Annotated in this window: 53 protein-coding genes and 2 pseudogenes; 23 read left to right on the top strand and 32 right to left on the bottom strand. The window is 62.4% G+C overall.

Translation table 11 applies throughout. The features are described 5' to 3' along the window. Nucleotides 1-1,315, top strand: a pseudogene (locus CQ14_RS44755) (hypothetical protein); the annotation flags it as partial. A gap of 155 nt (nucleotides 1,316-1,470) precedes the next feature. Here the strand turns inward: CQ14_RS44755 and CQ14_RS23190 are convergent. Both CQ14_RS23190 and pip read right to left on the bottom strand, forming a co-directional pair. Next, nucleotides 1,471-1,938, bottom strand: coding sequence for a GlcG/HbpS family heme-binding protein (locus tag CQ14_RS23190; RefSeq protein WP_057860148.1), 468 nt, complete (start codon nucleotides 1,936-1,938; stop codon nucleotides 1,471-1,473). Between the two features lie 89 nt (nucleotides 1,939-2,027). Then, on the bottom strand, nucleotides 2,028-3,002 hold the full coding sequence (gene pip / locus CQ14_RS23185; protein ID WP_199805592.1) for a prolyl aminopeptidase: 975 nt from the start codon (nucleotides 3,000-3,002) through the stop codon (nucleotides 2,028-2,030). Nucleotides 3,003-3,301: 299 nt separating this feature from the next. On the opposite strand from pip, the gene CQ14_RS23180 reads away from it, so the two are divergent. The 6 genes and pseudogenes from CQ14_RS23180 to CQ14_RS23155 all read left to right on the top strand — a co-directional run bounded on the left by CQ14_RS23180 (nucleotide 3,302) and on the right by CQ14_RS23155 (nucleotide 7,703). Further along, complete coding sequence (locus tag CQ14_RS23180; RefSeq protein WP_057860146.1) at nucleotides 3,302-4,081, top strand: HpcH/HpaI aldolase family protein; 780 nt, start codon at nucleotides 3,302-3,304, stop codon at nucleotides 4,079-4,081. Between the two features lie 188 nt (nucleotides 4,082-4,269). After that, nucleotides 4,270-5,049, top strand: a complete 780-nt coding sequence (locus CQ14_RS23175; protein WP_057860145.1) for a hypothetical protein — start codon at nucleotides 4,270-4,272, stop codon at nucleotides 5,047-5,049. A gap of 219 nt (nucleotides 5,050-5,268) precedes the next feature. Further along, a pseudogene (rpsD, locus tag CQ14_RS23170) lies at nucleotides 5,269-5,791 on the top strand (30S ribosomal protein S4); the annotation flags it as partial. Between the two features lie 187 nt (nucleotides 5,792-5,978). Next, nucleotides 5,979-6,269, top strand: a complete 291-nt coding sequence (locus tag CQ14_RS23165; protein ID WP_057860143.1) for a type II toxin-antitoxin system RelE/ParE family toxin — start codon at nucleotides 5,979-5,981, stop codon at nucleotides 6,267-6,269. 11 nt (nucleotides 6,270-6,280) lie between these two features. Then, nucleotides 6,281-6,580: an addiction module antidote protein gene (locus CQ14_RS23160; RefSeq protein ID WP_057860142.1), complete on the top strand. Its 300-nt coding sequence runs from the start codon at nucleotides 6,281-6,283 to the stop codon at nucleotides 6,578-6,580. A gap of 55 nt (nucleotides 6,581-6,635) precedes the next feature. Next, nucleotides 6,636-7,703, top strand: a complete 1,068-nt coding sequence (locus CQ14_RS23155) for a threonine aldolase family protein (RefSeq protein WP_057860141.1) — start codon at nucleotides 6,636-6,638, stop codon at nucleotides 7,701-7,703. Between the two features lie 35 nt (nucleotides 7,704-7,738). On the opposite strand, the gene CQ14_RS23150 is transcribed toward CQ14_RS23155, so the two are convergent. Next, nucleotides 7,739-9,271 (bottom strand): glycoside hydrolase family 17 protein, encoded by a 1,533-nt coding sequence (locus CQ14_RS23150; protein WP_347337157.1) that lies wholly within the window; start codon nucleotides 9,269-9,271, stop codon nucleotides 7,739-7,741. A gap of 259 nt (nucleotides 9,272-9,530) precedes the next feature. On the opposite strand from CQ14_RS23150, the gene CQ14_RS23145 reads away from it, so the two are divergent. Beyond that, nucleotides 9,531-11,012 (top strand): GH1 family beta-glucosidase, encoded by a 1,482-nt coding sequence (locus CQ14_RS23145; protein ID WP_057860176.1) that lies wholly within the window; start codon nucleotides 9,531-9,533, stop codon nucleotides 11,010-11,012. Here CQ14_RS23145 and CQ14_RS23140 read toward each other — a convergent pair whose 3' ends face one another. The 4 genes from CQ14_RS23140 to grxD are packed head-to-tail and all read right to left on the bottom strand — an operon-like array spanning nucleotide 11,013 to nucleotide 14,515. Then, on the bottom strand, nucleotides 11,013-12,317 hold the full coding sequence (locus CQ14_RS23140) for a serine hydrolase domain-containing protein (protein ID WP_057860139.1): 1,305 nt from the start codon (nucleotides 12,315-12,317) through the stop codon (nucleotides 11,013-11,015). Further along, the gene (locus CQ14_RS23135) at nucleotides 12,298-13,581 is read right to left on the bottom strand and encodes a serine hydrolase domain-containing protein (RefSeq protein WP_430650206.1); all 1,284 of its coding nucleotides are present in this window, start codon (nucleotides 13,579-13,581) and stop codon (nucleotides 12,298-12,300) included. The genes CQ14_RS23140 and CQ14_RS23135 overlap by 20 nt, the downstream gene beginning before the upstream one ends. Before the next feature lie 47 nt (nucleotides 13,582-13,628). Beyond that, complete coding sequence (locus CQ14_RS23130; RefSeq protein ID WP_057860137.1) at nucleotides 13,629-14,180, bottom strand: O-acetyl-ADP-ribose deacetylase; 552 nt, start codon at nucleotides 14,178-14,180, stop codon at nucleotides 13,629-13,631. Then, the gene (gene grxD, locus CQ14_RS23125) at nucleotides 14,177-14,515 is read right to left on the bottom strand and encodes a Grx4 family monothiol glutaredoxin (protein WP_057860136.1); all 339 of its coding nucleotides are present in this window, start codon (nucleotides 14,513-14,515) and stop codon (nucleotides 14,177-14,179) included. Before grxD ends, CQ14_RS23130 begins: the two co-directional genes overlap by 4 nt. A 300-nt stretch (nucleotides 14,516-14,815) precedes the next feature. On the opposite strand from grxD, the gene egtB reads away from it, so the two are divergent. Continuing rightward, complete coding sequence (gene egtB, locus CQ14_RS23120; protein ID WP_057860135.1) at nucleotides 14,816-16,066, top strand: ergothioneine biosynthesis protein EgtB; 1,251 nt, start codon at nucleotides 14,816-14,818, stop codon at nucleotides 16,064-16,066. 48 nt (nucleotides 16,067-16,114) lie between these two features. Next, on the top strand, nucleotides 16,115-17,086 hold the full coding sequence (gene egtD, locus CQ14_RS23115; protein ID WP_057860134.1) for an L-histidine N(alpha)-methyltransferase: 972 nt from the start codon (nucleotides 16,115-16,117) through the stop codon (nucleotides 17,084-17,086). Between the two features lie 112 nt (nucleotides 17,087-17,198). Here the strand turns inward: egtD and CQ14_RS23110 are convergent, their stop codons facing one another. The 3 genes from CQ14_RS23110 to CQ14_RS23095 all read right to left on the bottom strand — a co-directional run bounded on the left by CQ14_RS23110 (nucleotide 17,199) and on the right by CQ14_RS23095 (nucleotide 19,470). Then, on the bottom strand, nucleotides 17,199-17,498 hold the full coding sequence (locus CQ14_RS23110; protein WP_057860133.1) for a hypothetical protein: 300 nt from the start codon (nucleotides 17,496-17,498) through the stop codon (nucleotides 17,199-17,201). 529 nt (nucleotides 17,499-18,027) lie between these two features. Then, nucleotides 18,028-19,206 (bottom strand): low temperature requirement protein A, encoded by a 1,179-nt coding sequence (locus CQ14_RS23100; RefSeq protein ID WP_057860131.1) that lies wholly within the window; start codon nucleotides 19,204-19,206, stop codon nucleotides 18,028-18,030. A gap of 27 nt (nucleotides 19,207-19,233) precedes the next feature. Beyond that, the gene (locus CQ14_RS23095) at nucleotides 19,234-19,470 is read right to left on the bottom strand and encodes a BolA family protein (RefSeq protein WP_057838868.1); all 237 of its coding nucleotides are present in this window, start codon (nucleotides 19,468-19,470) and stop codon (nucleotides 19,234-19,236) included. Between the two features lie 184 nt (nucleotides 19,471-19,654). Between CQ14_RS23095 and CQ14_RS23090 the strand changes: the two genes are divergently transcribed. Further along, complete coding sequence (locus CQ14_RS23090) at nucleotides 19,655-20,014, top strand: DUF427 domain-containing protein (RefSeq protein WP_057860130.1); 360 nt, start codon at nucleotides 19,655-19,657, stop codon at nucleotides 20,012-20,014. A 66-nt stretch (nucleotides 20,015-20,080) separates the two neighbouring features. Here the strand turns inward: CQ14_RS23090 and CQ14_RS42475 are convergent, their stop codons facing one another. Continuing rightward, entirely contained in the window at nucleotides 20,081-20,254 is a 174-nt protein-coding gene (locus CQ14_RS42475) for a DUF1328 domain-containing protein (RefSeq protein ID WP_082649994.1), read from the bottom strand. A 191-nt stretch (nucleotides 20,255-20,445) separates the two neighbouring features. Here CQ14_RS42475 and CQ14_RS23085 point away from each other — a divergent pair, with 191 nt between their 5' ends. Next, nucleotides 20,446-21,630: an acyltransferase family protein gene (locus CQ14_RS23085; protein ID WP_057860129.1), complete on the top strand. Its 1,185-nt coding sequence runs from the start codon at nucleotides 20,446-20,448 to the stop codon at nucleotides 21,628-21,630. 108 nt (nucleotides 21,631-21,738) lie between these two features. On the opposite strand, the gene purL is transcribed toward CQ14_RS23085, so the two are convergent. Next, nucleotides 21,739-23,946 carry a phosphoribosylformylglycinamidine synthase subunit PurL gene (purL, locus tag CQ14_RS23080; RefSeq protein ID WP_057860128.1) on the bottom strand — a complete coding sequence of 736 codons (2,208 nt, stop codon included), beginning with the start codon at nucleotides 23,944-23,946 and terminating at the stop codon, nucleotides 21,739-21,741. Nucleotides 23,947-24,107: 161 nt separating this feature from the next. On the opposite strand from purL, the gene CQ14_RS23075 reads away from it, so the two are divergent. Both CQ14_RS23075 and CQ14_RS23070 read left to right on the top strand, forming a co-directional pair. Next, nucleotides 24,108-24,590 carry a PaaI family thioesterase gene (locus CQ14_RS23075; RefSeq protein ID WP_057860127.1) on the top strand — a complete coding sequence of 161 codons (483 nt, stop codon included), beginning with the start codon at nucleotides 24,108-24,110 and terminating at the stop codon, nucleotides 24,588-24,590. After that, nucleotides 24,580-25,512 (top strand): DMT family transporter, encoded by a 933-nt coding sequence (locus CQ14_RS23070; RefSeq protein ID WP_245320461.1) that lies wholly within the window; start codon nucleotides 24,580-24,582, stop codon nucleotides 25,510-25,512. The genes CQ14_RS23075 and CQ14_RS23070 overlap by 11 nt, the downstream gene beginning before the upstream one ends. Nucleotides 25,513-25,534: 22 nt before the next feature. Here CQ14_RS23070 and CQ14_RS23065 read toward each other — a convergent pair whose 3' ends face one another. The 9 genes from CQ14_RS23065 to purC form a co-directional block, all read right to left on the bottom strand. Further along, nucleotides 25,535-27,139 (bottom strand): ABC transporter substrate-binding protein, encoded by a 1,605-nt coding sequence (locus tag CQ14_RS23065; protein ID WP_057860125.1) that lies wholly within the window; start codon nucleotides 27,137-27,139, stop codon nucleotides 25,535-25,537. A 110-nt stretch (nucleotides 27,140-27,249) separates the two neighbouring features. After that, a complete protein-coding gene (locus tag CQ14_RS23060) occupies nucleotides 27,250-27,987 on the bottom strand; it encodes a hypothetical protein (RefSeq protein ID WP_057860124.1) in 738 nt (245 codons plus the stop codon). Between the two features lie 137 nt (nucleotides 27,988-28,124). Then, nucleotides 28,125-28,586 carry a hypothetical protein gene (locus CQ14_RS23055; RefSeq protein ID WP_057860123.1) on the bottom strand — a complete coding sequence of 154 codons (462 nt, stop codon included), beginning with the start codon at nucleotides 28,584-28,586 and terminating at the stop codon, nucleotides 28,125-28,127. Nucleotides 28,587-28,988: 402 nt separating this feature from the next. Beyond that, on the bottom strand, nucleotides 28,989-29,963 hold the full coding sequence (locus CQ14_RS23045; RefSeq protein WP_057860121.1) for a tripartite tricarboxylate transporter substrate binding protein BugD: 975 nt from the start codon (nucleotides 29,961-29,963) through the stop codon (nucleotides 28,989-28,991). Next, a complete protein-coding gene (gene purQ, locus CQ14_RS23040; RefSeq protein WP_057860120.1) occupies nucleotides 29,960-30,661 on the bottom strand; it encodes a phosphoribosylformylglycinamidine synthase subunit PurQ in 702 nt (233 codons plus the stop codon). Before purQ ends, CQ14_RS23045 begins: the two co-directional genes overlap by 4 nt. Before the next feature lie 158 nt (nucleotides 30,662-30,819). Beyond that, nucleotides 30,820-31,458: a hypothetical protein gene (locus tag CQ14_RS23035; protein ID WP_156435313.1), complete on the bottom strand. Its 639-nt coding sequence runs from the start codon at nucleotides 31,456-31,458 to the stop codon at nucleotides 30,820-30,822. Nucleotides 31,459-31,501: 43 nt separating this feature from the next. Beyond that, nucleotides 31,502-32,071, bottom strand: a complete 570-nt coding sequence (locus CQ14_RS23030; protein ID WP_057860118.1) for a hypothetical protein — start codon at nucleotides 32,069-32,071, stop codon at nucleotides 31,502-31,504. After that, nucleotides 32,068-32,310 carry a phosphoribosylformylglycinamidine synthase subunit PurS gene (gene purS / locus CQ14_RS23025; RefSeq protein ID WP_057848565.1) on the bottom strand — a complete coding sequence of 81 codons (243 nt, stop codon included), beginning with the start codon at nucleotides 32,308-32,310 and terminating at the stop codon, nucleotides 32,068-32,070. The genes CQ14_RS23030 and purS overlap by 4 nt, the downstream gene beginning before the upstream one ends. 21 nt (nucleotides 32,311-32,331) lie before the next feature. Continuing rightward, nucleotides 32,332-33,099, bottom strand: coding sequence for a phosphoribosylaminoimidazolesuccinocarboxamide synthase (purC, locus tag CQ14_RS23020; RefSeq protein ID WP_008974302.1), 768 nt, complete (start codon nucleotides 33,097-33,099; stop codon nucleotides 32,332-32,334). Nucleotides 33,100-33,416: 317 nt separating this feature from the next. Here purC and CQ14_RS23015 point away from each other — a divergent pair, with 317 nt between their 5' ends. Further along, nucleotides 33,417-33,740 (top strand): DUF1476 domain-containing protein, encoded by a 324-nt coding sequence (locus CQ14_RS23015; RefSeq protein ID WP_057860117.1) that lies wholly within the window; start codon nucleotides 33,417-33,419, stop codon nucleotides 33,738-33,740. A 150-nt stretch (nucleotides 33,741-33,890) separates the two neighbouring features. On the opposite strand, the gene CQ14_RS23010 is transcribed toward CQ14_RS23015, so the two are convergent. Then, entirely contained in the window at nucleotides 33,891-34,790 is a 900-nt protein-coding gene (locus tag CQ14_RS23010) for a LysR family transcriptional regulator (protein WP_057860116.1), read from the bottom strand. A gap of 113 nt (nucleotides 34,791-34,903) precedes the next feature. Between CQ14_RS23010 and CQ14_RS23005 the strand changes: the two genes are divergently transcribed. Beyond that, on the top strand, nucleotides 34,904-35,716 hold the full coding sequence (locus CQ14_RS23005) for an isocitrate lyase/PEP mutase family protein (protein WP_057860115.1): 813 nt from the start codon (nucleotides 34,904-34,906) through the stop codon (nucleotides 35,714-35,716). Nucleotides 35,717-35,852: 136 nt separating this feature from the next. Here CQ14_RS23005 and cynS read toward each other — a convergent pair whose 3' ends face one another. The 4 genes from cynS to CQ14_RS22985 all read right to left on the bottom strand — a co-directional run bounded on the left by cynS (nucleotide 35,853) and on the right by CQ14_RS22985 (nucleotide 39,723). Beyond that, entirely contained in the window at nucleotides 35,853-36,341 is a 489-nt protein-coding gene (cynS, locus tag CQ14_RS23000) for a cyanase (protein ID WP_057860114.1), read from the bottom strand. Between the two features lie 34 nt (nucleotides 36,342-36,375). Then, nucleotides 36,376-37,302, bottom strand: coding sequence for an ABC transporter ATP-binding protein (locus tag CQ14_RS22995; protein ID WP_057860113.1), 927 nt, complete (start codon nucleotides 37,300-37,302; stop codon nucleotides 36,376-36,378). A gap of 5 nt (nucleotides 37,303-37,307) precedes the next feature. Then, on the bottom strand, nucleotides 37,308-38,147 hold the full coding sequence (gene ntrB / locus CQ14_RS22990) for a nitrate ABC transporter permease (protein WP_057860112.1): 840 nt from the start codon (nucleotides 38,145-38,147) through the stop codon (nucleotides 37,308-37,310). Between the two features lie 193 nt (nucleotides 38,148-38,340). Beyond that, nucleotides 38,341-39,723: a CmpA/NrtA family ABC transporter substrate-binding protein gene (locus CQ14_RS22985; protein ID WP_057860111.1), complete on the bottom strand. Its 1,383-nt coding sequence runs from the start codon at nucleotides 39,721-39,723 to the stop codon at nucleotides 38,341-38,343. A gap of 163 nt (nucleotides 39,724-39,886) precedes the next feature. On the opposite strand from CQ14_RS22985, the gene CQ14_RS22980 reads away from it, so the two are divergent. Beyond that, nucleotides 39,887-41,809: a sigma 54-interacting transcriptional regulator gene (locus tag CQ14_RS22980; protein ID WP_057860110.1), complete on the top strand. Its 1,923-nt coding sequence runs from the start codon at nucleotides 39,887-39,889 to the stop codon at nucleotides 41,807-41,809. A 12-nt stretch (nucleotides 41,810-41,821) separates the two neighbouring features. Here CQ14_RS22980 and CQ14_RS22975 read toward each other — a convergent pair whose 3' ends face one another. Genes CQ14_RS22975 through CQ14_RS22965 form a run of 3 tightly spaced genes read right to left on the bottom strand, consistent with a single transcriptional unit; the run spans nucleotide 41,822 to nucleotide 48,175 of the window. Continuing rightward, on the bottom strand, nucleotides 41,822-44,713 hold the full coding sequence (locus CQ14_RS22975) for an NHLP bacteriocin export ABC transporter permease/ATPase subunit (protein WP_057860109.1): 2,892 nt from the start codon (nucleotides 44,711-44,713) through the stop codon (nucleotides 41,822-41,824). After that, nucleotides 44,710-46,917, bottom strand: coding sequence for an NHLP family bacteriocin export ABC transporter peptidase/permease/ATPase subunit (locus CQ14_RS22970; protein ID WP_347337156.1), 2,208 nt, complete (start codon nucleotides 46,915-46,917; stop codon nucleotides 44,710-44,712). The genes CQ14_RS22975 and CQ14_RS22970 overlap by 4 nt, the downstream gene beginning before the upstream one ends. After that, entirely contained in the window at nucleotides 46,910-48,175 is a 1,266-nt protein-coding gene (locus CQ14_RS22965; RefSeq protein ID WP_057860108.1) for an NHLP bacteriocin system secretion protein, read from the bottom strand. The genes CQ14_RS22970 and CQ14_RS22965 overlap by 8 nt, the downstream gene beginning before the upstream one ends. Before the next feature lie 266 nt (nucleotides 48,176-48,441). Between CQ14_RS22965 and CQ14_RS22960 the strand changes: the two genes are divergently transcribed. Then, the gene (locus tag CQ14_RS22960) at nucleotides 48,442-48,948 is read left to right on the top strand and encodes a hypothetical protein (protein WP_245320460.1); all 507 of its coding nucleotides are present in this window, start codon (nucleotides 48,442-48,444) and stop codon (nucleotides 48,946-48,948) included. 163 nt (nucleotides 48,949-49,111) lie between these two features. On the opposite strand, the gene CQ14_RS22955 is transcribed toward CQ14_RS22960, so the two are convergent. After that, nucleotides 49,112-49,297 carry a hypothetical protein gene (locus tag CQ14_RS22955; RefSeq protein ID WP_156435311.1) on the bottom strand — a complete coding sequence of 62 codons (186 nt, stop codon included), beginning with the start codon at nucleotides 49,295-49,297 and terminating at the stop codon, nucleotides 49,112-49,114. Between the two features lie 282 nt (nucleotides 49,298-49,579). Here CQ14_RS22955 and CQ14_RS22950 point away from each other — a divergent pair, with 282 nt between their 5' ends. The 4 genes from CQ14_RS22950 to CQ14_RS22935 all read left to right on the top strand — a co-directional run bounded on the left by CQ14_RS22950 (nucleotide 49,580) and on the right by CQ14_RS22935 (nucleotide 51,144). After that, nucleotides 49,580-49,741, top strand: a complete 162-nt coding sequence (locus CQ14_RS22950; protein ID WP_156435309.1) for a hypothetical protein — start codon at nucleotides 49,580-49,582, stop codon at nucleotides 49,739-49,741. A gap of 40 nt (nucleotides 49,742-49,781) precedes the next feature. After that, nucleotides 49,782-49,961 (top strand): hypothetical protein, encoded by a 180-nt coding sequence (locus CQ14_RS22945; protein ID WP_057860104.1) that lies wholly within the window; start codon nucleotides 49,782-49,784, stop codon nucleotides 49,959-49,961. Between the two features lie 253 nt (nucleotides 49,962-50,214). Further along, complete coding sequence (locus CQ14_RS22940; RefSeq protein ID WP_057860103.1) at nucleotides 50,215-50,403, top strand: hypothetical protein; 189 nt, start codon at nucleotides 50,215-50,217, stop codon at nucleotides 50,401-50,403. A 48-nt stretch (nucleotides 50,404-50,451) separates the two neighbouring features. After that, a complete protein-coding gene (locus CQ14_RS22935; protein WP_057860102.1) occupies nucleotides 50,452-51,144 on the top strand; it encodes a hypothetical protein in 693 nt (230 codons plus the stop codon). Between the two features lie 42 nt (nucleotides 51,145-51,186). Here the strand turns inward: CQ14_RS22935 and CQ14_RS22930 are convergent, their stop codons facing one another. Further along, nucleotides 51,187-51,801 (bottom strand): ferric reductase-like transmembrane domain-containing protein, encoded by a 615-nt coding sequence (locus CQ14_RS22930; protein ID WP_057860101.1) that lies wholly within the window; start codon nucleotides 51,799-51,801, stop codon nucleotides 51,187-51,189. 35 nt (nucleotides 51,802-51,836) lie between these two features. Then, nucleotides 51,837-52,325, bottom strand: coding sequence for a peptidase associated/transthyretin-like domain-containing protein (locus tag CQ14_RS22925; RefSeq protein ID WP_057860100.1), 489 nt, complete (start codon nucleotides 52,323-52,325; stop codon nucleotides 51,837-51,839). A gap of 201 nt (nucleotides 52,326-52,526) precedes the next feature. Here CQ14_RS22925 and CQ14_RS22920 point away from each other — a divergent pair, with 201 nt between their 5' ends. Then, nucleotides 52,527-52,967, top strand: coding sequence for a VOC family protein (locus CQ14_RS22920; RefSeq protein WP_057860099.1), 441 nt, complete (start codon nucleotides 52,527-52,529; stop codon nucleotides 52,965-52,967). Nucleotides 52,968-53,004: the final 37 nt, after the last annotated feature.

Raw genomic sequence — 53,004 nt, 5'->3', positions numbered from 1 at the left:
GGGGAATAGTGGCGGCCATGGCAACTCGTCGCACCCTTCACACTCCGCCTCGGCAAAGGCATTCGCGGCCGACGAACCAACCGAACCGGACGTCACACCGGGCAACAGCGTCGGCCATGGCAATGCGCACGCTTCACATCCGACATCCGCAAGCGCTGTGGAAGCGGCCGAGCCGGTCGAACCCGGCGTCGCGCCGGGGAATGGTGGCGGTCACGGCAACGCGTCGCCCCCTTCACACGCGGCTTCTGCGAACGCATTGGCGGCCGGCGAATTAACCGATCCGGCCGTCACATCCGGCAACGGCGTCGGCCACGACAACCCGCACACGTCACACCCGGCATCCGCAAGCGCTGTGGAAGCCGCCGATCCGGTCGAACCTGACGTCGCACCGGGGAATAGTGGCGGCCATGGCAACTCGTCGCACCCTTCGCCATCGGCCTCTGCGAACGCATTGGCGGCCGACGAAGCAACCGAACCAGACGTCACATCGGGCAACGGCGTCGGCCACAACAACGCGCACGCTTCACACTCCGCATCTGCAAGTGCTGTGGAAGCGGCCAAGCCCGTCGAACCTGACGTCACACCGGGCAATGGTGACGGCCACGACAACTCGTCGCCGCCTTCACACGCGGCCTCTGCAAACGCATTGGCGGCCGACGAACCAACCGAACTGGACGTCACATCGGCCAATGGCGCCGGCCACAGCAACGCGCACGCTTCACACTCGGCATCCGCAAGCAGTACGGAAGCGGCCGAGCCGGTCGAACCTGGCGTCGCACCGGGGAATAGCGGCGGCCAAGGCAACTCGTCGCCCCCTTCGCACGCGGCCTCTGCAAACGCATTGGCGGCCGACGAACCAACCGAAGCGGGCGTCACATCGGCCAACGGCGTCGGCCACAGCAACCCGCACGCTTCACACTCGGCGTCCGCAAGTACCATCGAAGCGGCCGAGCCGGTCGAACCTGACGCCGCACCGGGTAATGGTGGCGGCCGTGGCAACTCACCGCCCCCTTCGCAATCGGCCGCTGCGAACGCATCAGCGACCACTCCCCCGCCGGACGAGCCCGCGTCCGGGATCGGCGGGTCTGGCCACGAACCGGCATTCCACTTCAAAGATCAAGCTCTCCCTTCCACCTCCACCGCGGCGGTTGAGCTAGAAGAGCTTAACGATACCTCCGTTCTCCCCGTTCACGGCGTCGAACTGGCGGCAATCCTTGAGATGGGCTCAACCGCTATGGAGGAACACGCGACCAGTCACGGCAATAACGGTCAGCACCATTCCATGGCACATTTGCCCCACGATCTGCTCACGTGAAAAGTTGTTGGCGGCGGAGTCCCCCACGATCGAATGAGGCCGAGGCGCTGCAGCGGCCGCTGCCCGACGATGCGCTCAAATCGTGATGTGCGGACGACGGCGCGGCACGGCTACAGCAGAACCCGTGCCGCCGCCTGTATGCAGGATGCAATTTCTTATGTAACTCCGAGGCCGGCCTTGGAGCATTGCTCGTCCTGGTCGCCGGTGACGCCGCTCACGCCCACGCCGCCAGTGACCTTGCCGTCGACCATGATCGGCAATCCGCCGGGCGAAGCGAAGACACCGGGGAGCGTGGCCGTGGCTGGCCCGCCCTTGTTGATTGCCTCCATGAAGACGCGTGTCGGGCGCCGAAAGGTCGCCGCCGCCCTCGCCTTGCCGATGGCGATGTCCATGCTGGCCGTCTGCGTGTTGTCCATTCGCTCGAAGTACACGAGGAATCCGTGATTATCGACCACGGCAACAGCCACGTTCCATCCGTTTTTCTGGCATTCGGCAATGACGCCGGCTGCGATCTTCTTTGCGCCCGCGGCATTGACTGCTGCGCCGTAGTCAGGGCGCTTGTCTTGAGCGGATGCGCCCGTGGCTAGGGCGGCAAGGGCAGCCGCGACTAGAATTGTCTTCATCAACGTCTCCTCCCCTGGTTTTATAGTGAAGGGGATTATACCGGGACGAAATGCCGATGTACGGTCGATGATGTCGCAAAGCCCCCTGGTTAAGGCCAGCCAAGCGCTCGCTCGGCGCGGTCCTCGGAGGCCGTTGTCCCGAAACGATCGGTCGCCCGCACCAGTTGATCGAGAATGCCCGGTTCTGACCAGGCATGACCTGCGCCCTCAACCAAATGGAACGTCGCATCAGGCCATGCCTTGTGCAGCGCGTAAGCATATTTGACCGGACAGGGCATGTCGTAGCGGCCGTGCACGATTGCTCCCGGAATGCCGCGAAGGCGATGCGCATTCCGAAGAAGCTGCCCCTCCTCCAGCCAGCAATCATGAACGAAATAGTGGTTTTCCAGCCGCGCAAATGCGAGCGCGAAGTGGTCGTCACTATGGGATGCCGAGAATGCCTGGTCAGGCAGGAGCGTGATCGTTTCACCTTCCCAGAGCGACCATGCCTTGGCGGCCTCGATCTGCGCAGCCTGGTCTTCACCAGTAAGCAGCTTCCGATAGGCGGCAATCATGTCGCCTCGTTCGCTCGGAGATACAGGCGCCTGGAATTTCTCCCACTTTTCCGGAAACATCTCCGAGACGCCGAACTGATAGTACCACTGCAGTTCGGCCCTGGTGACCGTGTAGACCCCCCGCAGAATGAGCCCACTGACCCGTTCGGGATGCGTTTCGGCATAGGCCAACGCGAGAGTCGAACCCCAGGACCCCCCAAACAGAAGCCACCTTTCAACCCCGATGAGTTCACGCAGGCGCTCGATATCCGCGACCAGATGCCAGGTCGTATTCGCTTCGAGCCCGGCATGGGGCGTCGATCGCCCACATCCTCGCTGATCGAACAGCACGACGTCGTACAGGTGGGGGTCAAACAGTCTTCTGTGATCGGGCGACAAACCTCCACCAGGGCCGCCATGCAGGAAGACCGCCGGCTTCGCCCCTGGCGTCCCCGCCCGTTCATAGTAGACCCGATGGCCATCTCCAACATCGAGAAAGCCGGTGCTGTAGGGCTCGATGGGTGGGTACATGGACCGTAACTGATTCACAGCAAATGCCTTTCTCGAACTATTCTGCCTGTGCTTCTCATGGGAGCCGCTGGCTGCTCATATGCTCCCGCGTCACGGATGGCAGCGAAGCCCGCTTCATGGACGGGTCGTCGCAAGCGACCATGAGTTGCGCAACGCGTTTTTGACCTGATGATCGAGCGCCACCTTTGATCTCCGGTTCATAGACCCGCAGTCGCCCGGTCTTTTAACAGCCTCTCCATCAATCTATTGTTGCCTCCCGCCGACACGACAAGCCGATTTCATCACCAGGAATTTCCGCCTTGCCCCCCGCGACGCCAGCGCCGCTCAACCGCCTCCGCCAATTGTGGCGCGAGGGACGCCCGACCTTCGGCGCCATTGCAACCATTCCCTCGATCCAGACCGTGCAGATCATGGGCCGCTCCGGCATCGACTGGATCATCATCGATCTCGAACATGGTCCGATCGATCTCGGGTCGGCGCATGCGATGATCACGGCGACCTCGGGCACGCCCTGCGTGCCGATGGTGCGGATCGCCGCCAACGAGCCCTCCCTTGCCAAGGCGCCGATGGATCTCGGCGCGCTCGGCATCAACTTTCCGATGATCTGCAGCCGCGCGGACGCCGAAAGGGCCGTGCGCAGCGTGCGCTATCCACCGAAGGGGGACCGGCTATGGGGCCCGTTTCACGCGCCGTTCCGCTGGGGCGTGTCGATGGCGGACTACATGGCGACCGCCGACGACGACATGATCTGCATGATCACCATCGAGCATGTCGAGGCGGTCGAGCGCATCGACGAAATCATGGCAACGCCGGGCATCGACCTTGCGGTGATCGGCCCCGGCGACCTCGCGACCTCCATCAACAAGCGCGGTCTACCCGATGATCCCGAGGTTGTGGAACTGATGAAGCGAGCCGAGGCAGGTATCCTCGGGAGCGGCGTGCCGATCGGCGGCGTGGCGCGTACCGCCGAGCAGGCCAACCAAATGATCGACCGTGGCTATGTCGCGCTGGCGCTCGGCTTTGACTGGTCGCTGTTCCAGCGCGGCATCGCCGCGAGCTTTGAGGGGATCAAGCGATAGGTGTCGAGATGGCGGCAAGCCCTTCAAAGTCCTTGGAGTTTACATCGCCTTGCGGGCTGCCCCGCAGGCTGACCGCTCCGGCGCGAACCTGCTGGCGCCAAAACGCCTTGTTCGTGCTAGATGAGGGCAGGCTATAAGAAGCCCTTCTGCTATTTAATTTGTCTATGCGGAAACCTCGGGCGGGAGCGATGCGCGGAACGGTTCGAAAAATCACACTACCGCGCCGTCTGGTCGCCGACCTCATGCACGCCTCGATCCGCGTGCCCTTTGTTTCGCTGACGCGCCCGCTTCATATCCGCACCCTGCACGAAGCCCGCGCGCAAGCCGCCGAGCGCCCCGGCTGGGCCGCGATCTTCGTTAAAGCGTTTGCGCTGGTGGCGAAGGAAGAGCCGGTGCTGCGCACGCTCTACGTCAAATGGCCGATGCCCGCCTTCTATGAGCTGCCGCGCAGCGTCGCCATGGTGGCGATCGCCCGAGTCGAGGACGGCCAGGATTGCGTCCTGCCGCAAAAGGTCACCGCACCGGATGAAATGCCGCTGGTCGAGGTTGACGCGCAGATCCGGCACGCCAAGGAGGCGCCGATCAACGAGGTGCCGGCGTTCCGGAAGATCCTGCGCACCACCCGGCTGCCCCTGCCCCTGCGCCGCCTGTTCTGGGCGATCGGGCTGAATTTCGGCCGCCAGCGGGCCAATTATTTCGGCAGTTTTGGCGTAACTTCCGTGGCCGCCTATGGGGCCGGCCAGCTGCATGCCATCAGCCCCGGGCCCTTCGTGCTGAGCTACGGGGTGGAAAAGCCCGACCAGACCATCGATGTCGTCCTGCGCTGGGATCACCGGGTTACCGACGCCGCCCCGATGGCCAAGGCCCTGAACCGGCTGGAACAGGTGCTGAACGGCGAAATATCGGCCGAATTGCGGGCCAGCCGGCAGCAAGTCGAGCCCAAACCGGTCCGCGTGGTCGCGACCTGACGGCGGCCGATTGGACGTCGAAAATTGCCCGTTTTCGTTGACAGGACGGCGGTTTCTCCCTAATACCCCGCTTGCTCGCGGGCCGGTTTCGGCCCGCGATGCGTTTCGCGACCCGTGGTCTTCCCCGAGCTTTCGAGGCGGACCTGTCGGCCCCGGTTCATCCCGGTGCACAGGAGGGCGCGTTTCCTCAACACTCAAACTCGTAAAGCAGAGGACGCGATGACAAAGCGCAGTGAGGCGAAATACAAGATCGATCGCCGTATGGGCCAGAACATCTGGGGCCGCCCGAAGAGCCCCGTGAACCGCCGCGAGTATGGCCCCGGCCAGCACGGCCAGCGCCGCAAGGGCAAGCTGTCCGACTTCGGCGTCCAGCTCCGCGCCAAGCAGAAGCTCAAGGGCTACTACGCCAACATTTCCGAGCGCCAGTTCCACGGCATCTATGTCGAGGCCGGCCGGATGAAGGGCGACACCGGTGAGAACCTGATCGGCCTCCTGGAGCGCCGTCTCGACACCGTGGTCTATCGCGCCAAGTTCGTCGCCACCATGTTCGCCGCGCGCCAGTTCATCAACCACGGCCACATCAAGGTGAACGGCCGCCGCGTCAACATTTCGAGCTACAAGCTCAAGCCCGGCGACCTCGTCGAGATCAAGGAATCCTCCAAGCAGCTCACCCCGGTTCTGGAAGCCAGCCAGCTCGGCGAGCGCGACGTGCCCGACTTCATCGAAGCCGATCACTCCAAGANTGACCGCGAAGTTCACCCGCATCCCCGCGCTGTCGGACGTGCCGTTCGCGGTNGCAGATGGAGCCGCATCTGATCGTCGAATTCTATTCGCGCTGATCGGTTCTTGAGTTCCGAGATATCGAAGGCCCCGGTTTTGCCGGGGCCTTTTTGTTTGACTCATTGGTTCCGTATCCTATAGGATACATCATGTTCGAAGTGCTGACGACCGATGAGTTTGATAAGTGGCTTTCGAAGCTCGCGGATGAAAGAGCCAAAATCAAAATCGTCTCACGCGTGGCGCGGCTACGCTTTGGCAATGCCGGCGATGTAAAGCCGGTCGGCGAAGGCGTGAGCGAGATGCGCATCCATCACGGTCCGGGGTACCGCGTTTATTACAAGCAAACCAACAAGACGATCATCGTCATGCTGTGCGGCGGGGACAAATCGACTCAAGAGAAAGACGTCAGGCGAGCGAAGGAAATGGCTGCTGAATTGTGAAAGGAACTGAGATGATCAAAACCTCAAAATTCGACGCCGCAAATTATCTGAAGAGCCCGCAGGCAATGGCCGACTACCTGTCGGAAGCGCTGGCGACTGATGATCCCGAGTTCATCTGCGATGCTCTCGATACGATTGCTCGCGCCAAAGGCATGACGCAAGTCGCAAAGGAGACAGGTCTTTCCCGAGAAAGTCTCTACAAATCGTTGAGCGGTACAACGAAGCCCGAATTCGATACGATCAGAAAAGTGATCAATTCTTTCGGGCTTAGGCTTGTTGCTGAACCAATCGACAAGACCGAGGCGGCTTAGCCGGCGCGCAGCATCCTCACCGGCCACAACAAATACGAGCGAGAAAGAACTCCCCATGCACTACACCCCTGCCCCACGCGACCCCAAGGCCGATCCCATCCGCGTCAACCTGCTCTCGGACACGCAAACGCGGCCGACGCCAGCGATGCGCGAGGCGATAGCGCGCGCCGAGGTCGGCGACGAGCAGATCGGCGACGACCCGACCGTGAACCTGCTGTGCGAGCGCGTGGCTGACCTGCTCGGCAAGGAAGCCGCCGTGTTCATGCCGTCGGGTACGATGTGCAACGTCGCGGCGACGCTGGCCCATTGCCGGCCGGGCGACGAAATTCTCGCCCATGCCACCGCGCATATCATCGCGCGCGAAGGCGGCGCGCATGCCGCCCTCGGCGGTTTCCAGATCACGCAGTTGCCGGGTGACGACGGGCAGTTTACGCCTGAAACATTCCGTGCCGCCCTGCACCCGCGGTCGCGCTACCAGCCGCCGCAGACGCTCGTCAGCGTCGAGCAGACCGCCAATATCGGCGGCGGCACCATCTGGAAGAAAGCGGCGCTCGACGAAGTGGTAGCGATCGCCAGGGCGAACGGGCTGATCACCCATATGGACGGTGCGCGGCTATTGAACGCCTGTGTCGCCACCAAAATATCGGCGCGCGACATGGCCGCGGGCTGGGATTCGGCCTGGATCGATTTCTCAAAAGGCCTCGGCGCGCCGATCGGCGGCGTAATCGCTGGCACCCGCGCCTTTATCGACGACGTCTGGCGCTGGAAGCAGCGCCTCGGCGGATCGATGCGGCAGGCCGGCGTTTGCGCGGCCGCTTGCGTCTACGCGCTCGACCATCACGTCGACCGCCTCGCTGACGATCACGCCAATGCACGGGCGCTGGCGCGGGGCCTGTCGCAGATCAACGGCATCGAGGTGCAGGAACCCGAGACCAATCTGGTGTTCTTCAAGCCTGATGGCGCCGGCATCGCCGGCGACAAGATGGTCGAGGGCTTACGCAAGCGCGGCGTGCTGCTCGCGATGATGGATGGCCGCATCCGCGCCTGCACCCATCTCGACGTCAGCGCCGCGATGATCGAGGAGACGGTTGCAATCGTGCGCGAGATCGTGCGCGGGGCGTGAGCAGCGTCAGCCCCTGGCCGTGAACTGATCCGAGCTCAGGCTGTGGCAGGCGTGCGCGCCCGCCACAGCGCGCTGGCGAGCAGCAGATACACCGCACCGGTCCACATCGCCTGCCAATTCTCGAACCCTTCGTTGAAGACGACATAGACCGCCGCCAGTGCAAACAGTCCGGCGAACACGGCCTCCGAGAGCGGCCGCTCGGCGGATTTCGCTCCGTTGAGGAACGCCAAGGTCCAGAACGGCACGACGGCCATGGTCAGGGCGGCGAACGGGAAATCGCGCCAGCGCGCGTCGAAGATCAGGCTGAGCGCGGTCTGCGCAGCCAACAACGTCGTCACAATCAGCGTGACACCCAGCATATTGCTCATGAACAAGGGAGTGAGGCCCTTGGGCGGCCCCAGCACTTCAAGAAACGACGGAAGCGCCCGCCCCGACATCAGCGCGTAGGTGGATAACAGCGGCGCGGCCACGGCCGCCATCAGCATGAAGCCCTGGAGCAGCCAGCCGCCGATCCCGTAGCTCTCGAGCAGCATCTTGTCGACGCTGATGCCGAGCAAGATGCCGCTGGCAGTCGCCGATACGGCGACCGCGGCCCACGAGGCCAATGGCGCCGGCGAGGTCCGGCGCTTCGGCATGAACAGGGCTACCGCGAACACACCAATGCAGAGCAGCAGGCCGCCCGCCATCTGCAGCTTCCAGAACGGATAGTTGCTGATGGCGACCCCTGCCGGATATTTCAGCTTGCGCTCGGTCCCGTCGAACAGCCCCCAATAGCCACCCACCGTTCCTTCCCAACGGCGCTTCCACGGCTCGTCGTAGGCCTCGAAAAAATTGACACGAAAATTGTCCTGTCGCGCCCGCTCGAGAATCTGGGAAATGAAACGCGCCTGGTTGACGCGGGAAGCCAGCGCGCCGTCGCGCATCCGCCCAAAACTCGGCCAGCCGGTTTCACCGATCAGGATCTCCTTGCCGGGAAAGGCCGCGACCACCTGCTTGCGGATATCATCGACATGCGCAGCGGCATCCTCGGCGCGCGGCGGGATGTCCTCCCAATAGGGCAGGAAATGGGCGGTGACAAAGTCGACATCGGCGCCAACCTCGCGGTAGCGCAGCCAGAACTCCCAGACGTCGGCATAGGTCACCGGCACGTTCACGCGCGGCTTGACCGACTGAATCGTCTGGCGAAGGTCGCCGACCGTCATGTCGCCGCGCAGCAGCACTTCGCTCCCGACGATGAGCGCCGCGATCGTGCCCGGATGATCATTCACCAGCGAGATCGCAATGTCGCAGAGTTGAGCGTTCTTGGCGCGATCGCGCCCGAGCCAGACGCCGAGCAGCACCTTCAGTCCGACCTTTGATGCAAGCTCGGGCACCTTGTCGAGCCCGTTGTCGATCGAATAGGTCCTGATGCATTTGGAGACCTTGGCGAGTTCGGCCAGGTCCTCCGCGATCTGCTCCGGCTTGACGATCAGCATCGGATCGTGCGGCGTCTGCTCGTTGCGGAACGGCGCGTAGGAAACGCACTCCAGCTTCGCCGCGGCATCGATCGGCGCGCGCGTCAGCGCCACCGGCGTGGCCAGCCACCACCACGCCGCGACAACGATGCCCAGCGATAGAAATAAAAGCGCCAGCGGCGTGCGAAAGCCGATTGGTCCTGCTCCCCTGACAGACGATTAGATGGGCCTGTTTAACCGTGCGCGGCAGGCATGTCGACCCGCTGATCCCCGCGGGTGTACAATTGCGCGAGAGTACGGAAACGGTGATATTCAGCTCCCTCAAAAGTGAGCCTTGTTTGCTCAAAATTGACCCCACTTCGACGAGTGAATGATGCCATCCCAGAGATTTTCCCGGCGCCAATTTGGCAGGATTGCAGCCTGGTCGGCGCTTGGAATGCCGATGCTGTCGGCCGGATCAAGCCTCGCTCAATCGGATCAGGCGACCGGAACACAGAATCAAAAGCCCTCTTCCGGCTTTCCGAACGGTTTTCTCTGGGGTACGGCGACCTCGGCCTATCAGATCGAGGGCGCCGTGAACGAGGACGGCCGCGGCCCATCGATCTGGGACCGTTTTTCCCACACGCCCGGCACCATCTCCGATCGCAGCAATGGCGACACCGCGACCGACCACTATCGCCTCTTCAAGGAAGACATCCAATTGATGAAGGCGCTGGGCGCCAAGGCCTACCGATTCTCGATCGCATGGCCGCGCGTCTTCCCGGATGGGACCGGCGCGCCAAATCCCAAGGGCCTCGATTTCTACAACCGCCTGGTCGACGAGTTGTTGGTGAACGGCATCCAGCCGTTCGCGACGCTCTATCATTGGGACCTGCCGCAGCCGCTGCAGGACCGCTTCGGCGGCTGGACTTCGCGCGACACGTCGAAGGCCTTTGCGGATTACGCGGCCCATGTCACGGGTCGCCTGAGCGACCGCGTGAAGCACTTCTTCACCATCAACGAATGCTCCCGGCTCGTGCATCTCGGCCATGAGTGGGGTGCAGATGCGCCGGGGCTCAAACTATCCCCATCGGAGGTGAAGCAGGTCCGGCACAACGTCGCGCTGGGGCACGGTCTGGCGGTTCAGGCCATCCGGGCCCATGGACGGGCCGGAATCAGGGTCGGTCCGGCGGAGAATGCCGTGAGCTGTATCCCCGCCGTCGAAACGCCGGCGAACGTCCGCGCCGCCGAGATCGCGACGCGCGAACTCAATGCCGGCTATCTGACCGTGATACTCGAGGGAAAATACACCGATGCCTATCTCGCGCAGGCCGGCAAAGAGGGGCCGAAACACACCGCCGAAGATCTGCGCATCATCTCCTCGCCGATCGATTTTGTCGGGCTCAATGTCTATATGCCTGATCATTACGTCGTTGCCGCCGACAACGAACGCGGCTTCACCCTGGCGCCCTTTCCCAAATCGTTCCCGCACATGAAGGCGACGTGGCTCAGGCCCGGCCCCGAGACGATATACTGGGTGCCACGTCATGTGGCCAAGCTGTGGAACGTGAAGTCGATCTACATCACCGAGAACGGAACGTCGGGGAGCGACGAGCCTGCTGCGGACGGCACCATCTATGACGTCGATCGCATCATGTACCTGCGCAACTATCTGACGCAGTTGCAGCGCGCGACATCAGAGGGCGTGCCCGTGCACGGATATTTCCTGTGGAGCCTGATGGACAATTTCGAATGGTCGGATGGATATGAACAGCGCTTCGGCCTCTACCACGTCGACTTCGCTACACAGCGCCGCACACCCAAGTTGAGCGCGTCGTTCTACCGCGAGACGATCGCGCGCAACGCGGTGGTTTAGTCAATCCTTGCGCAGGCCCTTGCCCAGCGCTTCGAACATCATCGTCTTCAACGTCAGTTGAATTCGTCCGCCTTGCGTCGGGGCCTGCACCATGAAGACCACGAGCAAGTCGTCCTTGGGATCGACGAAATAGAAGCTGCCGCCCGCCGCATCCCAGCGGTATTCGCCGAGCGGCCACGTCGTCCCCGGCGGTGGCGAGGTGCGCACCGCAAAGCCAAGGCCGAAGCCAGAGGTCGGGCCCGGGAAATAGAAGGGATCGTGAAGAATCCCGGTCTCCGGTCCGATCTGATCCGACGTCATCAGTGCGACCGTCTCGGGCTTGAGATACCGCTTGCCGTCCAGTTCGCCGCCGTTCAGCAGCATTTGCAGGAAGCGGGCGTAGTCCCCGGCCGTCGAGACCAAGCCCGCGCCGCCGGATTCCCAGCGCCGCGGCAAGGCTGGATCCCTGATCCCGGCCACCCGAAAACGATCGACGGGATATGCCTGGGCAATGCGCCCCCACTTCGATTCATCTGGGACATAGTATGCTGTCTCGGACATGCCGAGCGGATCGAACAGCCGCTGCTTCTCGAATTGATAAAGAGTCTGGCCCGACGCCACCTCGACGACACGGCCGAGCACGTCGGTCGAATGGCTGTAGTTCCAACGCACTGCCGGCTGATCGGCGAGCGGCAACGACGCGATCCGGTCGGCAAATTCGGCGTTGTCGAAATCCCCGGCGTACAGTTTGGGATCGGCATAGAGTTTCTGCACCGCGGTTTCGCCGAAGAAGCCGTAAGTGATCCCCGACGTGTGCCGCAGCAGGTCCCTGATCGTGATCGGGCGCTTCAGCGGCTCGAGCTTGAGCGGATATTTTCCTGCTTCATCGGAAAGATCGACGCCGACTTTCGCGTCCGCAAAGGACGGAATGTATTTCGACACGGGGTCATCGAGTGCCAGCTTGCCGTCGTCGACCAGCATCATCGCGGCAACCGAGGTGACGGCCTTCGACATCGAATAGATCTGGAAAATGGTATCCGGCGTCATCGGTACGCCGGTCCCCGGGTCCCGCACGCCGAAACATTCGAGATCAACCAGCTTGCCATGCTGCTGGATCAGCATGACTGCGCCGGGAATCTTGCCCGCCGTGATCTCGCTGCGAACGTAGTCGCCAAACTGGTCAAGCGCTGCGCGCGAGAAAGTTGGCGCGTCAGGAGCCTTCGGCTCGCCCCGCAACGCATGCGGCGAGCCGCCGAGAGAAAGCACCGCGAGCGCCGCCGCGACAAGGCAGCGCCGAATGGCGCCGTCAGTTCTCCAATGCTTCATAGACCAACTGCTTCAGCGTCCGCTGGACGCGCTGGCGTTCCGTCGGCGTCTGCTCCAGCACCACGAAAAACATGTCCTGCTTGCGGTCGACCACCATATAGCAGCCAGCCGCGCCGTCCCATTTCAACTCGCCGAGCGATCCCGGCGGCGGCGGCTTGGCGTTGCCGGGATCGGTGCGCACGGCAAGCCCAAGCCCCATGCCGAAGCCGTCACCGGGAAAATAGTAATGGTCCCGCGCAACGCCAGAGTCCTTGCCGGCGTGGTCCGATGTCATCAGTTCGAACGTCTTCGGGGTGAGATAGGTCTTGCCTCCGAACGTGCCGCCATTGAGCAGCATCTGCGCAAATTTCGAAAAATCCGACATGGTCGAAACCATGCCGCCGCTGGCGGATTCCCACTTCTGGCGAACCTCGGTCCTGTATAGGCGGCCGACCCGGAAATCACTGTCGTTCGGCAGTGGCTGAGCGAGCCGCTGCAACCGCTCCGGCTCGGTGACAAAGAAGCCCGTATCGGTCATGCCGAGCGGATCGAGCAGCTTTTCCCGCTCGATCTCGAACAATGATTTCCCGGTCACGATCTCCATGATCCGCGCCAAAATGTCGGTGGAATGGCCGTATTGCCAGAGCGCACCCGGCTGGTTGTGCAGCGGCAGCTTGGCGATCCGCTCGGCGAATTCGGCGAGATCGAATTCGCCCGCGTAAAGGTTGGCCTCCTTGTAGGCCTTGCGCACCAGACTATCGCCATAGAAGCCATAGGTGATGCCGGAGGTATGACGCATCAGGTCGAGAACGGTGATGGGCCGGGTCAGTGGCACCAGTTCAAGTGTCTTGGTGCCGTCTTCGGCCTTTTTCTCCACGCCGACCTTCATGTTTGCGAAGGAGGGAATGTACTTCGAGACGGGATCGTCGAGATTGATCTTGCCATCCTGGACCAACTGCATCGCCACGACAGAGGTGATCGCCTTGGTCAGCGAAGACAGGCGGAAGATGGTCTTGTCATTGATTGGCGCCTTGGACACCACGTCCTGGACGCCGAAGGTCTCGTGATAGACCGGCTTGCCGTGCTGCTGGATCAGGACGTTGGCGCCGGCGATTTTCCCCGTCGCGACCTCGTTCTTGAAGAACTCGGTGATCTTCGCGAGCTTGTCATGATTGAAACGCGCACCGGTTGGAATATCGAAAGTACCTTCGGCGCGGACGGACGGCGTTGCCGCCAGCATCAGTGCGCCAAAACCCAGCGCGCACAGCATTCGTGATGAATTCATTGGACCCCTCTCCCCGGAATTCACGGGGAAGTGTAGCGGAGGCACGATCAGGGACAAGGGCTGCCGAAGGCGTCCAAAACGCCCTGATGCAGTTCGCCGCTCTGCACCGAAAAGCAGCAGAATATGGCGCGCGTCAGGTCAGGCGCCGAGGGCAGCGCATCTACTACCGTCTTGACGGCAATTCTGGCCGCCCGATCGGCCGGGAACCGGAAAACACCGGTCGAGATGGCTGGAAACGCTACTGAAGCCAGATTGTGGGCGACGCAAAGCTCGATGCTCCGACGATAGCATGATGCAAGCAGCGCATCTTCATCGCGACTACCGCCATACCAGATCGGTCCAACGGCATGGATCACATGTCGAGCAGGAAGCCGGTAGCCCTTGGTGATCTTGGCGTCGCCAGTCTCGCAGCCGTGGAGCGTCCGGCATTCGGCCAGCAGCTCCGGCCCGGCCGCGTCATGGATCGCGCCATCGACGCCACCCCCGCCAAGCAGCGACGAGTTTGCCGCGTTGACGATGGCGTCAACGCGCAACGAGGTGATGTCGGCAACGATGACTTCGAGCCGCGCCTGGCCAACCTGGCGCGCTGACCCGCTCAGGCGGAGGCCGCCGCGTTGAGGGTGACGCCCTTGTCGGCAAACAGCTGCTGCAATTCACCGGCCTGGAACATCTCGCGGATGATGTCGCAACCGCCGATGAACTCGCCCTTGACGTAGAGCTGCGGAATGGTCGGCCAGTTCGAATATTCCTTGATGCCGTTGCGAAGCTCGGCGGACTCCAGGACGTTCAGGCCCTTGTAGCCGACGCCGACGTGGTCGAGAATCTGGACCACCTGGCCGGAGAAACCGCACTGCGGAAACTGCGGCGTTCCCTTCATGAACAGCACGACGTCGTTCGACTTCACTTCGTTGTCGATGAATTGCTCGATGCTCATATTCGCTTCCTTTTAAGGCGCACAGCCCCCTGCGGCTTCGCCCGTTGGGCCGACCATGTAACCCGGTTACTGCCCCTATATGTAGCCCAAACCGTTGTTCATCCAAAGTAAAATGCCGAAGAGCTGGCATGCACGGCCCCGGGTTGGAGCGCCGGACGCAGCCCCCGCCCATGGTCTGACGGCATCAATATCATAGCCGCGGCAGGCTTTTTTCCCGGAGGGGAACCCCTATGTAGGACGGACTGCCCAAGGGGAACCAGTTTGCCAGCCTAACGTTCTCCCCGCTCACCGGAGACACCTGTGACGAAACCAGTATCCGCAGCGTCGTTTGCCAGCCCCGCCCCGTCACTTTTCTCCGATTCAGGCACCCTCGCCCAGAATTTGGTGGAAGCCTATCTGGCCGTCCGCGACGAAACCGAGCGCCGCGCCGCCCCCTTGAGTCCCGAGGATCAGCTCATCCAGTCGATGCCGGACGCCAGCCCGGCGAAGTGGCACCGCGCCCATACCACCTGGTTCTTCGAACAATTCCTGCTCGGCGATCACTGCGAGGGGTACCAGCCCTTTCACCCCGACTACGCATTTCTGTTCAATTCCTACTATGTCAGCGCCGGCCCGCGGCACGCCCGTCACCAGCGCGGCCATCTGACCCGCCCGAGCGCGGACGAGGTCACCGCCTATCGCCGCCATGTCGACGCGGCCGTGATCAAATTCTTCCAGACGGCCGGCGAGGAGCGCCTCGCCAGCCTCGTCCCGCTGGTCGAGGTCGGCCTCAACCACGAGCAACAGCATCAGGAATTGATGCTGACCGACATCCTGCACGCCTTTGCCCAGAACCCGATCCCGCCCGCCTACGATCCGGCATGGCGCTTCCCGGCATCGCAGCGTTCGGCGGAGGAATGGGTCACCCTCAACGAGGGCATCCACACCGTCGGGCACAGCGACGACAGTTTCCATTTCGACAATGAAAAGCCCGCGCACCGCGCCCTCGTCGGCCCGGTCCGGCTCGCCCGCAACCTCGTCACCAATGCCGAATGGCTGGCCTTCATGCAGGACGGCGGCTACGGCACGGCGACGCTGTGGCTGATGGACGGCTTTGCCGCTGCGACCAACGAGGGTTGGCAGGCGCCCGGCCACTGGCGCCAGGCTGGCGGCGAATGGAAGATCATGACGCTCGGCGGATTGCAGCCGATCGACCCGGCCGCGCCGGTCAGCCATGTCAGCTATTACGAGGCGGACGCGTTCGCACGCTGGGCCGGCCGCCATCTGCCGACCGAGATGGAGTGGGAAGTCGCCGCCCGCGCCGGCCAGCTCAATGATGCCTTCGGCATCGTCTGGCAGTGGACCCGCAGCGCCTACGCCCCCTACCCCGGCTACCGCGCCATCGAGGGTGCGCTCGGGGAATACAACGGCAAGTTCATGGTCAACCAGCTGGTGCTGCGCGGCTCCTCGCTTGCAACTCCCGCCGGCCACAGCCGTATCACCTACCGTAACTTCTTCTATCCCTTCCACCGCTGGCAATTCACGGGGCTGCGCCTCGCCGACTACGCCTGATGTTTTCGATCATCATTGCGCGCCGGAAAGCGCGTTCAGGAGAGTATCATGAATGTGCACGCCGCCGCTTTGGCCCAGACGTATCAGTTCGATGAGCAGACCTCCGCCTTTGCCGGCGACGTGATCGGCAATCTCTCGCAGTTTCCCAAGCGCCTGTCGCCGAAATATTTCTACGACGCCGCAGGCTCCGAGCTGTTCGAGCAGATCACGGTGCTGCCGGAATATTACCCGACCCGGACCGAACTCGGCATCCTGCGCGGCCACGGCGACGAGATCGCCGCCATCATTCCGAAGGGCGCGGCCCTGGTGGAGTTCGGCGCCGGCGCCACCACCAAGGTCCGGCTGCTGCTGGAGCGCTGCGATTTTTCCGCCTATGTCCCGGTCGATATTTCCGGCGACTTCCTGAGCGCGCAGGCAGGCGCCTTGCGAAAGGATTTCCCCGATCTCGGCGTGTATCCGGTGGCCGCCGATTTCACCGCGCCGTTTGCCCTGCCTGCCGAGATCGAGGGCATGCCCACGGTCGGTTTCTTTCCGGGATCGACGCTCGGCAATTTCGAGCCGGACGAGGCGCGAGCCTTCCTGCGCAGCGCCCGCGACATTCTGGGCAACGGCGCGCAGATGATCATCGGCGTCGACCTCGAGAAGAACGAGCGCGTGCTCTACGACGCCTATAACGACGCCGCCGGCGTCACCGCCAAATTCAACCTCAACGTCCTGGTCCGCATCAACCGCGAACTCGGCGGCAATTTCGACGTATCCGCCTTCATGCACCGCTCGGTCTATAACCGGGAGCGCCATCGCATCGAGATGCACTTGATTTCCAAGAAAGCGCAGAGCGTGCGCATCCTGGGACGGAATTTCTCATTCCGTCCGGGCGAGAGCATCCACACCGAGTCGAGCTATAAATACAGCCTCGACCGCTTCACCGCCCTGGCGGGCGAGTCGGGCTGGTCGGTGCGGGAATCCTGGACCGACCGGGACAGGATGTTTTCGGTTCACGCGCTGGTGGCCTCGGACTGAGGTTGGNTCCGGAAAAGTGTGTAGCGGTTTTCCGAAAAGATCATGCTCAAACAAAAAGCTAAAGCGGGAGCACGATTCGAAGAAGCGTCATCCCGCTTTAGGGCCTTGCACTTCACGTCTTGCAGAACGATCGCTTGCGCTCCGGCCGGAACCTGCGTGTCGGAGTGATCCGGGGCGCGACCGATATCCAGTCATCGTGCAATCGGTCTGCCCCCAAAAGCCACGCATGAATGATCCGCCACTTGTCTTGTCCGCGCGACTGGAAATCCAGTAGCGCTGATCCTGCGTCCTGCAGTTCGTGAAAGAACTTCAATGAGTCTTTTCCAGTCGGTCCGTCCGGCTCGATCGCCTGCGTCAATATCCAGCGGTCCCACTCTTGAATGATCCGTACTCTTGCTTCGCTCTGTTTCATAGGCGCGTATTCCCACCACGGTACCCCCGTGGGCACTGAGTGATCGCGCTGGTCAAGGTTAGATGGAAAAGGTGCATACGCCGCCGCGCGTCCCCACACCTTTTGCCAAGGCGCAGTATAACCAAACTTCTTAACAAGTGTTCACCTTTATGAAGCCGCCCGCAAAAGGGTCCATCTCCGCTGTCGTTTCCCCTTCGAAAGGTCNNNCAATTTTTGACGCGGACTGAGCCGTATCTTTCCCGGTAGCATGGCTCGGGGTNGAGTTCGTGTCAGGGGATTTCAGTCATGGCCAATGCATATCCAGCGTCCAGCAGCCACAATGCCGGATCGGCCCACAATGATACGGACTGGGACGACGAAGCAGACACCGAGCGGGTGGCGCTTATCGAGGAAAATGCGCGGCTTCGGGCGCTTGTCGTCCAGCTCTCGACGCTCGTGCTCAAGAACGTCGTCGATCAGCATAACTCGCCGCAACTATTTCCGGTCAGGCGGCCCAGGCTGGATTGAATTCAAGGTTCGATTGAAGCTGCTATTCGGCCCGGCCGGATCGCAGCGACATCGTCTCCCACATCGCGACGACGGTCAGGATCGCGGTGGTCAGGATGGATAGCATCAGCGGCGAAAGGCTGCTGGCAAACCATGCAAGCGCGCAGAGTGCGATGATGCCGGCGCCGTGCGAGAGCTGAACAAAGCCGCGAAAACTGTGCTTGAATAGCACCGTCCCGAGCAGAAACAGCAAGGGACCGCCGATCGCGCTCATCACCGTCTTCAGATCGGAATGACCGCCCGGGTGCTTCAGCACCAGTTCATCCGCCACCGCCGCGACGATGACGCCGGCCACGATCGGCATGTGCAGATAGGTATAGGCGAGTCGCGCCAACCTTCCCGGCTCGTTCGATTTTGAAAGCTCCTCGGAGGCGGCCTCGGCGCCGATGTGGAAATAGATCCACCACATCGCGATGCTGCCGAGCAGCGCTGAGACGAACGCCAGGACGTTTTCGCTCGTCCAGGTGAGTTCGGCGAAAGTCGCGCCGATCACGACGATGGATTCGCCGAGCGCGATGATGATGAACAACGCGCAACGCTCGGCCATGTGGCCGCCTTCGATCATCCAGTCCGCGACCGATGACGCGCCATAGCGCGGAATCCAGAACCGCACCGCCGGCGAAATATATTCAATGACGAGTGCAACGGCCCATAGCGCCAGGCGCGACTGGCCCTCGGCCAACCCGCCGGCGATCCAGAAGATGGCTGATGTCGAGAGCCAGGCGGCGATCCGGATCGCATTCATCCTGACGCGCGGGCGCGAGACCGGCGTCGACAGCCACAGAAATATCGTCTTGCCGACCTGCATCGTCGCATAGGCGATCGCGAACCACAGGCCGCGCTCGTCAAACGCCTTCGGGATCGACGTCGACAGCACCAGCCCGCCCAGCATCATCGCAAACAGCAGGAGCCGGACCGGAGTCTTCTCGGGATTGAGCCAGTTGGTGATCCAGGAAGTGAAGACCCAGACCCACCAAACCGCCAGAAAAAGCAGAGTGACCTGCAGCGCGCCGACAAGGGTGAAATGCGCGAGCAGCGTGTGCGAGATCTGGGTGACGGCAAAGACGAAGACGAGGTCGAAGAAAAGCTCCACATAGGTGACGCGGCTGTGCTGATGCGGCACGATCACGCGAAACATCGCGCCGTGCGGATCGTTCGTCATTGGTGCCCCCGCGTGGCTGGTCGGGGGCTAGCCCTCCGGCACCCCGGTCTGCAGCGCCAGCGCGTGCAGCACGCCGCCCATCTGGCCCTTGAGCGACTGATACACGATCTGATGCTGCTGCACGCGCGACTTGCCGCGGAAGGATTCCGAGATCACGGTCGCGGCGTAGTGGTCGCCATCGCCTGCGAGATCGCGGATCGTCACCTCGGCATCGGGGATAGCTGCCTTGATCATCGATTCGATATCGTGGGCGTCCATCGGCATCCAGTATGTCTCCGTCAGGTGTTTCGAATCACGGCCGGCTCGCGCGACCGTGACGGCCAAACCTAGCGCGTACGCTCTTCTAGGTCACGCCTGACGCCACTATATTCCGGGCCGAACGGTTTGACACCGCGAGATCCGGTCGCGCCCGATCATTTCGGGCTGACCTAAAAAGAGGCTCAAAATCATGAAATTGCCCGGTCCCGACCATCCGATCACGATAACGGCAAATCCCAAGCGCGTCAGGGTCTCGGCAGGTGGCGTGGTCATCGCCGATACCACCCATGCGCTGACGCTCAAGGAAGCCAGCTATCCGGCAGTGCAATATGTACCGCGCGAGGACGCCAATATGGCGCTGCTCGCCCGCACCGAGCGGACCACGCATTGCCCCTACAAGGGGGATGCGAACTATTTCAGCATCAATGCCAACGGCAAGAGCATCGAAAATTCGATCTGGACCTATGAGACGCCCTTCCCGGCCATGGCCGAAATCGCGGGCCATCTGGCGTTCTATCCGGACAAGGTGACGATCGAGGAAGTGGCGTAACCAGAGCCGACGGCATTCCGGTGCAATGCGAAAAGCATTGAAACCGGAATGACAGGCTTTGCGTAGCTAGGCTCTGAATATCGTAAGTCCGAGGATCAGCAGCACCAGGAAGATCGCGACGAAGACATAGAACAGGAAGCGGGCAATGTCGGCGGAAGCCGCCGAAATGCCGGTGAAGCCGAGAAGACCGGCGACGATCGACACCAGAAAGAAGATCAGCGCCCATTTGAGAATTGTCATTGCTCGCTCCGGGACCTTAGGCCAATAGCAGCGGCCGGCGGATTTACCGATCCTAACGGCAAGTTACGCGGCTGGTTCCCGTGCGAGACCCGCTGCCGGACGACAGATCATTCACTCCCTATTGGCCTTGCTGAATCGGGTTCCCGGGAGCAACATTTAACTCGACCAACCTGCACGGGGGGCACGTGCCCATGACATCGATTTCCACCGTGGGGCATGCCGACATAGGCGCAGTGCCCAAAGCCAAATCGCGCAACATCGCGCTCGACCGCGCCCGCACCTTCCTGACGCTGGTGGTGCTGCTCCACCACGCCGTCATCCCCTATACCTATTTCGGTCACACCGATCCGAAGTACTTCTTCGGCTTCGACATGATCGTGCTGGCTACCGACAGCTTCTTCATGGCGATGTTCTTCTTCCTGTCGGGGCTGTTCGCCTGGTCGGGTATCGCGCGGAAGGGACCGCTGAACTATTTGCAGGATCGCCTGCTTCGGCTCGGCCTGCCCTTCGTGATCTGCGCCTTCACGCTCATTCCACTGGCCTATTACGCCATCTCCCTGCGGCACCATCCCGAAATCGGCTTTTCGGAATACTGGTGGAATATGATCACGAAGGGCCCGTGGCCGAGCGGGCCGCTCTGGTTCCTTTGGGTCCTGCTCGGCTTCGACGTGGTTGCTTGCATCCTGCATCGGTTGTCGCCCAACCTGCTTGATCCGATCAACCGCCTCTCGCTGTACGGTCGCCGCCGCCCCGCCGTGTTCTTCGCGGTCATGCTTGCCGTCACCGCAGCATTCTATGTGCCCGGGCTGATGCGTTATGGACCAAGCAGCTGGTTCGAGTTCGGGCCGTTCTCCGTCCAGCACGGACGCGTGATGCTCTATGCGAGCTATTTCTTTTTCGGCGCCGGCATCGGCGTCGCGAATATGGATCGCGGACTGCTCGCGGCAGACGGCCGGATGGCGAAGGTCAGTTGGGACTGGATGGTGCTCGCGATCGTTCCGTATTGCCTGCTCTGGGGGCTGATCTTCATCAAGCGCGAAATACTGGGCAATCCGTCGCCGCTGCCAAACTGGTATGAGGGACTCTATGCCGTCTGTTTCGCTGTCTTCAGCGTGGCCATCATGTTTCTGATCCTGGCCTTCTTCCAGAGGTTCAGGCAATCAGGCTCAGCCAAGCTGCTCGATCCGATGCAGGCGGACGCCTACGGCATGTTTCTGGTGCACTACCCGATCGCGCTTTGGCTGCAATACTGGCTGTTCGACTATGACCTGCCGGCGATCGTGAAGGCGACAATCGGATTCGTGCTGACGGTCGCTTTCAGCTGGGCACTGACGCGCGCGCTGCGGCAAATCCCGGGCGCGACGAAGGTACTGTAACTGCCCCAGCCGTCATTGCGAGGAGCGCAGCGACGAAGCAATCCATTTCTCGGCAAGCGGCGAAATGGATTGCTTCGCTGCGCTCGCAATGACGGGGAGAGAGCGAGGCTAAGCCGCCTTGCCGCTCATATAGGCCGGCAGCCAGTGTTCGAACGCCGTCTTGAGCGCACTCACCGCCACCTGCCCCTCGCCTGCAATCGCGATCGCATCGCCGCCCGTGGTGCCGATCCGCGCGCAGGGCACGCCCGCGCCCTTCATCTTCGCCAGCACCAGGCCGGCATCCGCCGCCGGCACCGTCACGATGTAGCGCGCCTGATCTTCGCCGAACCAGTAGGCGTGCGGCACGATCGAGCTCGGCCCAGCCAATAGCTGCGCGCCGATGCCGCTGGCAATCGCCATCTCGGCCAGGGCAATCAGCAGCCCGCCGTCGGAGATGTCATGCACCGCGGTCGCCGTGCCGGCATGGATCATGCCGCGCACCACGTCGCCATTGCGCTTTTCGGCCGCGAGATCGACCGGCGGCGGCGCGCCCTCTTCGCGACCGCAGACATCGCGCAAGTAAACGGACTGACCGAGCCAACCTTGCGTATCGCCGATCAACAGGATCGCCTCGCCATCGGCCTTGAACGCCAGCGAGGCGGATTTGGTGAAATCGTCGAGCAGGCCGACGCCGCCGATCGAGGGCGTCGGCAGGATGCCGCGGCCGTTGGTCTCGTTGTAGAGCGAGACGTTGCCCGAGACGACCGGGAAATCGAGCGCGCTGCAGGCTGCGGAAATTCCCTTCAGGCAGCCGACGAACTGACCCATGATCTCGGGCCTTTCAGGATTGCCGAAGTTCAGATTGTCGGTGATCGCGAGCGGCCGGCCGCCGACCGCGGTGATGTTGCGCCAGGCCTCCGCCACCGCCTGCTTGCCGCCCTCGAACGGGTCCGCCTCGCAATAGCGCGGCGTCACGTCGACGGTCAGCGCGAGCCCCTTCGGCCCGTCCTGTACGCGCACCACGGCGGCATCGCCGCCGGGGCGCTGCACGGTGTTGCCCAGAATGACGTGGTCGTATTGCTCCCACACCCAGCGCTTCGAGCACAGTTCGGGCGTCGCGATCAGCTTCTCCAGCGCCGGCATAATGCCGATCGCCGCCGTGACCTCGCGCGCCTGCACCACTGGCAGCGCCGCGGACGGCACATGCGGGCGGTCATAGACCGGCGCCTCGTCGCCGAGTTCCTTGATCGGCAGGTCGGCCATGACGTCGCCGCCATGCTTGACCACGAAGCGCTTGGTCGGCGTGGTGTAGCCGACGACGGCAAAGTCCAATCCCCACTTGGTGAAGATCGCCTCGGCCTCTTTCTCCTTCTCGGGCTTGAGCACCATGAGCATGCGCTCCTGGCTCTCCGAGAGCATCATCTCGTAAGCGCTCATGCCGGTTTCGCGCGTCGGCACCGCGTTGAGATCGAGCTCGACGCCGAGGTCGCCCTTGGCGCCCATCTCGACCGCCGAGCAGGTCAGGCCCGCCGCGCCCATGTCCTGGATCGCGATCACACAGCCCTTTTCCATGATCTCGAGGCAGGCCTCCAGCAGGAGCTTCTCGGCGAAGGGATCGCCGACCTGCACGGTCGGGCGCTTCTCCTCGGAATTGTCATCGAACTCGGCCGACGCCATCGAGGCGCCGTGAATGCCGTCGCGGCCGGTCTTGGAGCCGAGATAGACGATCGGCATGTTCACGCCGGAGGCCGCCGCATAGAAAATCTTGTCGGTCTCGGCGAGGCCAACCGCCATCGCGTTGACCAGGATGTTACCGTCATAGCGGGTGTGGAAACGCACCTGCCCGCCGACCGTCGGCACGCCGAAGGAGTTGCCATAGCCGCCGACGCCGGCGACCACGCCCGACACCAGATGGCGCGTCTTGGGGTGCTCCGGCGCGCCGAAGGAGAGCGCATTGAGGCAGGCGATCGGCCGCGCGCCCATCGTGAACACGTCGCGCAAAATGCCGCCAACGCCGGTGGTCGCGCCCTGATAGGGCTCGATGTAGCTCGGGTGGTTGTGGCTCTCCATCTTGAAGACCACCGCCTGGCCGTCGCCGATGTCGATGACCCCGGCGTTCTCGCCCGGGCCCTGGATCACCCACGGCGCCTTGGTCGGCAGTCCCCGGAGATGGATGCGGGAGGACTTGTACGAGCAGTGCTCGTTCCACATCGCCGAGAAAATCCCGAGCTCGGTGAAGGTCGGCACCCGCCCGATCAGCTTGAGGATGCGCTCATACTCGTCGGGCTTCAAACCATGGCTGGCGACGAGTTCGGGGGTAATCTGGGGCTCGTTCATGGGTCTCTTATTAGGAAGATCGCGGGGGTGCGAAAAGGCCTTTTAGGGGGCATTTTTGCCCTGTCCAGAGCTTTGCGCGGGGTGCCTTGCAGGATCGGCGTTTGCACTGCGGGGATGGATCGGATTTAAGGACCCAAACCGACAATTGAAGGCCAGATTTCGTGAACCAGCTTGCCAAGACCGCATTCGACCTCCGCCCAGACCTCCACGTCGAAACCGAGGGCGAATTCAAGGGCTGGCGGACTTGGAAACGCGACCATTTCGAGACCCATGCCGGCCCGTTCTACCACCGGATGGATGAGAACGGCCGTATCACCTGTGCGTTCCGGGTCGCGCAAAAACACCTCAACGGCTCCGGCAACGTCCACGGCGGCTGCTTCATGACGTTTGCCGATTACTGCCTGTTCGCGCTCGCTGGCGCCGTGCTGCAGGGACCGGCCGTCACCGTGTCGTTCGCGAGCGAGTTCCTCGATGCCGCCCGTGAGGGCGAGCTGGTCGAGTGCACCGGCGAAGTGACCCGCGCCGGCGGCTCGCTGATCTTCGTGCGGGGCATCTTGAAATCCGGCGAACGGTCGCTGTTCACCTTCTCCGGTACCATCAAGCGGGTGAAACGGAAGAAGCCTGCGGACGCCGTTGCCACCTGAAGCGCCACAGCCCCGTCGCGGCTGGCGCGACTATGCGTTGCTGCTCGCGCTGGCGTGCTGCTGGAGCTCGACCTATCCGCTGACCAAGATCGGCCTCGGCTCGATCCCGCCGATCACCTTCATCTCGGCGCGCTCCCTGATCGCGGCGGCGTTTCTGTTCGCGGTCCTGCGCGTGCGTGGCGTGCGGATGCCCGTGGACGCCAGGGCCTGGAAGCTGTTCGCGCAGCAACAGACCATCAATTCCACACTGCCGTTTCTGCTGATCACCTGGGCGCAGCAATACGTGCCGGCATCGAATACCGTCGTGCTGGCCTCGACGACGCCGATCTTCGCGTTTCTTATCACCTGGGGCATCACGCGGCATGAGCCGGCGACGCTACTGAAGCTGATCGGCGCCATCCTGGGCCTGGCCGGCACGGCCTTGATTATCGGCCTCGACGCGCTCTCAACGCTCGATGCCAACATCCTGGCCGAGATCGTCATCCTGATCGCCACCATCTCGTTTGCATGCGCCACGATCTTCGGGTTGCGGCTGACGGACTACGACCCCATGGTGGTGGCCGCGGGCTCGCTCCTGTTCGGTGGCACGGTGCTGTTGCCGTTCGCGCTCATCATCGATCATCCCTGGACCTTGCGGCCGACGACTGAAGCGCTGGTCGCGACCGCCGCGATGGGGATCGTCTCCAGCGCCTTCGGGCTGATGCTGTTCTACATGTGCCTGACGCGGCTCGGCACGCTGACCACCAACGCACAGGGTTATTTGCGCATTCCGATCGGCGTCGGCCTGTCGGTGCTGCTGCTCGGCGAAGCCGTGCCAGCCAATCTCGCGCTTGGTCTCGTGCTTGTGATGGCCGGCGTCGCCGCGATGACCATTCCGAGCAAGCAGTATGGAAGATGGATCAACCGGTTCCGTTCCCGGTAAGCCGCGTCGCCAACCCGGCCAGCTATTGCAGGCTGACCAGTGTCAGATCGACGAACCAGGATTGCGGCGAGACGAACCCTTTGATCTTCGGGCTCATCGCGCGGGGGTTGAGATCGTGGACGATAAAGAGCCAGGGCGGGTTGTCGACGAGACGCTCATGGGCCTTGCGATAGGCGGCCGAGATCGCCTTCGGATCGGTGGCCTCCGAAATCGTCTTCAGCGCCTCGTCGAAGTCGTCGTCCTTCCACTGCTCGAAATTGAAACCGTTCGGCGAAAAATTGGCTGACGAGAAATAGCGCGCCATGACGCCGGCATCGGAGGACGGCGAACTGATATTGAGTACCATGGCGCCCTGCAGATTGGGACTATCCGGCGTGGCGCGGGCGGCGGTCAGCAGTACCTGCCACTCGATCACATTGAATTCGACGTTCACGCCGCAAGCCTCTTTCAAATTCTGCTGCAGGAATTCGTTCATTGGAAGCGGCAGCATTTGCCCCGAGCCGGAATTCGAGATCATCGCCTTGAACGACAACGGCTTTGCCGCCGTGTAGCCGGCTTCGGCCAGCAGCGTCTTGCCCTTGGTGGGGTCGTACTTGTAGCGATTGACCGGGGAGCCGAAATCGGGATCGGCGGACTTGAGCCAGCCGACAGAGGGCTCCGCGGTCCCGTTGAGCAGCGCCACCAGCCCTTCCCGATCGATGCAATAGTTCAGCGCCTGGCGAACCTTCACGTCCTTGAACGGGCTGTTGGTCGCACCGATGTTGTAGAACCACGGCCAGACATGCGGGTACGAACCCGTGGTGATGGTGAAACCGGCCGATTTCAGCGAGGCGAGGCCATCGGGCGGAGGCACTTCGATCCAGTCGACCTGCCCCGAGCGCAGCGCGGCCAGTCGCGAGTTTGCCTCAGGGATCGGCATCAGCACGACATTGTCGACCTTCGCCATTTTGCCGGAGTCCCAATAGCCCTCCCAGCGCGCCAGATCGGCCTCCTGCCGCGGCACGACTTTCGTGATGCGGAACGGCCCGGTGCCGGCCGCCGGCAAGGTCGCGACCTTGGTCCAATCCCGGCCGGCCTTCTCGAACGAAGTCGGCGAGGTGAACAGGAGATAGACCGCCATATACGGGAAATACGAGGCCGGCTTGGTCGTGGTGATCGCGACGGTTTCGTCATCAATCTTGTTGTAGGACCCCATGATCGGAACGCGCGCCCGCGACATCGCCGAACTCGGCGGCTCGAATTGCGGGCTGTTGTTGTTGAAATAGCGGTCAAGATTCCAGATCACGGCGTCGGCGTTGAAATCCGTGCCGTCGTGGAATTTCACGCCGCGGCGCAGATGGAAAATCCAGGTCTTGTTGTCCGCCGGGTCCTGCTCCCATTTCTCCGCCAGCCCCGGACGCAAGCCCGCCAATTTGTCGGTTCGCGTCAGATCCCACAGCACCAATCCTTCGAAGATCGGATAGCCGAGGAAGCGCATGCCTTCAAAACCGTTGTTGGGCAGCCCGGTCGCCGTCGGGATATCGGACGCCGTCATGGCGATGCGCAGTGTGGCCTCTGCCCTCGCCGGAGGCGACGCCAGTATCGCTGCCGCAAGCGCAGTCACGCAGGATGCCTTGCGAATGAGCATGATATTCCTCCCGTCCAAGGATTGGAAAATCCGCACTGCGGATCAGGAGGAAGTACCAGCAAGTTTCACGCCAGATGGCGTGGCGAAGATGCCGCCGGTTCCCTGTCGGATCAGGCCGACAATTGCTTTTCGGCGATCGCAAGCCACTCCGCCTGCGCATCGCGCAGATATTTCGGCGCGCGCCGCATCGAGAGCAGCAATTCGTTGAACACGATCCTGGCTTCGGCGGTACGCCCCGTCATGCTCAGCAGCATGCCGTAACGCACCTTGGCCTCGGCACCGGGAAAATAAGCTGATAGCGCATGATATTCGTCGAGCGCCTCGTCGATACGTCCGACCTCCGCCAACGCCCGGGCGTAGAGCAGATGCCCCTCGGCCGATTCGAAATCAGGCCAGTGCGCTTTCAGATCATCCAGTGTCGCGAGCACATCCGCCGGGCGGGTGAGACCAAATTGCGCCTGCGCTTTCCCGAGCGCATAGACCGGCTCGCGCCCCATCGGCAGCGTGAGGATGTGATCGAAGTGCCGCTCGGCTTCGTCGAAGCGCCCGACCTTCAGGCATTCGGCTGCAAGCACCTCCCGGTTCGCAATGGTGTCGGTGCCGGCGAGCCGGTCGCGCAGCTCGCGATAGCGCTTTTCCGGATCGAGCCTGTCGGCCACCCGCTTGCGCGCCAGTTGCGCGCCGGGGCTGCCAAACCATTCCGGGATCAATTCGACGACGATGTAGGCGAGCGCGCCGACCAGCGGGATCATCAGGATGATGAAAGCCCAGGGCTGCAAGCGCCCGGTCTTCGATGCGTGCCAGATCAGGGTGAGGTCGAGCAGCAAAACAACGAGAGCAACGGGCATGCGGGCATTTCCAGTCAAACCGGGCGGACGGTCCTTAGTGGCCTTGATAGCGCGGCAAGTTCAATCAGACAATCTTCAGTTGTGACTGGACACGAATATGTCGCTGCGATTTCACACTTGTGGCGCTGCGGCCACTTTCAGCGGACAGCAAGGATCTGTGATCGGCAGAAGGGAACGCGGTCTGGCGGGACCTCGTTGGCCTCCAGCGCAACAAGAAAAGGAGCAGTCATGAAACTCGCAGCATTGGGATTGGCGACCACGCTGGCATTCACAGGCACTGTCGCATTCGCGCAGTCCGGCAGCGGCTCTGCGGGCGGAAGTTCGGGCGCGGGCGGCGCGGCGACGAGTGGCGCGGCGACAGGGCCGTCCACCAGCGGAACGACCACCGGCAGCGCCACGGGTACCAATCCGAGCACCGGCATGAGCAATGACGCCGGCAGTGCGGCTGCTGGGCGGAACAGCGGGCTGAACCCATCCGGCAACACGCTCATCAACCCCTCGCCCAGCGGCTCGACAATCGCGCCGACAGGCCCTGGCTCACCGACTGGCAGATAACAGGCAGACAACAAAAAGCCCCGCTTCAAGCGGGGCTTTTTCATCTCGCAGACACTAATCATCAGGTCGTTATGATTTTGAATGCTCAGAAGCGAACCAGTGCAATTGGTCAAAGAACCCGACTAGCCTCGCGAAGACGTCCTCGTCTTTGACCACCCGATGCCATTGCCTCGTGGTGACATGCGTGTCGACATATCGGAATTCGACAGTTCCATCGAATCGGGGAGAAATCCTGAGATACGGTCCCAACGGAAACGCACCGGCAGTCTGCATGACACAAAGGTCATGCATGGAGGTCTCGCCAAATATTCCCGTTGCATAGCGCGACACATCGATCTGCTCGACTAGATGCATCATCCCTTGGAGCTGCGTCCCTCCGCTAACGAGGTCTCTGTAAAAGGCAGCGATATCCTTCCAAGGCTTAAGCACTTCCGCCTCTTACGAGCTTACTTCTGATCCTTTTGATCGGCTAGCAGCTTCCTGTATTTGTCGACGTCGCGTGTCACCAACTGCCCGAGCACTTCACTCCCGTGCTCATTGGAATCTGGGGCGACGGTGGAGAGATCGTGGAAACGCTTCTTCACCGCCTCGCTCTCAACAGCGGTCTTCGCCGCGGCGTTCAGCTTCGCAATCACTGCAGGCGGCGTGCCCTTCGGCGCGAACAGGCCGTTCCAGCCCTGCGCCTCGAAATCGGGAAGCCCGGCTTCTGCCGAGGTCGGCAGATCGGGCAAGGTCGCGAGCCGCACCGTCGAGCCGACCACGAGGCCCCTCACGAGCTTGTCGTCGATTGCCTGCGACACTGAGGCGGCGGAATCACAGACGCCGTCGATCTGGCCGCCGATCGCATCCGTCAGCGCCGGCGCCGCGCCGCGATAACCGACCAGCTGGACCTCGATGCCGGCGGCCTGCACAAAACTCTTGCAGATCAGGAAATTCGAGGAGCCGACGCCGGCATGGCCGAAATTGACCTTGCCGGGATTCTTCTTCGCATAGGCGATGAATTCCTGCAGGTTCTTCGCCGGGAAATCCTTGCGTAGCGCCACGATGCCGAAGGTTTTTGCCACCACTGCGATCGGCAGGAATGATTCCGGCGTGAACGGCAGTTTCGGATAGATCGTGTAGGTCGCGGCGCTGGTGCCGGCATTGCCGATCGCGATGGTGTAGCCGTCGCCTTCCGCGCGCGCGGCACGCGTCAGCGCGGTCGAGCCACCGGCGCCCGCGACGTTCTCGATCACGATCGGCTGGCCGAGCGACTTGCTCATCTCCTCGGCCACGACGCGCGCGATCACGTCGGACGTGCCGCCGGCCGCGAACGGCACGATCATGCTGATGGGACGCTTGGGATAGTCCTGCGCATGCGCGGCAGTCGCCAGAGACAGCGCCGCCAGCGCGACCGCCAATTTCCCAATGAATGAATTCACGCGGCTTTTTCCAGATGCGCGGCAAGGCCCGCGAACAACCCGCGGCCGTCGGTGCAGCCCATGATGTCTTCGACGTGGTTTTCCGGGTGCGGCATCATGCCGAGCACATTGCCGCGCTCGTTGACGATGCCGGCGATTGAATCCGCCGCGCCGTTGATGTTGGACTCCTCGTCGACCACGCCCTCAGGGGAGCAGTAGCGGTAGAGCACCCGCCCCTCGCTCTCGAGCCGCTTCACCGTCTCCTCGTCGGCTTCGTAGTTGCCCTCGCCGTGGGCGACCGGCACGCGGATGACCTGCCCGGCATTGTAGCCGCGCGTGAACGGCGTATCGGAACGTTCGACCCGCAGGTGAACGTCCTTGCAGATGAATTTCAGCCTCGCGTTGCGCATCAACACGCCCGGCAGCAGCCCCGCTTCGCAGAGGATCTGAAACCCGTTGCAGACGCCGAGCACCAGCCCGCCATCGGCCGCATGCTTGCGCACCGCGTCCATGACAGGCGCGCGCGCGGCAATCGCGCCGCAGCGCAGGTAATCGCCGTAGGAGAACCCGCCGGGCACCACCACGAGATCGGTACCCTTGGGCAATTCGGTCTCCGCATGCCAGACCATCGCCGCCTCCTGGCCGGAGGCCAGTTTGAGGGCGCGCGCCATGTCGCGCTCGCGGTTGATTCCGGGAAAGACGAGAACGGCTGATTTCATGGCGTTACCGGGGTTTCAGGCGGCAGAGCGAACGGGTGGCGCTAACTACATATGCTTTTCTGCCGTCCGGCGCTACCGTCAGACGCCGAACTTTGAACAGGCGAGGCATGAAGGCCTCCAACCACAGGAACCGCCCACGCCGCCGATTTCATGCCTTGCTATCGCGCCGGTGGGGCAAAGTCCTCGATCTCCATGACACCGATGAAATCGTTGCTGTTGCGACGGGCAACCTCAAGGCCAAGGGATGAGGAAATGATGTCGATGACACTGTTGCCGGCGAACACCATCTTGCGGACGATATAGACCGTCTTGTTGTCGGCTGAGCTGCCGCGATATTCCCAATGGACGGCCGGAAAGTCCTTCACATTGGCGACGCGGGAAGAAAGCAGCGAGAGATCTCGCACCCGGTTACTCCCGCCATCGGCCGGAGCCTGCTCCGCCTGGGTCATCTCCCGCTGGGCATTCTCCTGCGCGAATTTCTGCAGGGCCTGCGGATCGGGGCTGCGTGTCGGGCTCTGTGACGTTCGGATAGAGACCATCGACAATTCCGGGCATGCCAGCGGCCGGCAGCGATAGACCCAGCGCTTGTCACCAAAATTCTGGCTGCCGACCCATTTTTGCGGATCAGGCGCTTTCCCCCGAACCTTGGTGCCCGGGTTCTCCGGCCCAACGGCAGCCGTCATACAGCCGGCAAGCCCAATCGTGGCCGCGGCGATGACCGCCAGCCGAAACACAACTTTCCCCAACCCCATCGAAGCCCCGCCCGCAACCTTGGCCTGTCCGGCCACCCCATCCAACCTATAGTTCCGGATAGCGGGATAGGCTAGCCCTTGGCGGGACTTATTGACGTATCGGAACGTCCTCGACCTGCATCGCGCCGACAAACAGGTCGCGATTACGCCGCGCGGTCTCGCGCGACGGTGAGTAGGAGGCGATATCGACCAGCGCCGATTTCACGAACATGGTCACCTTGCTCATGTAGACAGGCTCTTGTCCGCCGACGAAGCGCATCTCCTGCGAGATCGACGGATAGCCGCGTATCTCGGTGGCCGTGCTGGAAAGCCGCTCGATCTTGCGACCCGGCGCCAGGCTGGAAGCCACATTCAGGTTGGCCTGTTCGACCGCCGCCGGGATAGTCTGGCTGGCATATTTCGCCAATGCCTGACGGTCGGGACTTCGCGTCGGGCTGGCCGAGATTTTCGCCGTCACCTTGGAAGGCGCAGGACATGCGAGCGGGCGGCACGTGAACTCGCTGGCGCTGGTGCTGAGAAAATTGTTGCGGCCGGCCCACTTCGCCACGTCAGGATTGCGGAGCACGACCTTGGTAGAGCCCGGCGCTTGCGCCATGGCGGGCAAGGGAGAAAGCAGCGCGAGAATGACCGCGGACAGAACGACGAGCCGTGCCCTCATCCCAAGAGCTCAACCCGGTAGTTCTCGATCACGGTGTTCGCCAACAGCTTGTCGGCGGCATCTTTCAGTGCCGCCTCGGCCTTGGCCTTGTCGGCGCCTGACAGTTCGATATCGAACACCTTGCCCTGACGGACGCTGGCAACGCCATCGACGCCGAGCGATTTCAGCGCGCCTTCGATGGCCTTGCCCTGCGGATCAAGAATTCCGGATTTCAACGTAACGGTAACGCGTGCCTTCACGAGACTTGCCCCAGTTCTTCTTTAGCTCTTCACCAGCACCGGACCCGAACCGGCCGGACGCTCGTTCTCCATCAGAATGCCCAGGCGTTTCGCCACTTCGGTATAGGCCTCCAAGAGACCGCCGAGGTCACGGCGGAAACGGTCCTTGTCGAGCTTCTCGTTCGACTTGATGTCCCACAGCCGGCACGAGTCGGGCGAGATCTCGTCGGCGACGATGATCCGCATCATCTCGTTCTCGAACAGCCGGCCGCATTCCATCTTGAAATCGACCAGACGGATGCCGATGCCGAGGAAGAGACCGGTGAGGAAGTCGTTGACGCGGATGGCGAGCGCCATGATGTCGTCGATTTCCTGCGGCGTCGCCCAGCCGAAGGCCGTGATGTGCTCTTCCGACACCATGGGGTCGTTGAGCTGGTCGTTCTTGTAATAGAACTCGATGATCGAGCGCGGCAGCTGGGTGCCCTCCTCGATGCCGAGGCGCTGCGACAGCGAGCCGGCGGCGACGTTCCGCACCACCACTTCGAGCGGCACGATCTCGACCTCGCGAATCAACTGCTCGCGCATATTGAGGCGGCGGATGAAATGGGTCGGCACCCCGATGTCGTTGAGGTGCTGAAACAGGTACTCCGAAATCCGGTTGTTGAGGACGCCCTTGCCCTCGATCACCTGGTGTTTCTTGGCATTGAACGCGGTCGCATCATCCTTGAAGTGCTGAATCAGGGTTCCCGGCTCCGGGCCTTCATACAGGACCTTGGCCTTGCCTTCATAAATACGGCGTCGACGGCTCATTGGGATGTACCGTGTTTTGTTGAAATCCATGAGATTGGATGCTCCGGATGACAAGGGTTTGCGACCACGACGGAGCTGCCGTGAAGGCCAGATCCCGAACAATAACGACCGGAAACAGAACAAGAACCTCGCCTGATGGCAACCTATCCGATTGGCCCATCCAGCACAATCGACCCGGCCCGATTGAGGCCAACTTATCCCGATTGCCTGCGGCCTAACGGCCCGTTGTTTTACCGATTCGCCCCCTCTATCTAGGTAGTCCACCGGGCTGCGACAACGCGGCCCCGCTTACCATTTCCGGGGATTGGAACCGAAGAATGAGCACTTTCGACAAGCGCGAGGAAGGTTTTGAGAAGAAATTCGCCCTCGACGAGGAGCAGAAGTTCAAGGCTGAGGCGCGCCGCAACAGGCTGCTCGGTCTTTGGGCAGCGGAAAAACTCGGCCTGACCGGCGACGCCGCCACCGACTACTCCAAGGAAGTGGTCGCGGCCGACTTCGAGGAAGCCGGCGACCAGGACGTCCAGAACAAGGTGGTGAAGGATTTTGCCGCCAAGGGCGTCGCCATTTCGGCGCCGGAAGTGCGCGCCAAGATGGATGAGCTGATGGCGGCAGCGGTCGCCCAGGTGAAGGCGGGGAACTGAGCCCATTCTGGCTCCTCCGTCATTGCCTGCGACAAACGCAAAGCGTTTGGGCAAGGGAGCAAAGCAACGAAGCAATCCATTCCTCCACTTGCGGCAACATGGATTGCTTCGCTGCGCTCGCAATGACGGCGGGAATGCCCAACCGCATCTCTAAGATCGCGTCCCCCGATATTCCTTTCCAACAATCTCCATTAACCGCCGCGCCGCCGCGCTCAGGAAGCCGCCGCGGCGCGTCACCGTCACCACATCGTGGTTCGCCTTGAGATCGCCGACGCCGATGGTCGCGATCGTCTTGTGGCGCAACTCTTCGGCGGCGTTGCTCTCGGATAATAGCGCAACACCAAGTCCCGCCTCGACCAGCCGCTTCTGCGCGGTCAGGCTGTCCACGGGCGTCCACTCGATTTCGCCCAGGCCAAACAGCGCAAAGACATGCGCGGCGGTGATTTCGCGTCTGCCCGGCACAATCGGAAAGGCGATCCAGCGCTCGCCGCTGAGATCCGCGAGCTTCGCGACGCGCCGGCCGGCGCGCGGATGATCGAGCGCGCAGACGACCTGCAGCCTTTCGGTGACCAGCAACTCGCAATCCAGATCGCGCGAGCGGTCTCGGTCGTAGCGCAGGCCGATGGTCGCTTCGCCGCGGCGGACCATATCGCTGACCTCCGCGCTGGTTGCCGTTCGCAAGCTCAACTCCACCTGCGGATGGGCGGCCGCAAACCGTTTGAGAACCGCCGAGAGCCGCCCACCGGCAAGCGTGCCGACCACGGCAAGCACGACCGGTCCCGAATTGGGTTGCGCCAGCGCGCGAACAGCATTCTCCGCATCCTGTGCAGCGGCGACCGCGCGTTCGGCATAGGGCACGAGCACCCGCCCCGCATCGCTCAGCATGGTTCGGCTCGCAATCCGCTCGAACAGCGGCACGCCGAGTTCCTGCTCCAATAGCGCAATACGCCGCGAGATCGCCGGCTGCGAGCGGTGCAGCGCCTTGGCCGCGCTCGAAATGCCGCCGCGGCGATGAACGGTCAGAAAGGTCAGAAGCGCATCGCTGTCCATGTCAGACCCATGCAAGAAGCTGATGATGTCCAGAGAAATAACAAATTTGGCTGATGGGCGACAGCCCGCTAGTTTTGCGTCCGACCGGACCGACAAACCGAGCGGAGCTAACGATGCGAAGTCAGATGGAAAAAGCCGAAGCGTTTCGCGCGCTGCATGCGCGGCCCGGCGCGTTCATCATCCCCAATCCCTGGGACGCCGGCACGGCAAAACTGCTCGCCGCGATGGGCTTTGAGGCGCTCGCGACCACGAGCCTCGGCCTTGCCAACACGCTCGGCAGCAGGACTGTCAGCCTGGACGCCATCATCGAGAATTGCCGGGCGATTGCGGAAGCGACCGACCTGCCCGTCAGCGCCGACCTGGAAAATTGCGGCGCCGACGATCCGAACACCGCGGCAAAAGCGATCACGCGCGCGGCCGAAGCCGGCGTTGTCGGCGGCTCGATCGAGGATTCGACCGGCGACGCTCGCAAGCCGATCTACGATTTCTCGCTTGCGGTCGAGCGCGTGCAGGCGGCGGTCGAAGCGGCACGCGCGCTCCCATTCCCGTTCACACTGACTGCGCGCGCGGAAAATTTCCTGCACGGCCGCAAGGATCTCGACGACACCATCAAGCGGCTGCAGGCGTTCGAGGCCGTCGGCGCAGACGTTTTGTATTCCCCCGGCCTGTACGACCTCGAGACGATCCGCACCGTGGTGTCGTCGGTCGGCAAGCCGTTCAACCTGGTGATGGGCTTTGCCGATCCGACGCTGACCGTGCCGCACCTATCCGAAGCCGGCGTCAAGCGCATCAGCGTCGGCGGCGCCATGGAGCGGTACGCACTGGCGGCGTTCTTAAAGTGTGCGCGCGAGATGAAGGAGCGTGGTGCGTTCACCTATGTGCGCGAGATGGCGCCGATCGCGGAAGTCAGGGCGGCGTTCGGGTGACCGCTCTCTCCGNTCATTGCCTGCGACAAACGCAAGGCGTTTGCGCAAGGGAGCGAAGCGACGAGGCAATCCACCTTTCCGTTATGCCGCGGCATGGATTGCTTCGCTCCGCTCGCAATGACGGTGGAGGCGGACGTCACTCCTCCTTGAACCCATACTCCGGCACATTCCCGCTGGCGCCGTAATATTTGTACGGCAGGAATTTGCCGGACATCGTGATCTTGACCCGGTCGCCCTTCGGATTGGCGACGCGGTCGATCGCCATGTCGAAATCGATCGCCGACATGATACCGTCGCCGAATTCCTCCTCGATCAGCGCCTTCCAGGCCGGCCCATTGACCATCACCATTTCATAGAAGCGGTAGATCAGCGGATCGGTCGGCGGCATCGGCGTGCCGGTGCCGCGCATCGGCACCTCGTTGAGCATTGCGATTTCGGATTTCGACAGCCCGAACAGCTCGCCGGCATTGGCGGCCTGCGGCTTCGTCAGCTTCATCTGGCCCATGATGGCGCCGACGATCAGCACTTCCGAATAGCCGCCGATCTTTTCGCAGATGTGTTTCCAGCTCCAGCCCTTCTCGCGCTTGATGTCGAGCAGCTTTTCGGTGAGGTCTTCGCGCTTCATGGATGTGTCTCCTCTATTCACGTCTTGCTTGCTGTCAGGAAGACGTGGATGGCCGGGCTAGGCCCGGCCATGACGCCTCAATTGAGTCCTCGCCTGCCGACGCCACGACGAGTTCCGGCTTGCCCGGCCGCACCACGGGCACGTTGCGCGGATCGTGATCGGTGACGGTTGTCGCAAACGTCTTGCTGCGGCTGACCAGGAAATCGACGATGTGGTTACGCAGCGCGTAGTACAGCGGATGGCGGTGCAGGTCGATGCGGCCGCGATCCTTCGGCAGCGGGTTCTCGACGATCTCGGCCAGCACGGCGCCGGGGCCGTTGGTCATCAGAAAAATCTTGTCGGCGAGATAGATCGCCTCGTCGACATCATGCGTGATCATGAACGCGGTCTGTCCGGTCTCCAGGCAAATGCGCCGCACCTCGTCCTGCAGCGTGCCGCGCGTCAGCGCGTCGAGCGCCGAGAACGGCTCGTCCATCAGCATGATCTTTGGCGTGATCGACAGCGCACGCGCAATGCCGACGCGCTGCTTCATGCCGCCGGACAGTTCCGACGGGCGCTTGTGCTCGGAGCCGGTCAGGCCCACGAGGTCGATGAACTTCTGCGCATGCGCTCTGACCCTGGCGCGGTCCCAGTTGCGCCATTTCGAAGTCACGGCATAGGCGACGTTGCCGAGCACCGTGCGCCACGGCAGCAACGCATGGCTCTGGAAGATCACGGCGCGGTCGAGGCTCGTGCCTTCAATCGCCTGGCCGTCGACGATGACCGCGCCTTCGCTGGGCTCGTCGAGACCGGCGAGGATATTCAGGACTGTGGTCTTGCCGCAGCCGGAATGACCGATCACGCAGCCGAATTCGCCGCGGTTCATCGAGAGCCAGAGATCTTCGAAGATCGTGGTCTCGCCGCCGCCTGCCGCCGGGTAACGTCGCGCGATGCCTTCGATGGAAATGAACTTGTCGGTCATGACGGCTATTCCGGGAAGGTGACCATGCGCGTGAACCGCGCCAGGATCTGGTCGAGCAGCATGCCGACGATGCCGATCATGAGAATGGCGATGATGACGTTGGTGATCGAGAGGTTGTTCCACTCGTTCCAGACGAAGTAACCGATGCCGGTGCCGCCGACGAGCATCTCGGCGGCGACGATCACGAGCCAGGCGATGCCGATCGAGATCCGCATGCCGGTGAGGATCGTCGGCGCCGCGGCCGGCAGGATCACGGTGAAGGCGCGCCTGACGGTGCCGACCTCCAGCGTGCGCGCGACGTTGATCCACTCCTTGCGCACCGACGCCACCCCGAATGCCGTGTTGAGCAGCATCGGCCAGACCGAGCAGATGAAGATCACGAAGATCGCCGAGATCGAGGAATCCTTGATGGTGTAGAGCGCGAGCGGCATCCAGGCCAGCGGCGAGATCGGTTTCAGCACCTGGATGAAGGGATCGAGCGCCTTGCTGATCAAAGGCGACATGCCGATCAGAAAGCCGAGCGGGATCGCGACCATCACCGCGAGCAGATAGCCGAGGCCGACGCGGGCAATGGAATAGCCGAGCTGGATGCCGAGGCCCTTGTCGTTCGGTCCCTTGTCGTAGAACGGCTGCCTGAGGTGCTCCCACAATTTGGCGCCGACATCGAGCGGCCCCGGCATCGCCGATTTGCCTTGCGTTGCCGTCAGCCCCATCAGCTTGGCGTATTCCGGCGACATGTTGGTAGCGGCCGCCGTCGGACGCGTGGCGAGATGCCAGATGCCGAGGAAGGCGGCCAGCAGCACGATCGAGACCACGGCCGCGCGGAAGCGGAGGGAAAATGTCATTGGGGACAGTCCCTCAACATGTCGTCCCGCCGAACGCCGCGACCCATACTCTGCGGCCTTAGTAAGGAAGGAAGGCTTCTGACATCATGCCTAAAAAAGGCGGCACGGCGTAGCGACGAGCGCAATTTGCGCTCGCGCTGGGGTCCCGGCGTTCGCCGGGACGACAGCTGCAACTGCAGTTGCGCCCGTGCCCTCACGACGCCTTCCTGATCTTGAAGCTGGCCAGATAATCCTCCGGCTTGGCGGGGTCGAAAGTCTTGCCCATCACCGAAAAACTCTTGGTCGTCGCCGTGGGCGGCGTCAGCCCCGCTTCCTTCATCAGCCTTGTGGCGTCGGTGGCGAGATAGACCTGCGCGGCAATGCCGGCATAGTCGATGTCACCCTTGATCTGCCCCCAGCGCTTCATCTGGGTCATGATCCAGACCGCAAACGACTGCCACGGGAACGGATCGAAATCGACGCGGTTCGGCTGGGTGACGATGTTGCCGAGACCGTCGGCGAAGGTGCCGGTCAGGATCTGCTCCAGCACGATCGGCGGTTGGTTCAGATAGTTGGCCGGCGCGATCGCGTTCGCGATCTCCTTGCGGTTCTCAGCCTTGTGCGCGTACGCCGTCGCCTCGATGATCGACTTGAGCAGCGCGCCATAGGTATTCGGCATCGTCGTGACGAATTCCTTCGAGGCCGCGAAGGCGCAGCACGGGTGCCCTTCCCAGATATCCTTGGTCAGGATGTGGATGAAGCCCGCACCGTCGAACACGGCACGCTGGTTCATCGGATCGGGCCCGAGAAAGCCGTCGATATTGTCGGCGCGCAGATTGGCGACCATTTCCGGCGGCGGCACCGCGCGGATCTGCACGTCGGTATCGGGATCGAGGCCGTGCTCGGCGAGATAATAGCGCAGCAGATAGTTGTGCATCGAATAGTCGAAGGGCACGGCGAACTTGAAACCCTTCCAGTCCTTCGGATTGCGCTTGTCCTTGTGCTTGATCGACAGCGTGATCGCCTGGCCGTTGATGTTCTCGACCGCCGGCATGGTGTAGGGAATCGGATTGGAGCCGGCGCCCATGGTGATGGCGAGCGGCATCGGCGACAGCATGTGGGCTGCGTCGTATTCCTTGTTCAGCGTCTTGTCGCGAATGACCGCCCAGCCGGCCGTCTTGATGACTTCGACGTTGAGGCCGTTCTTGGCGTAAAACCCCATCGGGGCCGCCATGATGATCGGCGTCGCGCAGGTGATCGGGATGAAGCCGACCTTGAGGTCTTTCTTCTCCAGCGGCCCGCCTTGCGCGAACGCTTCGGTCGCGGTCTTGAGCGGGAAGAATTGCGATAGCGCCGCGGCGGCGGTTGCCGCGCCGACCGATTTCAGGAATGCGCGTCGCGCAACGTCCTGCGGAAACATCGCCCGCATCACGGCGGAGGCGACGACACCCTCGTAGCGTTTTTGCTCGCTCTCAATGGCGGACTGGGCCTGCAATTGCGCGGCCTGATGCTCGGCTTCGCTGACGTGCCGGCCGCAAGAACAGCCACCGGCATGAAGACGGCGGTTCGGATCGAATGGGTTGTCGAAGGTAGACATCAGCCCTCCTGCGCGACGTTGCCCCCTAATTAAGCAAGGCATATGCCAGCCCCGTTTTGCGGCGATGGTGCTGGCATCACAGGGTTTCCGCTGAGATTGGCGATTACGAAAATTCGTGATACACGAAATATCGTAGTAAGATTACGAGATTTCGGAGTAACGGATGGATCTCGCCCTCGGTTCAACCGCCCCACCACAGGATGTCGAATGGCGCGCCGCCGCGTTCGAGTTTGCGATCGAGCCGACGCTGCTGCTCGACCCCCACGCCGACCAGATCGTCGACGCCAATCCGGCCGCCTGCACCCTGCTCGGCTACGATCGCGCCCTGCTGCGACAGACCAAGGTCAGCACGCTTCACAGCGGACAATTGCCCGCGCTGATCGTTTTCACCCAGGCCGTGCTCGACAAGGGCGCGTACTGGACCAACGCGCTGACGCCGCGCCACGCGACCGGGCAAAGCCTGCGCCTGGAATATGCCGGCTCGCTGGTGCCGGGCGAGGAGCGCACGCTGGTGCTGCTCACCCTGAGCGATCTCGATGCGCGCCGTCGCCGCTATGTCGATGCCGCGGCCGAAGACCATATGCGCGGCGGGATCGCGACCTGGCAGCGCGTCGAGCGCGTGTTCCAGGATATCGAGCGCGAGAACCAGTTGATCCTGCGCGCCGCCGGCGAAGGCATTTACGGCGTGAACGCGGAAGGAAAGACCACCTTCGTCAATCCGGCGGCCGAACGGATGCTGGGCTGGGGCGCGGAAGAGCTGGTCGGCAAGGAAATCCACCCGATCGTCCATCACACCCATCATGACGGGCGGCACTATCCCGATCACGACTGCCCGATCTACGCGGCGTTTCGCGACGGCGCCGTGCATCAGGTCGAGGGTGAGGTGTTCTGGCGCAAGGACGGCACGCCGGTCTGGGTCGAATACACCTCGACGCCGATCCGCGACCGCGGCGTCGTGGTCGGCGCCGTCATCGTGTTCCGCGACGTCAGCCAGCGGCGCGAGGCCGACGAGAAGCTGCACGCGGCGCTTGCCGAAGTCGATCGCCTGCGCGAGCGGCTCGAGCTGGAAAACGCTTATCTGCAGGAAGAAATCCGCATCGAAACCAATCCGCGCGGCATCATCGGCCAGAGCGAGGCGATCCAGAAGACGCTGCGCCAGGTCAAGCTGGTAGCGCCGACCTCGGCCGCCGTGATGATCACGGGCGAATCCGGCACCGGCAAGGAATTGATCGCGCGCGCCATCCACGAGGCGAGCAGCCGCCGCGACCGGCCGCTGATCCGGGTCAATTGCGCCGCGATCCCGCGCGAACTCTTTGAAAGCGAGTTCTTCGGCCATATCAGAGGCGCCTTCACCGGCGCGATGCGCGACCGCATCGGCCGCTTCGAACTCGCCGATGGCGGCACGCTGTTCCTCGACGAAATCGGCGAAATCCCGCTGGAGCTGCAGGGCAAGCTGTTGCGGGTGCTGCAGGAGGGCAATTTCGAACGCGTCGGCGAAGAGCGCACCCGCGCGGTGGACGTGCGCCTGATCGCCGCCACCAACCGCGATCTCAAGCAGGAGGTGCAGCGCGGCCGGTTTCGCGAGGATCTCTACTTCCGCCTCAACGTGTTCCCGGTGGAATCGGTGCCGCTGCGCGAGCGCCGCGAAGACATTCCGCTGCTGGCGCAGCACTTTTTGACGCGCGAGAGCGCGGCGCTGAAATCCGACCTGCGTCTGTCGGAGGGCGATGCGCGCAGGCTTTCGCGCTACGACTGGCCGGGTAACGTCCGCGAACTGCAGAACGTGATCGAGCGCGCGGCGATCCTCGCGCAGAACGGCCGCCTGCGCATCGACCTGCCCGATGCATCAGGCGTTCCGCCCTCCCCTGGCTCTGCGCGCGTGAAAGCAGATAGCCGCCCCATGGTCATGACGTCAGCAGAAATGCGCGCGCACGAACGCGCCAATATTCTCGCCGCGCTTGAAGCGTGCTCCGGCAAGGTGTTCGGCCCCGGCGGCGCCGCCGAGATGCTCGACATCAAGCCGACCACGCTGGCCTCACGCATCAAGGCGCTGGGGATTGCGAACGCGCGTGGCCTGGCTGGCTAATCACCGCCGGCATCAAAGCAACTGTCGTTGCGCAAACGATCGGAACACACCAGGCGTGCTGTTAAGTTCGTTGAACGTACCGGTCTGGACGATCCTTCCACCCACCAGCACGACGATCCGGTCGGCTCTCTGCACCGTGCTGAGCCGGTGCGCGATCGCTATCCGGGTCACGTTCAGGTTTTCCAGCGCGTCGCTGACGATGGCCTGGGACTGATTATCGAGAGAACTCGTAGCTTCATCAAACAGGAGAATGCGCGGACGCCGGGCAATTGCCCGCGCAATCATGATACGCTGCCGCTGCCCCCCGGAGAGCGTGCTCACCCCCTCGGACAGCTGCGTGAGCATGCCCATCGGCATGGCCCGGATATCGTCCGCTATGCCCGCCAGTTGCGCGGCCTCCCAAACCTGATCGAGCGGCAGCTGGATTCCGCCGCAGATGTTCTCGTAGATGTTTCCGTTCGCCAGCTTTGCGTTCTGCAGCACCACACCGAGCTGGCGCCGCACGGCGCCGGCGTCCAGCGTCTCGATCGATTTGCCGTCGTAAAACACCGCGCCCGCTTCCGGACGCTCGAAGCCGAGGAGAAGCCGGAACAAGGACGATTTGCCGCTCCCTGAAGGTCCCACGATCGCGACATACTCGCCCGGCGTGATCTTCAACGTGACGTTATCCAGCACGAGAGGCCCGCCCTCGATATACCGCAACGACACGCGGGCAAGTTCGATCGAACCAGACAACTCTCCCGGCGACTGTCGGTCATCGGAAACTTCCGTCGGGCAACCGATCAGGGGACCCAATCGGCGCAGCGGCGGAATTGCGATGAGCGCCTCGCTGATACCGCCGGCCCAGGCGCCGACTGAACCCAACGTCTGACCGAATGCAGCGAAGAAGGCAAAGAAGGTGCCGATATCCGTCATCAGGTTGCTGAGGAAGTAGGATGCATAAGCGAATATGATCAGCGTTGCTATTGTCGGAAACGCCGCCTCGAATGCGCCAAGAACGTTGCCTGCGATCTGCGATGACACGAAATACTGCTTCTGCGTCGCGAATTGTTTCGACCAGATTCCAAGCGCCCGCTCGGTCGCAGCCGAAACGCGCAATTTGCCCACGCCCGTCAGGAGCTGGAGAACGAAACCGCTGACCTTGCCCTGCTGATTGAAGTGTTTGCCTTCGAAACGCAGCCGGACCAGATTCGTAGAGATGATGGCGATTGCCCTGACGGCGGTTAATGCAATCGCGATCAGGGCCAGCTTGAAATCATAATAAATCATCAGGCCAAGGCTGAAAAAACAGAACAGTCCCGCGATCATTCCGCGCAACGCGCGACCGGTCAGCGCACGCCGCGCCGCGTCGATTCCCATCGACCGATCGACCAGGTCTCCTGCCGTGAACTCCCGAAAGATGGATGTCGGCAATCTGAGGAGGCGATCGATCATCGCCGACTGCAGTCGCCAATCGATCGTCGCCTCCAGCCGCAGCATGACAAAGCCCTGCATCATCTGGATGCTGGCTATCGATACCGCCGTCAGAGCCAGCGCCATCGCACAGAAGACGAGTTGATCGAGCTCCGATCTCGGTATGATCGAGCTGATGAGAATGTTGGTGACGAATGGCGTCACCAGAGACAACAGCCCGATAAGGGCGACCGTCACGGCGATGCGTGATATGTTGCCATGAGTATAGCGGAGGGAAAATTGAAGAAGGTCGCGAAATTTGAGGGATCGCGACGCGAGAGACGGGTAGAACATGACCGCTTCCGGCGCGATCTGCATCGCATGGGCGCGATCGACCGGCCGCCGCAGCTTCGTGAGCGGATCGATCATGACGTATCCACGACCCGCCTCATATACGAGCGCGACGGGATCGCGCCTCTCGCCGTACCAGCCGACCAGCGGACCGCCATCCGACCTCCACCATTCCAAGCGGAGCAGCACCTGACGTATCCGCAATCGGGCGCCGTGAGCGATTTGAGACAACGCAGCGAAATCGTCCTGGGTACTGTCGATCCGGCCAGAGATCGCTAACGGCGCGCGCATCGCGTTTCCGACGATCTGACAAGCACCTGCCAACCGGTCGGATTGGGATGCGTCGACCGCTTCATTGTCGAACCGCCTCACGATGATGCCGGAAAGGCGATCGAAGGCTTCCACCGTCCGGGCTTCCCCAAGCTTCGTTCGATGAGCCAGACGCTCGACCGCACTCTGCGCCTCCCGGGCCAGAATGTCCTGAACGCATTCGACGACCCCAAGGTGAAATTGGTCGATCGACGTCCAGATCTGGTCGTCGGCCGGTCCCTGGCCGGTGATGCTCGCGGCGCACCCCTCCTCGGCCGCCTCGACCCACAGGGCCGAGGTGAGAGGTAACGGATGATTCCCTGCGACGCAGGGCGCCCCGACGCCCATCAGCCTGACGGCGCCGCGCTTCACGGTCAGCCAGACAAGCCCTCGCATCGGCCCTCGGCGACACTCTCCGGCGTCCAGTTCACCTTCGCCCGACAATTCGGCCATTTGCCATCGCGGCGCCGATCCCGCGACGAAGCGGGACAGGCGCTCGATCCAGCGTACCGCGAGATCGATCGATGGCAGATCGCTCCTGCGAATGAGCGAGACCCGGGCGCCTTCGGCTCCCGCTGCGATGAAACACAATCCGCTTGCGGAGGCGACAACGCTCGGCAGATCGGGGACGATGTCTCCGGCTTCAACACGAAACAGATGGTGTCTGCTGCCCCACCTGCCGTCCTTGACATCGACGGCAAAGATATCCGCGTGACCCGCGATCACCTGCAGCACGTAGCCGTGATGATCAAGAAGCAGCGGCCGACGGCTGTCCAAAGCCTGGTCGCCCGGCAATGCCCCCGACGCGCAGAGGGCCGCAACGGACACGGCGCTGTTCATCTGATCCGTCATTCCTGCGACACCAATCTTGCGTATTCGCCGTTGAGCGCCAGAAGAGCCTCGTGCGTCCCCCGTTCGGTCACCTTGCCCTGCCGCAGGACGATGATCTCGTCGCAATCCCTTATGGTGCTGAGCCGGTGCGCAATGATGATGCAGGTGCAGCCGCGGCGCCGCAGATTGTCGTCAATGGCTTTCTCGGTGATCGGGTCGAGCGCGGCGGTCGCTTCATCGAGAACGATGATGGAGGGACGGCTGACCAGCGCGCGGGCGATCTCAATGCGCTGACGCTGCCCACCGCTGAAATTCGTGCCGCCCTCGTTGACATGCGCGTCGTAATTGCCGGCCCTTATTGCGATATCGTCCTGGATCGCGCTTTCCTTGAGCGCGCTGGTGAGATCGAGCTCGGGAATTGTCGGGTCCCAGAGTGTGAGATTGTCGCGCACCGTTCCCTCGAACAGGAAAATGTCCTGGTCTACATAGGCAACGGAGTTTGCGAGGACTTCGGGCGGGATGTCGCGGACCTTCGACCCGTCGATCAGGATCTCTCCGCTCCACGGCTTGTAGAGCCCGCACATCAACCGGCCTATCGTGGATTTTCCGCTGCCGGAGGCGCCAACGAGGGCCACGCGGGATCCTGGATTGACGGCAATCGAAAGGCCGGAGATCAGGGGCGGCTCGAGCACCGAATAGCCGAATTGCACGTCCCTGAATTCGATGCTTCCCGCCAGTTTCGCAGGAAACCGTCCTTCCTGAGCACCGGTCTTGGCCGCATCATCGAGCGGATAGTTGTACACATCCTCCAGCCGGTCGAGCGCGCCCTTGATCAACTGAAAGCTGCCGGCCTGGTTGACCAGCGTTGCTACCGGCTCGGAGAAACTGGCCATCAGCGCCTGAAACGCGACCAGGCTTCCGAGCGTCAGCGAACCTTCGATAACCCGCAGCCCGCCGAGCCCCAGTATTGCGGTCAGCGTCAATCCGGAGATCAACGTCGGCACCATATCCAGAATGATCGACGACTGGGCCAGTTCGCGTTCCGCATTCAGGACCTTGGCCTGGATTCCGGACCATTGTCTGAACGCCTCGTCTTCGAGCCCGCTCGCCTTGATCGTCTCAATCGTCCTGACCGTGCTGACGACCGCGCCCAGCAGCTTGCCGCGCTCGAGCGACAGCCCGCGGCTGAGATCCTCCCTGCGTCGCGCAGATAGCCACAAGGACAGCACGTTCAGCAGCGACAGACCGATGCAGACCGCAGCGAGAAGCGGATCATAGATGACCATCGCAGCCGCGAAGAACACGACCGAGGTGAGACTGAGGGCATTCGTTGCGATTCCGCTCGCCAGAAGCCTCGCGATCTCCTCGTTGGCGGCGACCCGCACCGCGATGTCTCCGGCGTGGCGCTGGGCGAAAAACTCGATCGGCAACGCCATTACCCGCCACAAGAAGCGGCTGATCATGACCACCGAAAGCTTCGTCTGCAGTCTCAGCAGCAAAGACTGCTGCACCAGCGTCAAGACCATACGGACCAATGCCGTTACGGCCATGCCGATCAGAAGCGGGCGCAACCACCCATTCAGGTGCTGAATCAGAATATCGTCGATGAAAATCTTGGAGAAGCTCGCCACCACGAGGCCGGGAATGACCATGAGAAGGCTGAGCAGGACCAGAAGGCCGACGGCGGCCTTCGAGCCGCGCAACTCCCGGAGCAACAGATGCAGTCCGGCAGGCTTGCTTCCGCCTGGAACGAACCCGGCCGCCGGCTCCAGCGTGAGAACGACGCCGGTGAAGCTCCTGTCGAGTTCGTCCATACCAATTCGTCGCCGCCCGAAGGCGGGGTCATTGATGTATGCGAAACTCCCCTCGATGCCTTCCAGGACCACGAAATGGTTGAAGTTCCAATGGATGATGCAAGGCGTCGGCGCCGATTGCAGGGTCGAGAGCTCCTGCTTGAAACCCTTGGCAGCAAGTCCGAAGCGCTTCGCTGCCTTGACGATGTTGCTGGCCTTGCTGCCGTCGCGAGACACGCCGCATTCGATGCGAAGCCGCTCAAGCGGCACCCACGCCCCGTGATACGCCAGCACCATCGCAAGGCAGGCGGCGCCGCATTCTGCCGCTTCCATCTGCAGAATCGTCGGCGTCTTCCTGACGCCCATGCGAACCGGACGCCCGTGACCGGAGACATCCTGTCCTTTTTCGGTCGGCGGATCAGAATTATCCATCTATCCCGGTCAGCTTCCTGAGGAGAGGGACGACGAGGTCCATCGGACGCCGGCTTCGGGTCGTGATTTCGGCCTGCGCGAGAGTGCCGCTGGTGAGATGAACCTGCGGCCCCTTCCCGACCGCCCACCGATATCCGCTCGGCGTCGATGCATCCTGTTCCAGCAACACTGATACAGCGTACGGTGCGCCGTCCTTGGAAAACAGCTTTACGAGTTGATCGTTGTGAAGCACGGCCGTCATTCCCTGCGGGGTCACGGGAAACTCCGAGACGTTCGATACCGTCCCGATCATCGTGCCGAATTCCTCGCGCTTGACGGTGCTGGGCGCAAGGCGCACCTGAAAGCCGGGCTTGACGCTTTTTCCCTGATCTGCGGGGATGTAGACGACGGCCTCGAGCTTCGTGCCCTCGTCCTCGATCAAGACGACCGGTGTCCCGACAGCAAGGACCGAACCGGTCGATGTCTTGATCTCCAGCACGCGTCCTGCGATCGGACTCAGGACTTCCGAGTTGCGTCCAAGAGTGCCCGCGATCGCCTGCATTTCACGGCGCGCATTGTTCGTCGCGAACTCGGCCTGTTGCAATTCGCGCTCCCGCTGCGTTTCGAGATCGGTCTTTTGCGCATGAAGCTTCAGGATTTCGTTCTGCGAATCGGTCCGCCGCTGGTGTGCTTCGGTCAATTCAAGGCGGCGGTCCTCGAGTGTTTTCCGCGTGGTCAGCCCCTTCGTCATGAGCTGTTCGAGGTTCTGCACATCGACGGAAAGGAACCGAACGCGCTGATCGGTTGCCTCGATGACCTTGCGGAACGCCGCCTCGAGCTTTTCGAAATTCGAGGCCTTTGCCGCGAGTTCGGACGCAACCCTTGCGGCCATGTTGTCGTGCTCGCGCTGGCGTTCCTTGAACGTCTCCACCGCGTTTCGATACTTCTGCTCGGTTTCGATCTGCGAGATCCTGGCGATCACCTGCCCGCGCTCGACGTGATCGCCGACGGCAACGCCGAGCGAAGCGAGCCTTCCTTCCGCGGCAGAGACGGCGTCGACAACGCGGCCACTGCCAACCAGAATTCCCTCGCCTGACACGCGGGATGGAATACGGCCGTAGATGCCCCAGCCAATGGCTGCGGCCAGCGCGACGGTCAGGACTGCGGCCAGTATCCAGTCGGACGGTTTGGTGATGGCGACGAGATGATCGAGTTCTTCCGGCGACGCGGCGCGCTGCAGGGCGCTGGCGCGAAAGATGCTTTCGGAGCCGTTGGTCACTCCTTACTCCCCCGCAGAAGTCCGGCGCGGCAGCTTCCGCCGCCAGTCAAAATCGGCTTATCATGCTTCAAGTATTCTTCGATCATAGCCAGATGTCGTTTTCGGCACAATGGACCAGGCCGGCTGGCCAGGCATCCGGGCTGCATTCGCGGAGAATGCGATTGAGCGATCTCCGGCGCGACGCTAAGCTTGTCAGGCAGACGTTTGGACCAACCTCCCCGGGTAGCGAGTAACCGACGCAACAGATGAGACGGCAAACCGACAGCATGACGCGTTTCGCAGCAGCCCGCAGAGTGGCCGTCTCAGCAGCATGGCAAGGCATTGGCCTGCTGGTGGCGACCAATCTGTGCCTGGCTGGCGTGCTCAGCCAGGCTGACTTGAAGAGAGTCGAAACACTGAGGCCAATGTTCGCGGGCTTGATGGGAGACCTTGTCCAGACATCGAAGAGAAGCGATATCTCCGCGGTCGATGCTGATTGCGTCAAGCTCACGATCCAGAACCTTGCCGAAATTTCGCAGGAACTATCCAGTTACGAGTATCTGATTACGATCGAGAAGGAACTGACAGAAGTCGGTGAGAACGGTCCGACTCGCGACGTGGTAAAGTTTGCCATCGATCAGTCGACCAACATCCTTGCAAGCCAGCGCCGGAAGATCGCGCAGCTGCCCGATCAATGCGCCAGGTCGGCTCTGGCTTTGGCGAAGTCCCAGCAAGCTCTGCAGGTCGTGGACACGACGGCCGGAATTCTGAGCGCCATCCGATCCCGGCTTTGAGGCGCGTGATCACCGCTCGCGATGCCCGCACGACGAGCGCGGGCAATCGTGACGGCCAAGCCTCGCTCGTGATCCATTCTGCCGGACCGGGCCGCAGAAGAGATCATTCAATCAGATGACCTCTCCGCGCGAACTCTTGCCGCAACGGCGATGCGTGAGACGACTATCGCGGGCTATATCTGCCGATCTGCGGCCGCGCGAAAACGTCCCGCATCACCCATCCGCCCACCGAGTGTTGGGCCAGAAAGCTGTCCCAGTCAGTCGCGGCACCGCCGACAACGGTGCTCAACGCCTCATCATCGAGCTGGATGGTGAACTGGTCATCATTGGATTTCTCGAACTTGGCCATCGTCATCTCCTGCTGGCGATGAGAGGGACCGTTCCCTCCCGATCGGTGATCGCAGGAGTATCGTGCGCGGCTTTTTCTTGTCGTGACGTCGGTCACACACGGTCCCGGCTGGGACTTTCGCTGTCCGGTTCGCTGGTGACGCGTCGTTTGCCCGAGGCGACGAGCGCCAGATCAGCGCCAAGCGACATCGCGTGATCCGCGTCACAGCGACGCGCGGCCTGCTGCGGCATTGTCCCCATCGACGGCGGAATGGTCCGCCGCATCCGGAAAAGGAAATTCAAAATGCAGACCATCGAGCAGACGAACCTGGAGCCCCGCATGTTGACGGATGCTGAGCTCGACCAGATCAGCGGCGGCGGCATCTTCAGCCGGATCGGCCACTTCCTCAAGAGCCTCTTTGGTGGGCCCGGCGACCTTCGCCGTTCGACGGACCGGCCGTCCTGACCCTGTTCATCAATAATGGCAGGGAATACAGGAGCAAGGCATGACCGACCTTATCCGGGAAGACCGGGAGCTTAGCATCGGCGAACTCGACGCCGTCAGTGGCGGCAGCATGCTCGACATGGCAATCGCCGCATACGAAAAGTATCTGCAAGGTGTGGGCCAACGTCTGATGGACGCCGTGCATCCGCCGAAGCCAACCATGAGCCTGCACATGCGCTAGTGCCGGTTCGCAGAACCAGAATCGAGAGGCCGCCCCATTCGGCGGCCTCTTTGATTTTGTTCAATGTGGCTTCAGGCCTGAAGGCGGACTTTCAGGTTCCAGCCTGTTTCATATCTGCCGCACCTGCAGACCTATCGTTTGAACGTGTCCAACCTGCCGTACTGTAGACGCATTCGGATATTCATGTCCCGGCGTGGCTGAGGAAGCGCGGCCGACCGCCTTGCTTCTCCAACATAGAGGACACAGTACTGTGATGAAGATTGTGATTATCGCGGGTGCGACGCTTGCCCTGGTGACTGCCGCAAGCGCTGCCGATATCCCGCGCGCACAGCCCGTCTATCAGACGGCCCAGGTCGGCAAGATGCCGATTGGCAAGACCCCCATCGGGAAGACTCCGGTCGGCAAGACGCCCGTCGCGCCGCGGCCCTATACGCGGTACTGAGTCAGAGCTCGTAGATTCTGACCTTCGTTGACGGCTGAAGGGCGAACTGTGGCAAATGGGCCGAAGACACTAGGACGATGCTTGCTTGCGGCGTTCGCGGTCGCTGTCCCGCTCGCGTGCGCAATCCACCCAGCTTCCGCACGCGAGATTGACGCTCGAAGTAGCCTGGAACGTTTCATTTCCCACATAGAGGAAGGTTACAAGCGCGTCGCCAACGCGAACGCGCTTGTTTCCAGTGATGAATCGAAACCGGCGCCACAGCCGACCCGCAAGCCGGGATCGGCAAAGGGGCCGTACTACGTGGATTTCAGAGCCAGAACGGCGGCGAGTTGGGGACACGCCTTCGTCTGGTACGGGAAGACAAGTGAACGAGCGGTTGAAGTCGCGGGCCTCACCCCTGCGGGAGACAACGTGCCTTATGTACTCGGTCATCTGATGTGGGTGCCGTCCGAGACCAAGGCGAGCTATGGCGATCTTGATCCGCAGTACTTGACCGCCAGCTACCGCGTTTACCTGAATGAGCCGGACGCAAAGAGGGTTTTCGCCTACATCAAGAAACTGCAGGCGAGTTCACCGGTCTGGAACGCCGAGACAACCAATTGCACGGCGTTTATCGGCAGCATCGCGGAATTCATGGGATTGAAGGTTCCTCACCGCTGGCAGCGTCCCGAGAACTATGTCAACAGCCTGAAGGCGATGAATGATGGGCGCCAGATGATCCGCCTGTCATCGGAGCAATAGCTCCGCGTTCGTCACTGTCTCCTCAAGCGTGAGCTTCCCAGCTTACTGTCGCGCGATGCTCTCTTCGCGCAACTTCGCTCGCCTTCTCCACACCTTCAGATCGGTCATGACTTTTATGGTCGCCGCGAGGACCAGCGCGCAAAGCACGGCCTTCGAGATCGTCTCCATCGTGCCCTCGATCAGTATGCCATGGACGACACTCCCCACGACGATGACGATCGCGAGCAATGTATGTCCGATGCGCCACGTTCGCGGTCGCACGCCCAATCGCCGGCGGAGGGCAGCAAAAAGCGCAACGCTGAAGATTGCCCACATCGCGATCACGCCCCAAGGGGAGAACGGCGTCGGCGATGAGAAGAGAAGCGCGTCAATCATGTCGGGCGGACTGGTGATCCAAAGGCCGCCGACGTGGATAACCACCGCCACGACCAGCGCGCCTCCAGTCCAAAGATGTGTACGCCGGCCACGATAAGCCGCCAGTCCCGGCAAGTATCCGGCGATCAGCAAGGGCTGAACGAGCATGAGCCCGAGCGCGACAATCCCGGAAAAGCAGGCCAGTATGTAGACCGGATCGCGCCATGCGAGCAGCGGGCTCGCCGCCGCAGCAGCGATCGGCACGCATACGGCGGCGGCGAGGGCGAGCCAGATCAGGATCACCCGAGCCAATCTCAATCCCTTCGTTGGCAACTCGGTCAGACCGGCTGAAGGACGAAGTGCGCCTCCAGGCTGGTATCCTTTGCGCTCCGCATCACCGGACGCAGAAAGACGGTTTTGAATTCGCCGCTGTCATAGGCGAGGTGACCATGCGGTTGGCCGAAAACGGGAATGATCTGCGGCATCTCGAGACGGAACGCCCCGTTCTTGTCGGTGAGCGTGGCGCCATGACTCTGCGGTTCGTGCTCCCGCCCTTCGGTGGTGTGCGCCCAGATCTGGATGCGCTGGCCCACAAGCGGAGCCCCGTCGCCCGCGCGGCGCACGGTACCGCTCATCCAGAAGCCACCCTTGCCGATCCGATCCACGGTCGGCGCGCCCGCGCGGTAGTTGTTGGACCCGCCCTGCATCGAAAGGGTTGGTGCGAGGCCTTGCGCGCGGGCGGGGAAGAGGAGCCCGGAAACCCCGGTCACCAGGACGGAGCCGCCAGCGGCGAGGAGGTTACGGCGGTTGAGTACAGCAATGGTCATGTAAACTCCTCCTGGCGCCCGTCAGTTGCAACTCGGAGGGTACAACAACAAGCGCGAGACGCCCAGTTGAGGGAGGCGGCGGCCGCGATAGGTCGCAATAACAGTGTTGTGAACGGGCGCAGCGGCCGCTCAACCAGCCTCGTTCACAAGGCATACTTGGGAGCGTCCGAACGCGCAGCGTTGATGACACGGAGTGATCAAATGATACTCAATCCGGATCATGTTACGATCGCAGTGGCCGACGCCGGCCCAGCGATCGAGTTCTTCGCGCTCCTTGGCTTCAGAAAACATCACGTCGCAACGATCGACGGTGGCGTTCCCGCCCGGTACATGGGCATGCCGGGCGTGAAGGCGCAGCACATCACCCTCGCGCTCGAAGGGGCGGCTTATCCTTTCGAGATCCAGCTGCTTCAATTCGACCCGACCCCAGAGACCGATCCAGGTGCGCACCCGACGAACCTGCGAAAACGGGGCTTCAATCACCTCGCGTTCCGGGTCGACGACATTGAGGCGGCCACCGCGCACCTCGTGGCCAATGGCGTAACCGTGCTGAGCGACGAGATGGACTACATCAGCCGAAAGCTGCGGCTTTTTGAGGGTCCCGAGGGCATCACCGTGGAGTTGGTACAGCGGGACGACTGAGACTAAAGCGTGATGACTTTTCTTCGAATCGTCATGC

Origin of the sequence: Bradyrhizobium lablabi, assembly GCF_001440475.1 — a bacterium.
GTDB classification, from domain to species: Bacteria; Pseudomonadota; Alphaproteobacteria; order Rhizobiales; family Xanthobacteraceae; genus Bradyrhizobium; species Bradyrhizobium lablabi.
This window is presented reverse-complemented; position numbering and strand designations above follow the sequence as displayed.

Excerpts from the sequence above, each read along its gene's own strand:
- CQ14_RS22980 (WP_057860110.1), top strand. The coding sequence starts at position 39,887 with ATGGATCTCGCCCTCGGTTCAACCGCCCCACCACAGGATGTCGAATGG.
- CQ14_RS23110 (WP_057860133.1), bottom strand. The coding sequence starts at position 17,498 with ATGAAACAGAGCGAAGCAAGAGTACGGATCATTCAAGAGTGGGACCGC.
- CQ14_RS23135 (WP_430650206.1), bottom strand. The coding sequence starts at position 13,581 with ATGAATTCATCACGAATGCTGTGCGCGCTGGGTTTTGGCGCACTGATG.
- CQ14_RS22950 (WP_156435309.1), top strand. The coding sequence starts at position 49,580 with ATGCAGACCATCGAGCAGACGAACCTGGAGCCCCGCATGTTGACGGAT.
- CQ14_RS23005 (WP_057860115.1), top strand. The coding sequence starts at position 34,904 with ATGCGAAGTCAGATGGAAAAAGCCGAAGCGTTTCGCGCGCTGCATGCG.
- CQ14_RS23155 (WP_057860141.1), top strand. The coding sequence starts at position 6,636 with ATGCACTACACCCCTGCCCCACGCGACCCCAAGGCCGATCCCATCCGC.
- CQ14_RS22985 (WP_057860111.1), bottom strand. The coding sequence starts at position 39,723 with ATGTCTACCTTCGACAACCCATTCGATCCGAACCGCCGTCTTCATGCC.
- CQ14_RS23065 (WP_057860125.1), bottom strand. The coding sequence starts at position 27,139 with ATGCTCATTCGCAAGGCATCCTGCGTGACTGCGCTTGCGGCAGCGATA.
- egtD (WP_057860134.1), top strand. The coding sequence starts at position 16,115 with ATGAATGTGCACGCCGCCGCTTTGGCCCAGACGTATCAGTTCGATGAG.
- CQ14_RS23060 (WP_057860124.1), bottom strand. The coding sequence starts at position 27,987 with ATGCCCGTTGCTCTCGTTGTTTTGCTGCTCGACCTCACCCTGATCTGG.
- CQ14_RS23090 (WP_057860130.1), top strand. The coding sequence starts at position 19,655 with ATGAAATTGCCCGGTCCCGACCATCCGATCACGATAACGGCAAATCCC.
- CQ14_RS23085 (WP_057860129.1), top strand. The coding sequence starts at position 20,446 with ATGACATCGATTTCCACCGTGGGGCATGCCGACATAGGCGCAGTGCCC.
- CQ14_RS23175 (WP_057860145.1), top strand. The coding sequence starts at position 4,270 with ATGCGCGGAACGGTTCGAAAAATCACACTACCGCGCCGTCTGGTCGCC.
- CQ14_RS23095 (WP_057838868.1), bottom strand. The coding sequence starts at position 19,470 with ATGCCGATGGACGCCCACGATATCGAATCGATGATCAAGGCAGCTATC.
- CQ14_RS23030 (WP_057860118.1), bottom strand. The coding sequence starts at position 32,071 with ATGAGGGCACGGCTCGTCGTTCTGTCCGCGGTCATTCTCGCGCTGCTT.
- CQ14_RS22960 (WP_245320460.1), top strand. The coding sequence starts at position 48,442 with ATGACGCGTTTCGCAGCAGCCCGCAGAGTGGCCGTCTCAGCAGCATGG.
- CQ14_RS23100 (WP_057860131.1), bottom strand. The coding sequence starts at position 19,206 with ATGACGAACGATCCGCACGGCGCGATGTTTCGCGTGATCGTGCCGCAT.
- CQ14_RS23010 (WP_057860116.1), bottom strand. The coding sequence starts at position 34,790 with ATGGACAGCGATGCGCTTCTGACCTTTCTGACCGTTCATCGCCGCGGC.
- CQ14_RS42475 (WP_082649994.1), bottom strand. The coding sequence starts at position 20,254 with ATGACAATTCTCAAATGGGCGCTGATCTTCTTTCTGGTGTCGATCGTC.
- CQ14_RS23015 (WP_057860117.1), top strand. The coding sequence starts at position 33,417 with ATGAGCACTTTCGACAAGCGCGAGGAAGGTTTTGAGAAGAAATTCGCC.
- purC (WP_008974302.1), bottom strand. The coding sequence starts at position 33,099 with ATGAGCCGTCGACGCCGTATTTATGAAGGCAAGGCCAAGGTCCTGTAT.
- CQ14_RS22920 (WP_057860099.1), top strand. The coding sequence starts at position 52,527 with ATGATACTCAATCCGGATCATGTTACGATCGCAGTGGCCGACGCCGGC.
- CQ14_RS23160 (WP_057860142.1), top strand. The coding sequence starts at position 6,281 with ATGATCAAAACCTCAAAATTCGACGCCGCAAATTATCTGAAGAGCCCG.
- CQ14_RS22945 (WP_057860104.1), top strand. The coding sequence starts at position 49,782 with ATGACCGACCTTATCCGGGAAGACCGGGAGCTTAGCATCGGCGAACTC.
- grxD (WP_057860136.1), bottom strand. The coding sequence starts at position 14,515 with ATGAGCATCGAGCAATTCATCGACAACGAAGTGAAGTCGAACGACGTC.
- purL (WP_057860128.1), bottom strand. The coding sequence starts at position 23,946 with ATGAACGAGCCCCAGATTACCCCCGAACTCGTCGCCAGCCATGGTTTG.
- CQ14_RS22975 (WP_057860109.1), bottom strand. The coding sequence starts at position 44,713 with ATGACGGATCAGATGAACAGCGCCGTGTCCGTTGCGGCCCTCTGCGCG.
- purQ (WP_057860120.1), bottom strand. The coding sequence starts at position 30,661 with ATGAAATCAGCCGTTCTCGTCTTTCCCGGAATCAACCGCGAGCGCGAC.
- cynS (WP_057860114.1), bottom strand. The coding sequence starts at position 36,341 with ATGAAGCGCGAAGACCTCACCGAAAAGCTGCTCGACATCAAGCGCGAG.
- CQ14_RS22995 (WP_057860113.1), bottom strand. The coding sequence starts at position 37,302 with ATGACCGACAAGTTCATTTCCATCGAAGGCATCGCGCGACGTTACCCG.
- CQ14_RS22925 (WP_057860100.1), bottom strand. The coding sequence starts at position 52,325 with ATGACCATTGCTGTACTCAACCGCCGTAACCTCCTCGCCGCTGGCGGC.
- CQ14_RS22970 (WP_347337156.1), bottom strand. The coding sequence starts at position 46,917 with ATGGATAATTCTGATCCGCCGACCGAAAAAGGACAGGATGTCTCCGGT.
- CQ14_RS23165 (WP_057860143.1), top strand. The coding sequence starts at position 5,979 with ATGTTCGAAGTGCTGACGACCGATGAGTTTGATAAGTGGCTTTCGAAG.
- pip (WP_199805592.1), bottom strand. The coding sequence starts at position 3,002 with ATGTACCCACCCATCGAGCCCTACAGCACCGGCTTTCTCGATGTTGGA.
- CQ14_RS23055 (WP_057860123.1), bottom strand. The coding sequence starts at position 28,586 with ATGAAAAAGCCCCGCTTGAAGCGGGGCTTTTTGTTGTCTGCCTGTTAT.
- CQ14_RS23145 (WP_057860176.1), top strand. The coding sequence starts at position 9,531 with ATGCCATCCCAGAGATTTTCCCGGCGCCAATTTGGCAGGATTGCAGCC.
- CQ14_RS23140 (WP_057860139.1), bottom strand. The coding sequence starts at position 12,317 with ATGAAGCATTGGAGAACTGACGGCGCCATTCGGCGCTGCCTTGTCGCG.
- CQ14_RS22940 (WP_057860103.1), top strand. The coding sequence starts at position 50,215 with ATGAAGATTGTGATTATCGCGGGTGCGACGCTTGCCCTGGTGACTGCC.
- CQ14_RS23190 (WP_057860148.1), bottom strand. The coding sequence starts at position 1,938 with ATGAAGACAATTCTAGTCGCGGCTGCCCTTGCCGCCCTAGCCACGGGC.
- CQ14_RS22955 (WP_156435311.1), bottom strand. The coding sequence starts at position 49,297 with ATGGCCAAGTTCGAGAAATCCAATGATGACCAGTTCACCATCCAGCTC.
- ntrB (WP_057860112.1), bottom strand. The coding sequence starts at position 38,147 with ATGACATTTTCCCTCCGCTTCCGCGCGGCCGTGGTCTCGATCGTGCTG.